General features: G+C 42.4%; 45 protein-coding genes and 3 pseudogenes. 14 read left to right on the forward strand and 34 right to left on the reverse strand.

The window, feature by feature from the left end:
- The 6 genes and pseudogenes from GWD08_RS00820 to GWD08_RS00845 all read right to left on the reverse strand — a co-directional run.
- Positions 1-315, reverse strand: a 315-nt coding sequence (locus GWD08_RS00820) for a DUF771 domain-containing protein (protein ID WP_159563918.1), incomplete at its 3' end; no start/stop codon positions are given.
- 200 nt (positions 316-515) lie between these two features.
- The gene (locus GWD08_RS00825) at positions 516-1682 is read right to left on the reverse strand and encodes a spr1629 family repressor/antitoxin (RefSeq protein WP_159563919.1); all 1167 of its coding nucleotides are present in this window, start codon (positions 1680-1682) and stop codon (positions 516-518) included.
- A gap of 20 nt (positions 1683-1702) precedes the next feature.
- On the reverse strand, positions 1703-2410 hold the full coding sequence (locus GWD08_RS00830) for a spr1630 family ClpXP-sensitive toxin (RefSeq protein ID WP_159563920.1): 708 nt from the start codon (positions 2408-2410) through the stop codon (positions 1703-1705).
- Positions 2411-2654: 244 nt separating this feature from the next.
- Positions 2655-2910 (reverse strand): annotated as a pseudogene (locus tag GWD08_RS00835) (Txe/YoeB family addiction module toxin).
- Positions 2903-3007, reverse strand: a pseudogene (locus GWD08_RS00840) (type II toxin-antitoxin system Phd/YefM family antitoxin); the annotation flags it as partial. The pseudogenes GWD08_RS00835 and GWD08_RS00840, both read right to left, overlap by 8 nt.
- Positions 3008-3365: 358 nt before the next feature.
- The gene (locus GWD08_RS00845) at positions 3366-4682 is read right to left on the reverse strand and encodes an SLC13 family permease (RefSeq protein WP_244295454.1); all 1317 of its coding nucleotides are present in this window, start codon (positions 4680-4682) and stop codon (positions 3366-3368) included.
- Positions 4683-4920: 238 nt separating this feature from the next.
- Between GWD08_RS00845 and nadC the strand changes: the two genes are divergently transcribed.
- Entirely contained in the window at positions 4921-5778 is an 858-nt protein-coding gene (gene nadC, locus GWD08_RS00850; RefSeq protein ID WP_159563921.1) for a carboxylating nicotinate-nucleotide diphosphorylase, read from the forward strand.
- A 132-nt stretch (positions 5779-5910) separates the two neighbouring features.
- On the opposite strand, the gene GWD08_RS00855 is transcribed toward nadC, so the two are convergent.
- Together GWD08_RS00855 and GWD08_RS00860 are read right to left on the reverse strand one after the other, a co-directional pair.
- A complete protein-coding gene (locus GWD08_RS00855) occupies positions 5911-6438 on the reverse strand; it encodes a transcription repressor NadR (RefSeq protein ID WP_201447703.1) in 528 nt (175 codons plus the stop codon).
- Between the two features lie 255 nt (positions 6439-6693).
- Entirely contained in the window at positions 6694-6900 is a 207-nt protein-coding gene (locus tag GWD08_RS00860) for a DUF3923 family protein (protein WP_159563922.1), read from the reverse strand.
- A gap of 304 nt (positions 6901-7204) precedes the next feature.
- Between GWD08_RS00860 and GWD08_RS00865 the strand changes: the two genes are divergently transcribed.
- From GWD08_RS00865 to GWD08_RS00885, 5 genes are all read left to right on the forward strand, one after another.
- Positions 7205-8833: an ABC transporter substrate-binding protein gene (locus GWD08_RS00865; protein WP_159563923.1), complete on the forward strand. Its 1629-nt coding sequence runs from the start codon at positions 7205-7207 to the stop codon at positions 8831-8833.
- 110 nt (positions 8834-8943) lie between these two features.
- On the forward strand, positions 8944-9921 hold the full coding sequence (locus GWD08_RS00870; RefSeq protein WP_159544577.1) for an ABC transporter permease: 978 nt from the start codon (positions 8944-8946) through the stop codon (positions 9919-9921).
- Entirely contained in the window at positions 9918-10739 is an 822-nt protein-coding gene (locus tag GWD08_RS00875) for an ABC transporter permease (protein WP_159548011.1), read from the forward strand. The genes GWD08_RS00870 and GWD08_RS00875 overlap by 4 nt, the downstream gene beginning before the upstream one ends.
- Positions 10740-10750: 11 nt before the next feature.
- A complete protein-coding gene (locus tag GWD08_RS00880) occupies positions 10751-11554 on the forward strand; it encodes an ATP-binding cassette domain-containing protein (RefSeq protein ID WP_159548009.1) in 804 nt (267 codons plus the stop codon).
- A complete protein-coding gene (locus tag GWD08_RS00885) occupies positions 11538-12167 on the forward strand; it encodes an ABC transporter ATP-binding protein (protein WP_159548007.1) in 630 nt (209 codons plus the stop codon). The genes GWD08_RS00880 and GWD08_RS00885 overlap by 17 nt, the downstream gene beginning before the upstream one ends.
- Positions 12168-12722: 555 nt before the next feature.
- Here the strand turns inward: GWD08_RS00885 and GWD08_RS00890 are convergent.
- Both GWD08_RS00890 and GWD08_RS00895 read right to left on the reverse strand, forming a co-directional pair.
- Positions 12723-13025 carry a Spi family protease inhibitor gene (locus GWD08_RS00890; RefSeq protein WP_159548005.1) on the reverse strand — a complete coding sequence of 101 codons (303 nt, stop codon included), beginning with the start codon at positions 13023-13025 and terminating at the stop codon, positions 12723-12725.
- Between the two features lies 1 nt (position 13026).
- A complete protein-coding gene (locus GWD08_RS00895) occupies positions 13027-14235 on the reverse strand; it encodes a C10 family peptidase (protein WP_159548003.1) in 1209 nt (402 codons plus the stop codon).
- Positions 14236-15065: 830 nt separating this feature from the next.
- On the opposite strand from GWD08_RS00895, the gene GWD08_RS00900 reads away from it, so the two are divergent.
- The 4 genes from GWD08_RS00900 (at position 15066) to GWD08_RS00915 (ending at position 21638) form a co-directional block, all read left to right on the forward strand.
- Positions 15066-15905 (forward strand): Rgg/GadR/MutR family transcriptional regulator, encoded by an 840-nt coding sequence (locus GWD08_RS00900; RefSeq protein ID WP_159563924.1) that lies wholly within the window; start codon positions 15066-15068, stop codon positions 15903-15905.
- A gap of 354 nt (positions 15906-16259) precedes the next feature.
- On the forward strand, positions 16260-17903 hold the full coding sequence (locus GWD08_RS00905; protein ID WP_159547999.1) for an LPXTG cell wall anchor domain-containing protein: 1644 nt from the start codon (positions 16260-16262) through the stop codon (positions 17901-17903).
- A gap of 383 nt (positions 17904-18286) precedes the next feature.
- On the forward strand, positions 18287-19498 hold the full coding sequence (locus GWD08_RS00910; protein ID WP_159563925.1) for an LPXTG cell wall anchor domain-containing protein: 1212 nt from the start codon (positions 18287-18289) through the stop codon (positions 19496-19498).
- A 373-nt stretch (positions 19499-19871) separates the two neighbouring features.
- On the forward strand, positions 19872-21638 hold the full coding sequence (locus tag GWD08_RS00915; RefSeq protein ID WP_159547995.1) for an LPXTG cell wall anchor domain-containing protein: 1767 nt from the start codon (positions 19872-19874) through the stop codon (positions 21636-21638).
- A 361-nt stretch (positions 21639-21999) separates the two neighbouring features.
- Here the strand turns inward: GWD08_RS00915 and GWD08_RS00920 are convergent, their stop codons facing one another.
- On the reverse strand, positions 22000-22767 hold the full coding sequence (locus GWD08_RS00920) for a CAMP factor family pore-forming toxin (protein ID WP_159547993.1): 768 nt from the start codon (positions 22765-22767) through the stop codon (positions 22000-22002).
- A 521-nt stretch (positions 22768-23288) separates the two neighbouring features.
- Positions 23289-24650 (reverse strand): DHA2 family efflux MFS transporter permease subunit, encoded by a 1362-nt coding sequence (locus tag GWD08_RS00925; RefSeq protein WP_159547991.1) that lies wholly within the window; start codon positions 24648-24650, stop codon positions 23289-23291.
- 178 nt (positions 24651-24828) lie between these two features.
- Here GWD08_RS00925 and GWD08_RS00930 point away from each other — a divergent pair, with 178 nt between their 5' ends.
- Entirely contained in the window at positions 24829-25404 is a 576-nt protein-coding gene (locus GWD08_RS00930; RefSeq protein WP_159544549.1) for an isochorismatase family protein, read from the forward strand.
- Positions 25405-25862: 458 nt separating this feature from the next.
- On the opposite strand, the gene GWD08_RS00935 is transcribed toward GWD08_RS00930, so the two are convergent.
- The 8 genes from GWD08_RS00935 to GWD08_RS00970 form a co-directional block, all read right to left on the reverse strand.
- Complete coding sequence (locus GWD08_RS00935; RefSeq protein ID WP_159547989.1) at positions 25863-27080, reverse strand: peptidoglycan bridge formation glycyltransferase FemA/FemB family protein; 1218 nt, start codon at positions 27078-27080, stop codon at positions 25863-25865.
- Positions 27081-27610: 530 nt separating this feature from the next.
- The gene (gene kdpC / locus GWD08_RS00940; RefSeq protein WP_244295456.1) at positions 27611-28219 is read right to left on the reverse strand and encodes a potassium-transporting ATPase subunit KdpC; all 609 of its coding nucleotides are present in this window, start codon (positions 28217-28219) and stop codon (positions 27611-27613) included.
- Positions 28220-28447: 228 nt separating this feature from the next.
- Positions 28448-30514: a potassium-transporting ATPase subunit KdpB gene (kdpB, locus tag GWD08_RS00945; protein ID WP_159547987.1), complete on the reverse strand. Its 2067-nt coding sequence runs from the start codon at positions 30512-30514 to the stop codon at positions 28448-28450.
- Positions 30515-30522: 8 nt separating this feature from the next.
- The gene (locus GWD08_RS00950) at positions 30523-32259 is read right to left on the reverse strand and encodes a potassium-transporting ATPase subunit KdpA (RefSeq protein WP_159547985.1); all 1737 of its coding nucleotides are present in this window, start codon (positions 32257-32259) and stop codon (positions 30523-30525) included.
- 12 nt (positions 32260-32271) lie between these two features.
- Entirely contained in the window at positions 32272-32349 is a 78-nt protein-coding gene (gene kdpF / locus GWD08_RS08895; RefSeq protein ID WP_159544635.1) for a K(+)-transporting ATPase subunit F, read from the reverse strand.
- A 538-nt stretch (positions 32350-32887) separates the two neighbouring features.
- Entirely contained in the window at positions 32888-33601 is a 714-nt protein-coding gene (locus tag GWD08_RS00960; RefSeq protein ID WP_159547983.1) for a response regulator transcription factor, read from the reverse strand.
- Position 33602: 1 nt separating this feature from the next.
- Positions 33603-36236, reverse strand: a complete 2634-nt coding sequence (locus tag GWD08_RS00965) for a sensor histidine kinase (RefSeq protein ID WP_159547981.1) — start codon at positions 36234-36236, stop codon at positions 33603-33605.
- 371 nt (positions 36237-36607) lie between these two features.
- Entirely contained in the window at positions 36608-37477 is an 870-nt protein-coding gene (locus tag GWD08_RS00970) for a CPBP family intramembrane glutamic endopeptidase (protein WP_244295458.1), read from the reverse strand.
- A 142-nt stretch (positions 37478-37619) separates the two neighbouring features.
- On the opposite strand from GWD08_RS00970, the gene GWD08_RS08715 reads away from it, so the two are divergent.
- Positions 37620-38024: an ABC transporter permease subunit gene (locus tag GWD08_RS08715; protein WP_244295460.1), complete on the forward strand. Its 405-nt coding sequence runs from the start codon at positions 37620-37622 to the stop codon at positions 38022-38024.
- A 538-nt stretch (positions 38025-38562) separates the two neighbouring features.
- Here GWD08_RS08715 and GWD08_RS00980 read toward each other — a convergent pair.
- Positions 38563-39435 (reverse strand): annotated as a pseudogene (locus GWD08_RS00980) (SSURE domain-containing protein); the annotation flags it as partial.
- Positions 39436-39982: 547 nt separating this feature from the next.
- On the opposite strand from GWD08_RS00980, the gene GWD08_RS00985 reads away from it, so the two are divergent.
- Positions 39983-41452: an FAD/NAD(P)-binding protein gene (locus GWD08_RS00985; protein WP_159563927.1), complete on the forward strand. Its 1470-nt coding sequence runs from the start codon at positions 39983-39985 to the stop codon at positions 41450-41452.
- Positions 41453-41609: 157 nt separating this feature from the next.
- On the opposite strand, the gene GWD08_RS00990 is transcribed toward GWD08_RS00985, so the two are convergent.
- From GWD08_RS00990 to GWD08_RS01040, 11 genes are all read right to left on the reverse strand, one after another.
- A complete protein-coding gene (locus GWD08_RS00990) occupies positions 41610-42101 on the reverse strand; it encodes a prolyl-tRNA synthetase associated domain-containing protein (RefSeq protein WP_159563928.1) in 492 nt (163 codons plus the stop codon).
- A 167-nt stretch (positions 42102-42268) separates the two neighbouring features.
- On the reverse strand, positions 42269-43357 hold the full coding sequence (locus GWD08_RS00995; protein WP_159544529.1) for a sensor histidine kinase: 1089 nt from the start codon (positions 43355-43357) through the stop codon (positions 42269-42271).
- The gene (locus GWD08_RS01000) at positions 43350-44033 is read right to left on the reverse strand and encodes a response regulator transcription factor (RefSeq protein WP_159563929.1); all 684 of its coding nucleotides are present in this window, start codon (positions 44031-44033) and stop codon (positions 43350-43352) included. The genes GWD08_RS00995 and GWD08_RS01000 overlap by 8 nt, the downstream gene beginning before the upstream one ends.
- A 466-nt stretch (positions 44034-44499) precedes the next feature.
- Positions 44500-45177 (reverse strand): ABC transporter ATP-binding protein, encoded by a 678-nt coding sequence (locus GWD08_RS01005; RefSeq protein WP_159563930.1) that lies wholly within the window; start codon positions 45175-45177, stop codon positions 44500-44502.
- 1 nt (position 45178) lies between these two features.
- A complete protein-coding gene (locus GWD08_RS01010) occupies positions 45179-46267 on the reverse strand; it encodes an ABC transporter permease (RefSeq protein ID WP_159563931.1) in 1089 nt (362 codons plus the stop codon).
- A 278-nt stretch (positions 46268-46545) separates the two neighbouring features.
- The gene (locus GWD08_RS01015; RefSeq protein ID WP_159563932.1) at positions 46546-47640 is read right to left on the reverse strand and encodes a glycerol dehydrogenase; all 1095 of its coding nucleotides are present in this window, start codon (positions 47638-47640) and stop codon (positions 46546-46548) included.
- Positions 47641-47688: 48 nt separating this feature from the next.
- Positions 47689-48360: a fructose-6-phosphate aldolase gene (locus tag GWD08_RS01020; protein ID WP_159544519.1), complete on the reverse strand. Its 672-nt coding sequence runs from the start codon at positions 48358-48360 to the stop codon at positions 47689-47691.
- A gap of 18 nt (positions 48361-48378) precedes the next feature.
- Positions 48379-50793 (reverse strand): glycyl radical protein, encoded by a 2415-nt coding sequence (locus GWD08_RS01025; RefSeq protein ID WP_159563933.1) that lies wholly within the window; start codon positions 50791-50793, stop codon positions 48379-48381.
- A gap of 272 nt (positions 50794-51065) precedes the next feature.
- Positions 51066-51641 (reverse strand): KxYKxGKxW signal peptide domain-containing protein, encoded by a 576-nt coding sequence (locus GWD08_RS01030; RefSeq protein ID WP_159563934.1) that lies wholly within the window; start codon positions 51639-51641, stop codon positions 51066-51068.
- A 391-nt stretch (positions 51642-52032) separates the two neighbouring features.
- Positions 52033-53016 (reverse strand): sugar-binding transcriptional regulator, encoded by a 984-nt coding sequence (locus GWD08_RS01035; RefSeq protein ID WP_159563935.1) that lies wholly within the window; start codon positions 53014-53016, stop codon positions 52033-52035.
- 10 nt (positions 53017-53026) lie between these two features.
- The gene (locus GWD08_RS01040; protein ID WP_159544757.1) at positions 53027-53773 is read right to left on the reverse strand and encodes a DeoR/GlpR family DNA-binding transcription regulator; all 747 of its coding nucleotides are present in this window, start codon (positions 53771-53773) and stop codon (positions 53027-53029) included.
- A 123-nt stretch (positions 53774-53896) separates the two neighbouring features.
- Between GWD08_RS01040 and GWD08_RS01045 the strand changes: the two genes are divergently transcribed.
- Entirely contained in the window at positions 53897-54670 is a 774-nt protein-coding gene (locus GWD08_RS01045) for a glycyl-radical enzyme activating protein (protein ID WP_159563936.1), read from the forward strand.
- A 213-nt stretch (positions 54671-54883) separates the two neighbouring features.
- On the opposite strand, the gene GWD08_RS01050 is transcribed toward GWD08_RS01045, so the two are convergent.
- Entirely contained in the window at positions 54884-55927 is a 1044-nt protein-coding gene (locus GWD08_RS01050; protein WP_159544753.1) for a BMP family lipoprotein, read from the reverse strand.
- A 232-nt stretch (positions 55928-56159) separates the two neighbouring features.
- Positions 56160-57452: an adenylosuccinate synthase gene (locus GWD08_RS01055; RefSeq protein ID WP_159547948.1), complete on the reverse strand. Its 1293-nt coding sequence runs from the start codon at positions 57450-57452 to the stop codon at positions 56160-56162.
- Between the last annotated feature and the right edge of the window lie 219 nt (positions 57453-57671).

Here is a 57671-nt window from a genome sequence, read left to right on the forward strand (position 1 = left end):
CAAAATAAAACCAAAATTTTCTTCAAAATATTTTCTAGCTCTAGTTGCTAATATTTTATAACGACTACCTTTACCCTTAGGATAAACAATAAAACCGTTTGGATTAATTGATAAATCCACATCCTTTTTAATATCTGGATTTAATAAGATATCATTAATTAATTTTGACCTACCAAGTCCCAATAATTCTTGTAAGTTATCAATATCCCACCATTTTCCTTGTTCATTATCACTTAACAAATCTAAATATTCCTCTTTTGAAATGATAACCACATCATCTGGTACCGGAACACTCACATTAAAAACCTGTTGCATACTCTTCACTCCTTTCTTAATAACGATTACCACTCACTCCAGCAAGCCTAAATATAAAAGCAAAACCAACAAATAATATCGTCAATGAAATATTCATTACTTGAAACACTATCAAATTAACTAAAATATAAATTAAGACCAACATTATAAATATAATAAAAAGCCATGAAATCTTCATGGCTCTTTGTTTACTATACGATTCAAATACTCTTTTTATAATCTTTAATATCAATAATCTTACTAAAGTCATTTACTTCACTAGATAAAAACTTATCAAAAAAAGTTTTTTCTACATAAAATAAACGTGATAAAAAATCCAAAGTAATTTTATTTGTTTTCAAAAATTGTTCGATTGTTATTAAATCGTTGTCAAATACTACGTTAAAAATACTACGTACCTTAGTTGGTCTCTTCACAGCAATATCTGTATCCAGTGGTTCTAACACCTTATATTTCTTTTTATAGATTAATCTATAAAAATAGTCATGCTGTCCTTTAGTTAATAATCCTAATTGAAATGCTCTATATTCCATTGCTTGAATTGAAACATTAAATTTCTTTTTTAAACTAATATATGAATCTGGATTACTTAATCTATTTTCAATATGTAAATCGTATATTACCTGCTTAAATCGCTTTTCTGGCAAGAGTAGATATGAAGCAAATTTATTCGCTTCAGATTCTTTTTTTTGTAAATCAAACTTATCTAAACTTTCAAAATCAACACCTCTATGAAGGAGTAAATGACCCAATTCATGAGCCAAATCAAAATTTCTTCTAACACCTGTCTTTTTTACACCTAAAATAATAAACGGAATCCCTTGTTGTGACCAAATACTATACGCATCTTCTGTACCATTCAAGTTTTTTTCAAAAATATAAATTCCAGACTTTTCTAGCTTGTAGAGTAAGTCACTATTATCATCTGATATATCTAACATTTCTCTACTAAAATCAGCTATTTTTTCAATACTTATGTTATTTTCAAGCATTTCTGCTACTTTTCTAGTCAAACTATAAAAATTTTGTTGTGGAAACTTAATAAATTGCTCTAAATAATTGATATATTTATTAATTGTATTTAAATAAACTTCTTGATAATTAATAATTTTACGTGAAATAGTATCTGAATTTCTAAAAGCAATATCTGACACACCAAAATTACTTTCAATAATACTATCTTCAAAATAATCAATATCAACTTGAAATATTTGAGCAAGCTTTAATTTTAATGTTGTTTTTGGAGAAACTTCTCCATTTTCAAATTGCCAAATCGCTTGCTCTGAAACTTCCAATTTTTGAGCCAATTCACCTCGGCTCATTTCAAATAAAAGGCGTAATTCTTCAATTTTTTCGCCATTATACATTAGTTATTACCTCTCTTATCTTAAAGAGACTGCTTCTTTTCCAGTGGTATTAAACCAAAGTTTTCTACTTCAACATCCTCATTTAATGTAGGAATAATATTTTTAGGATCTTCAATTGGTTGAATCGGGCTAGATGAAATATAAGTAGATAAGTCTTGTATATCAAGTAATTTATCCGAAATTGGATCTGGTAAAAGAACCTTAACACTTTTTAAAAGTCTTCGTTCAGATTGATTAGGTTCATAAGAGATCATCAAAAAGCAATCAAATTTACTTTTAAAATCCTCTGTAAATAAATCATCATTAAATAAATCAAGTTGAATAGTGATTTCTTTAGCATCTTTATCACCACTATAAGTTTTTACAATCTCTTTGTTAATTGATGCACTCTCATATAAATAAGAACTTTTAGTACGACTAGACTTTCCAAAAACTTGTTTTGACCTTGATTCCCCTTTAAAAAGAATCAACGTTTTTCCAAATTTTGTATCAGCACAAAATTGTAAATATTCCCAGCTTTCACCAGCTTTTTTCAATGCATCTCTCTTAAGAAATTTTGATTGACTTTTATCAAATGCATCATCTATATAATTTGATTTTGTCCAAGCAAAACCAGTTGAAACTGACATCTCTTCTTTTTTCTCAATTCTCATTTGAAGATAGTTATTATAACCTAATATAATATTATTGACAATCTCTTGTGCCTCTTCTTCGTTAAATAGTTCCATATGTTTTCTCCTTTTTTATACAGTCATTATATCATACATAAAGAAAACACAACATATTTTTTGAAAAACTTAAAGTAAAGAATTTAACATATAAAATTAAAGCCATGAAATGAATCATGGCATTATCTTATTTTTCACTTTTCTTTTTTGGTATATCTCAATAGAAACTTTTTTATTTTTTGTATATCAATCATTTAACACCTTCTATAAAATAAAAAAGCAGTCACTTTTTAAGCGACTACTGCTACTTATAATGATCTCTAAAAGATAAAAAAATAGATTTCACCATCTTCTATCATATAAATCAACCTATGTTCTTCTGTAATTCTTCGAGACCAAGCACCTGAATAATGGTATGTCAAAGGTTCTGGTTTTCCAATGCCTTCAAAAGGGGCTCTTTTAATATCTTCTATCAAACGATTAATTCGTTTCAAGACTTTTTGGTCTTCCTGTTACCAAGAAACATAATCTTTCCATGCTTCATCAGTAAAATTAAACATCTTCTACCTCAATTAAACTATGTTTAATGACTTGCTTTTCTTTAACTTGTGATATACCTTTAGTAACCTTATGCGATAGATAATCATTTTCCATTAAAAAAGAACAAGTTTTACTTGTCCAAGATTAATTGAATTCTTCTAACTTACGACCTATACCAGCCATATTATTTTGTGCTTTTTTAACATCCCTATTATTTAGAGTCATCACCTAAGGAGCTATCCTTGCCGGCTATTTGCTCATGCCACAAAAATTTAGTCCTTTTGGGCTGAAACATGCCGACTTTTGCTATTTAGCATTGGTGGAGTCGCTATCATTTTTTTGTGAATTTGGTATAATTTAAAGGCAGCTGTCTTATTGGGCACTCATCATGGTTCTTACTGTTAATTCACTATGGATTAGGGAGCAATTCTAACGTCCCTGTAAGGTTCAATCAAGGAACAAGCCCAAAGGGCTATCAGCCCCCACCCACCATTAGACTATAGATAAGCACCGCCAGTAAAGCAATGGCAAAGGTTAATGGCATGCCATACATCAGTTGCTGCTTAAAGACGCTGTCGCGTTCTTCCTGCTCTGGAATTGACGCTTGGATGAGCGAACCTGCAGCCGAAAATGGTGATATATTGGTCGATAAAGCACCCGCTACAATCGCTACGAATAAAACATGTGCTTGAATATGAGGATGCGCCTGCGAAATAGCTGTCGCAACCGGAAATAAGGTCGGCGCTACAACTGATAGCGTTGAGCTAAATAAGGAAAGAATGCCAGCTATAAAGGCAAAAGCCAGTGGTAATAGCTGAGGGGGAAGTGTTTGTCTCATGCCATTAGCAACTGTCTCTATCAGACCAAATTGGGTCGCTAGTTTAATGAGCACCCCCATCCCAGATAACATGATTAAGGTATTCCAGGGAAGCTGTGAAAAGACACGCTTTTGATCAGAGAGGTTAAGCAAAAAAGCAAGGACTGATAAGACTATACAAATCAGGCCAATATCTGCCATTCGTGTAACTGCTGTGAGTGTGTCAATGCCAGGAAAAAGCAAGCTTAAATTGGGCAGGACTAATACCAAAGCCATCATCATGCCCATTAAACCAAGCGTCTGCTTTTGCTTGTGGGTTAAAGCTGCTGGTTTTTCGATAACCCAAGCCGGCTGATTCGTCTGACGGTAAAAGAATTTATTAATGGCATAAGCCAAAAGCAAAAACAGTAATGGATATAAGATCGTAAAGAGAAAGATGGAAAGACCAAAACTTAGAGCCTCTTTACCCCAGCCGAGCTCTTTGAACAAGCCTTGAAAAACAAGACCTGAGCCACTGGTCATAAAGTTAGCACCGCCAGCAGCCCCTAAGTTGACCACCTGAGTGGTCAGCAAAATACTTTTACGACTCTGTTTACATAAGGATACAGCAAGTGGACAGCAGATTACCATGGTTGTAAAAAAGCCCGCTCCAGCAGCTGCTATCCCCATTGCTAGAAAATATAAAATCAGATAGATTCCTTGTGAATAGCTTTGCGTTTTATAAAGGACCAGCTGGGCAAGATAGGTTAAGGTACCGTTTGTAATCGCAAAATTATAAAATAAGGATACGGCAAGTATCGTGAAAAAGAGTTGAGTGGGCCACATGTCAATCAAATCTTTTGGTGCTACTTTTAATACACCAGCACCTATTAAATAGGCAAATGCTATCGCAATCAAACCAACGTTGATTTTCTTCCAATAGCCAATGGCGATTGATAAAAAAATGGCAATAATAATAACAAACTGAATCAGCATCTATTTCCCCTTAAATTATTAGAGTTGGAAGTACTCTCCCCCATTTAAGTTGCTATGATAAGCCTGTCAACTAACTTAAACTAATGTTTTACCCTATTTGTTTTGAAAATATGATGAGCAAACTGACGCTCAATTGATGATATGGATCGTTTTACCACTTGACTATTGTACCAAAAAGACATAAACTTGTCTTGTCATGTGTAAAGACAAGTTTAATTTTACTATTTAGGAGGATTGAATGTACCCCCAACTCAATAACTTTCAAATTGATGACGTCTTAATTAGAGCTTTACAAGAGGATGTTAATTCCGAAGATTTTAGTACCAACGCTATTTTTGATAACCCTAAATTAGCAACAGTCTCACTAATAGCTAAAGAAGCTGGACTGCTCGCAGGCTTAGATGTTTTTAAGAGAGTCTTTCAGTTATATGATGCTGAGGTTAGCTTTTCTGATAGCCCGTTTGAAGACGGCAGCCCATTTCAAAAAGGCGATAAGATTTTAGAGGTTGTCGGTAAGGTAAGCACTTTATTAACGTGTGAGCGCGTTGCGTTAAACTTTCTGCAAAGAATGTCGGGTATTGCCAGCCTAGCTGACGCTTACATCAAAGCTTTAGATGATCCTTCCATTAAGGTTTTTGATACACGAAAAACCACCCCGAACCTCCGTCTTTTTGAAAAATATGCTGTTAGGGTCGGTGGCGCATACAACCATCGCTTTAATCTATCAGACGCTATCATGCTAAAAGATAATCACATTAACGCTGCTGGTAGTGTGACTGCCGCTATTACAAAAGCTAAGCAATATGCGCCTTTTATCAAGCAAGTCGAAATTGAAGTAGAGACGCTTGAAGAGGTACAAGAAGCAGTGGCAGCAAAAGCTGACATCATTATGTTAGATAATATGAACCTTGAGCTGATCAAAAAAGCTATCTCTATCATCAACAAACAAGCTATAATCGAAGTTTCAGGCAATATCACGCTAGATAATATTGCCACCTTCAAAGGTCTTGAAGTTGATTATATTTCTAGCGGTAGCTTGACCCATAACGCTAGCAGTATTGACTTTTCAATGAAACAGTTACGGTATCTGGACTAAAAAATAGGCCTATTATTTTCTACGCTAAGAAAATAATGGGTCTATTTCTAATATAGTTAAGGGTCACTAGCACAAGCTAAGCTTTATGTGTGTGGGGAATCAGGGTTCCCTAGCTATAAAAAGTGCCAAGGCTCATTCTCCAACGATAAAGCCCATCTTTGCCCACTGCTCCTCTACTTCATCTAAGATAGCTTCTGTATCTGCTACAATCGTATGGTAATGGTAGCCATCTGTAAGCCGCTTAAGCGGCCTGCTAACGCCTGATGTCATCTTAAGCAATAGGTCTTGAACATCCTTTCGTGATTTGATGTTCAATTCGATCCTGATTTTTCCATAGGCCTTGTGCCATACAAAGACATCTTTAAGGACTGCCCCGACATCAACAACAGCATTTAGCTCTCGTTCAATATCGTCATCGGTGTGCAAAACTTTTAAAATTCTACTGCATTTTGTGGATAGAAATAGCTTATAGCCACGATGAGTTGAGACAATATCATGGCTTTCTGCTTTTAAAATAGCAATATCTTGAACGATGACTTGCCTAGAAACATTAAACATGTTAGCCAGGTTGGTACCGCTGATGGGATAATCACTGTCTTTTAGAACATCTAAAATTTGTCCGCGCCTTTTACTGGTTTCCGTCATTTTTTCATGCCTCATTTTTAACTTCCTACTTCATTATATTAAGAAAAATGGGCTGAAAAAGCAACTGCTGATTCAGCAAAAAATGAGAATTGGCACCCTCAGGTAAGGGCAATTACCGATTAACAGCTGTAAGCGAATACGCCAAGTCTTAAATCACCTGCTAGCGCGATGCTATTTGTAGCATTGATGTCAGCGTCTGCCTTGCTAAGGGAAATAACGCTCTTTCTTGTTTTTTAGCAAAAAAGAGCGTTGGCATCGATCACCGCTCTGCTATTTTCTTTGAGAAAAAAACTTATCAATAAGCCACTGTAAAAGGGCAACCAGGCCTACAAAAATAAGCCAAACGCTCAATGATAGGACTTTAACTGCTAAAACATTCTTCGCGCCTGATCCATCTTGCGGTCTAACCCACAGGTAGACTCCGACTAAAACGCTCAGCAAAAGCTCAAGCCAAACGAAATATTTTTTGATCATCATCTTTTCTCCTTATGCAGTTCTGCCACTGTAAAACGATTACATCACTAGGATGACATACCCATTATCAGGTGACAAGCCTGGGACCTTTGTCTAAGGACAGCAAGCTTGTGTGATTGCTCCTTGTGGCATTTCAAGAGCCAGATTGGGGAAATCAGGCTTGGTAAGCAGATAGATGAAAAAAACAAACTATTTAATTAACCAGTTAAACAATTGCCTTGCTATTTTTTTCTTGTTATAATAAAAAAGTCGGCAACATGCCACTATTTATCACATACATTATTTATTAGAAATAGGAGATTGATTAGTGTCAAAATACCTAAAATACCTTTCTATTGTCACTGTCTTGCTGGCGAGTTTTGTCTTAGTCGCCTGTCAAAAACAAACATCGCAACCAAAGGAACGCGCACGCAAACAGCGGCCAAAAGATGAATTGGTCGTTTCGATGGGGGCAAAATTACCACATGAATTTGACCCCAAAGATCGCTATGGCATCCATAACGAAGGCAACATTACGCACAGCACTTTGTTAAAACGGACACCTGATTTAAAGATCACAGGTGAGCTGGCCAAAAAATACACCATTTCTAAAGACGGTCTGACTTGGACCTTTGATTTGAATGATGATTTCAAATTCTCCAATGGAGAACCCGTGACTGCTGATGATGTTAAATTTACCTATGACATGTTAAAGGCAGATGGAAAAGCCTGGGACCTTACGTTCATTAAAGATATTGACGTTCTTGACAAAGATACCATTGCTATCCACTTAACAGAAGCGCATTCAACCTTTACAGCGCAATTAACCGAAATTCCGATTGTCCCTAAAAACCATTATAATGACAACTATAAGAGCAACCCTATTGGCTCTGGCCCTTACATGGTCAAAGAATACAAGGCTGGAGAGCAAGCTATCTTTGTCCGCAATCCCTATTGGCATGGGAAAAAACCTTATTTCAAAAAGTGGACCTGGGTCTTGCTTGATGAAAATACAGCCCTAGCTGCTTTAGAATCTGGGGATGTTGATATAATCTATGCCACACCAGAACTGGCTGATAAGAAAGTTAAAGGCACACGTCTGCTTAATATTGCTTCAAATGATGTCCGTGGAATTTCCCTACCTTATGTTAAAAAGGGTCTGATCAAAAATTCTCCTGATGGTTATCCGGTAGGTAATGATGTAACGAGTGATCCTGCCATTCGCAAAGCTTTAACAATCGGTTTAAATCGTAAGAAAGTTCTTGACACTGTCTTAAATGGCTATGGCAAACCAGCCTATTCCATTATTGACCACACGCCTTTTTGGGAACCTAAAACAGCCATTAAAGACAATAAAGTCGCTAAAGCTAAACAACTGTTGACCAAGGCTGGCTGGCAAGAGCAAGCTGACGGCACCCGCAAAAAAGGGGATCTTAAAGCTGAGTTTGACCTCTACTATCCTACTAATGATCAGCTGCGCGCCAATTTAGCCGTCGAAGTGGCTGAGCAAGCTAAAGCACTAGGTATTACCATCAAACTAAAAGCCAGCAACTGGGATGAGATGGCAACTAAAGCCCATGATTCAGCCTTGCTTTATGCAGGAGGACGGCACCACGCGCAGCAATTTTACGAATCGCACCATCCTGATTTAGCTGGAAAAGGCTGGACCAATATTACCTTCTACAACAATCCTACTGTTACCAAGTACCTTGACAAAGCAATGGCTTCTTCTGACCTTGATAAAGCTAATAAATACTGGAAATTAGCGCAATGGGACGGAGAAACTGGTGCTTCCACTCTTGGAGACTTACCTGATGTATGGTTAGTGAGTCTTAACCATACGTATATGGGTGATAAGCGGATTAATGTTGGTAAACAAGGTATTCACAGTCACGGTCATGATTGGTCACTCTTAACCAATATTGCTGACTGGACTTGGGATGAATCTGCTAAGTAACTGTTTTAGGAACCACCACAATTTTAAGCTTGGAGTCAAGAAAGCAATGGCCACTTGGTTTGGTGTGCCAAGCATTTCTTTGACTCCTTTTTTAATGAAGGAGATTATCTGTGAAACACATTACCTCTGTCCTTACCTGGAAAATCATCAGGTGTTTGACTCTCATTTTTGGGGTATCCATCTTGACATTTAGTTTATTAAAACTATCACCCGTCGACCCTATAATGGCCAGCGTCAACTACGATACCTCATTGACTCCAACTCAGTATAAAGCCATTGCACAGCACTACGGCTTAGATAAGCCGGCCTTCGTTCAATACCTGCTTTGGTTGAAAAACCTTCTCCAAGGACATCTGGGAACCTCGCTGATCTACCGACAACCCGTTGCTGATATTATTAAAGCACGCGCCGGGGCATCCTTTGTCCTCATGGGCTTATCCTGGCTCTTATCTGGGATCATTGGCTTTATCCTAGGAACTTTATCGGCCTTTCGTCAGGGCAAACTGCTGGATCGCTTGGTCCGTTGGTTTTCCTACCTACAAATTTCTGTTCCTACCTTTTGGATTGGCCTGCTTTTCTTACTGGTCTTTTCGGTACAATTGGGCTGGTTCCCTATTGGGATCTCATCTCCCATCGGGATCTTGAGCCAAGATGTGACCCTGGCTGATCGCATCAGGCACCTGATCCTACCTGTATTTACACTCAGCATCCTAGGCATTGCCAATGTGACCCTTCATACACGGACCAAGATGCTATCTGTCCTCTCTAGTGACTACGTCTTATTTGCCCGGGCACGTGGTGAGACACAATGGCAAATCTTCAAGAATCATTGCCTGAGAAATGCTATCGTACCAGCCATTACCCTCCATTTTTCCTATTTTGGGGAATTATTTGGAGGATCTGTCCTTGCTGAGCAAGTCTTTTCTTATCCTGGTTTAGGCTCAACACTCACCGAAGCTGGGCTAAAAAGTGACACACCGCTCCTGCTTGCAATCGTGATGATTGGAACGCTGTTTGTCTTTGCTGGCAATCTGATTGCCGATATTTTAAATAGCCTCATCAATCCCCAACTAAGGAGAAAAGCATGACATTAGAACGTCGAACCCTTGTTTTATGGCAGCTAGGCGTCGCTAGTTTGTTGATTCTTAGCGTCTTATTCCTCAATGCTTACTTTTACCACACCCCTTTACAGACGGATGCAACACTGCGCAATCTATCTCCCTCTTTACATCATCTCTTTGGAACTGATAGCTTAGGGCGTGATATGTTTGTCCGGACCATTAAGGGACTTCATTTTTCGCTGCAAGTTGGGCTCCTTGGTGCCTTCATGGGCGTTGTTTTAGCAACTGTCTTTGGGGTTTTAGCTGGCTTAGGAAATACTATTATTGATAAACTCATTGCCTGGCTAATTGATTTATTTATCGGCATGCCCCATCTGATTTTTATGATTCTTATTTCCTTTGTTGTTGGTAAGGGCGCTAAAGGCGTTATTGTAGCTACAGCAGTTACCCATTGGCCATCATTAGCCAGATTAATTCGTAATGAAGTCTATCACCTAAAAAATAAAGAATTTGTCCAACTCTCTAAAAGTATGGGAAAATCACCCTATTATATTGTCAGGCACCATATCTTACCTTTAATAGCTTCGCAAATCTTTATTGGGTTTATTCTGTTATTTCCCCATGTTATTCTCCACGAAGCCTCAATGACTTTCTTAGGTTTTGGGCTTTCTGCGGAGCAACCTTCGGTTGGCATTATCCTCTCAGAAGCTGCCAAACACATTTCACTTGGTAATTGGTGGTTAGTGCTTTTCCCGGGACTTTATCTGATTGTGATTGTTAATGCCTTTGATACCCTTGGCGAAGCATTGAAGAAATTAATCTCCCCGCACAATGACATTCTTTAGGAGCCAATGATATGACAAAGACAGTGTTAAGCATTAAAGACTTATCGATTACATTTACACAATATGGGCGATTGTTAACCCCTTTTCGTTCAACCCCAATTGAAGCATTAGATTTAGACATTAAAAAAGGGGAGCTTTTAGCCATTATTGGTGCTAGCGGCTCAGGTAAGAGCTTGCTAGCACATGCTATTATGGGCATTCTTCCGCGCAATGCTGAGGTAAGCGGCCAAATGATCTACCGTGGTCAAGCACTCACTCCTCAGCGGATGAAGCAAATTCGAGGAAAAGAAATCACCTTGATTCCACAATCAGTCAATTACTTGGATCCTTCCATGAAGGTCAAACACCAGGTACGCTTAGGCATTTCAAAAAATGCTCAGCAGGTGCAAGAAGAATTGTTTGATCAATTTGGTTTAACCAAAGCTGATGGTGAGCTCTATCCCTTCCAACTTTCTGGCGGCATGCTAAGGCGGGTCTTATTTACGACTTGCCTGGGTGAGCAGGTTTCTTTGATTATTGCTGATGAGCCTACTCCTGGTTTACACCCAGATGCCCTGCAAATGGTGCTCAAGCAATTACGCGCCTTTGTAGACCAGGGGATTAGTGTGATGTTTATCACGCATGATATTATCGCGGCAAGCCAAATCGCCGATCGGATTACTGTTTTTAAAGATGGCCGAGCGATTGAAACAGCACCAGCACATTACTTTAGTGGTGATGGCGACAACTTGCAGACAGCATTTGCTAGAAAACTCTGGCGTTCGTTGCCACAACACGCTTTTTTGAAAGGAGTGAGTGATGACCTTAGAAGCTAACCATCTCGGCTTTTACCATAACAAAGACCGATGGCTATTTAAGGATGTTCAGCTAAGCCTTGAGCCAGGGCAGATTTTAGGTATTTTTGGCCAAAGCGGCTGCGGTAAAACCAGCCTATCCAAGATCTTAGCAGGTTTTGGGCAACCTCAGCTTGGCCAGGTATTAGTCGATGGGCAGCCTTTGCCGCACAAAGGCTTTCGCCCGGTGCAACTCATCCAGCAGCACCCCGAAAAAACCATGAATCCACTTTGGACCATGCAAAAAAGCTTGACGGAAGCCTACAAGCCCAGTCAGGACCTGCTCTTAGCCTTTGGTATTCAAGAAAAATGGCTAACGCGTCGCCCCAGTGAGCTCTCAGGTGGTGAGTTGCAACGTTTTTCGATTGTGCGTGCCCTGCATCCTAAGACCAAGTACCTGATTGCTGATGAGATGACCACGATGTTAGATAGTATTACCCAGGCTCAGGTCTGGCAGAGCTTGTTACACATTGTCAAAGACCGACAACTAGGCCTAGTAATCATTAGCCATGATTTCACCATGCTTGAAAAACTATGTGATGCTTGCTATCTCATTGAAGAGAATCGCATGATCCCATTCAACCAGGCTAAGTGAGTGACCAGCATCGGATTTAGGCTGCTGCTGTCAAAAGCACTAGAGTTAACAGCTAGTGATTGAGGCCTATCCCACTGACAAAGCCACAATCAGACAAAAAAGTGCATTCCTCCTCGTTGGGAATGCACTTTTTTATTAGGATAAGCCATTCTTTTTGCTATGTCAAAATATCGTATTTCGGCCAAAAAATGACCCCTCCCTCGGTGGCTGTTGACACCTTCAGATAGGTGAAGCCCGTAAGCAGGCCAGGGGTGGGCGCATTTATCTGATGAATGGTAAGCAAAAACAAAGACGTAAAAGGACTGAGTCCGGGGCAAGCCAAACTCAGTCCTTTACTTAGTAAACTTTAAGATGCACTAACTTAGTGTTTTTCGTTTTAAAAGCTTACGTGATAAATGGAAGGCTGCTGTTAACAGCCCCCATTCCCACAGCCATAGAAGCGAGCACCATCCTTTAAGCTGGCTTTTTCAAATGCATCAAGCTTTTTAATACCTAATCTTTTTTCTTATCATTAGCGTCAAACTAAGTTCAGAAAAAGACCTGTGATAGAAAGGCTTAGTCTAGAGATTTGATTTGCTCTTGATAAGCTTCAATCATGCTCCAGACATTCTCTGTATCAATATCCAGTGTATTGTCAAAAGAATAGCCTAAAATAGTATGAGCTCTGGTGTCACCTGATACAATCACAAAGCCTGCTGGGTCTAGGGAATAGATATACAATTCATTAGTCACAGGGTTATCTAAAGGATAGATTAAGCCTTGGATTTGTCTGCTATTTGTATTCCAAGGATGCTCTTTACAGAATGCCTCGGCTATGCTACGTGCTTGTTTTTCCGTTCTAACGGTTTCTTTAGCCATCTTAAGGTTTGATTCCTACAACAGCACTTTGGTAAGCATTAAAGCCACCGGCACCGCCACCAGTACCTAATGCTCCAGGATTTAGTGCATCTAGTCTAAAGAAGCCATCTGAGATTCCGCCCCAGCCCCAGTTAACATGGTAGAAGTCGTTACCATCTGTACCATCAATAACAAAGGCATGGCCGCCTGCTGTTCCGACACCTTGGTAGTATACAGGTTGGTTTTGGGTAAGTTCATTATCAATTTGTGTTTCCCATGCTTCTTTGGTGTAAGAATCGCGGTTGATTTGGCGAACAGATTGTGAGTAGCCAAAGTTTTCTTTTAGCGCTTTTTGAACAAGAGGGCTACCGCTAGAACCACTGGATGGTCCATAGTTCATGTCTACTGAGATACCCACATCAGACATCAATTCAGAGATAGCGTCTTTTTGAACGCTACTTTCGTTTCCTCTATAGGCAGGTAAAATGTTGTTCCAGTTGTATTCTCGATTAGAAATGGCAGCAAACAAGGTTACAGGTTGTTTAAAGTAGTCATTTCTAAAGGTGTAGGTATGATCCTTAACGCCTTTATTAGGATAATTGTGGTACTTCATGATTTGGGCCGTCGCAGTAGCCACACAGCCTGTTGCGGAGTGTTGGCCTACATAAGACCTTTCTCCTGGTTTTACTCTTTGTACAACAGGAGTTAATAAATTATAAGGGAAGCCTTGGTTGTAGTGAATGCCTTTAGCATCTAATAAAGAGTTAACAACAGGTTGTTTAATGTCATTAGCGTTTGAATACGTCACTTTTAATTTCTTGTTGGCTGTAATTTGGTCAGCGTAGGTCTTGATAAAGGAAGAAATGTTATCCTTACCATTAACATCAAAAGAACCCTTTGGTGAATAGCCTAAAATTTCAGGAGAACGTTTATCTGCTGAGACGATAACAAAGCCACCTGTAGAGATGTTGTAAACATACATATTGGCATTAGAAAGGTTATCTCCTAATGATACTTTATCAAGCTTAATATTTTGCGCAGCTTGTTCAGAACTTACTTTGAAAGCATGGTCATTAAGCCCTGCTGTTTTTTCAATAAATGTAATGGCACTATCATGAGCTTCTTTTTCATTACGGCTAAAGTTATCATCAGCCAATGCTGGATTTGCAGCAATAAAGGCACCTAGTGCTAAAAGGCTTAACAATCTGATACTTAATTTTTTCTTGTTCATCTCTTTTACCTCCTTAAAAGTCATTTCATGTCATGTGTTCACTCTTTTTAGTACATGGGACACACCTCCTTGCTGAAAAGTTAAGTTAATCTAAGAAGGCTTTGCTTTTTGGCGGCAAGTCCTTCTTAGCTTATATGCTAAAGAAAGATGGAATAATAGGGGTACGAGCTAGGTGATCAAACATCGCAAACCTTAATTGTCAGCTTACGCAAGCGGTGGCAACTACTTAATTGGTTAAGTTAAAGAGCGTTTTTATTTGGGTCGACCCCTGCTTTACCATAGCAACGCTTACTGGTATATCAGCAATACTCGTTAGCGTATGGGGAAAGAAGAGCTCTTGCTACCCAACAACGTTTTATTATTTTTAAAAGCGCTTTCACAGCGGATGCCATTTGCCTGTAATAGCATCCTGATGATTTATTGTGATCGTCGTTATAGGTTAGGAAAAATAGATTTTGAGATGGCACGTTTTATCTGGATGCTCGACCTTATTTTTTTGAAAGCTGTTTCTGTTTTATCAACTTTCTTTTTCTGTCCTTACAAATCCTGAGATTTTTTAGTGCCTACTCTAGTTGACAAGACGCCTGATAAGACTGATAATATAAGCACAATGCTTCGTACGATAATCAATGTTTTGATTGGCTTGCTCATTTTCATCTGCTATCATTCCACCTATCGTCTATAAAAACATCAACAATAACCACATCGTATTAGCCCTCCTTTTAGTCTTTTGACTACATGGTAAGGTAAGACCAGATGAAATAGACAATAGGTTACGTATTATGTATAGTGGTAACGTATTTTTAACATAGATTAAGAGGCTAGAAAAAATGGAACTAGGTGAAACAGTAGAATTTATTAGACATTCAAAAAACATTCCTATCAAGCAAGTTTGTGGTGACTATTTGACCCGGCAAACCTATTATCGTTTTATTAAAAACAATCTGGATATTTCTTCTAAAAAGTTACTTTACATCTTAGATAATCTAAATGTGAATGTTGATGAATTCTTATTTATCAACAATAACTTTAAGCAATACAAAGAATTCATTGACATGGACACTGCCAAACACTATTTTGAATGTCAAAATAGTGAAGGATTACATCGCATCCTTGATGCTTACCGAGATAGCAAATCCATTAAGGAAAAGAATCTGTTTGCACTGGTCAAAGTCTTACTAGCCACCTTAACCCATGAAGATTGTTCCAAGGAACAGATTTATTTAACAAACTATCTCATCAATATTGAAACCTGGAGCCATTATGAAACGGTACTCTTTAATAACTGCATGTTCATTTTTGATTCTAATTTCATCGAAATTGTTTTTTCCAAAGTTATCCTAAACCTCGATAAATACAATACCTTGAGGTATTATGGTAATGAATCCATTAGAATGTTTGTCAATATGCTGATTCTTTTTATCCAAAGGCAGGAATACCATAAGGCCACTGACATTCTAAACCAAATCGAAAATTACAAATTAAACGATGATTGCCTATATGAGCGCTGTTGCATCTCCTTTTTTGCCGGCATTCTTGGGATTATTGAGGGCAAACCAGGCGCTGAACAAAAATGCGACGATGTCCTTCAAATTTTTCAATTACTAAATTGCAAGACCAGTCATAAAATGTTCACAGCTTATCTCCAAACCATCAAAAAGAAAACATAACACCGGCTTTAGCGGTATTTGGAAAACCCCAACCCTACCTCTAAGCTGCTACCAGAAAAAAACTCGCAGTACCAAGCAGCTGCATCACTGATGAAAAAACCACTACAGACTTAGCCAAATACAGCGTATCTTTGCTCAACAGGATGACAGCCTAAAAAGTGCGTTCCCGATGCACCGGGAACGCACTTTATTATGTGCTAAAAACTAAAAATACAAACCCCTCCTATCACCCATTAAAGCGCTTCCTACGCCGCAATCATAAGTTTATAAGCCCGTCAATTCCTGACCTTAAGTATATATATATACTGATGGGTGCTGTAAAAAAGCTTAGAAATGAAAAGGAGATTAAAGACTATGGCGAAAAGTCATTGGAATTGGACGAAAAAGGCAGTGTTAACAGGCCTTGTCGTCAGTGCGGGCTTACTAAGTGGTCAGGAAATAGTAAAAGCAACGGCTGTGACGAATCCAAATGTAGCCCGTGCATGGGAATTAAAGATAAAGGCTGATAACATAGAGAAAGCAGCAAAGCAAATATCTATGGAAGCAACTAGAGTAGCAGGACAAGCCGCTCATACTTCTGAAGAGCAATTTTTAAAAGAATATACAGAACTAATAGAACAACTAGAAGATATTACTCATGAACAAAGGATTGCAAATTTTGACGGTGCATTTGATTTTGCATTAAAGGAAATAGAAGAAGAAAAAGAGAAAGTTGCTGAATTAACTTCTGAAAAGGCCAAGCTAACTGAACAAGTAAAAAAGGGGAGAACAGAAACAGAGGAACTAAAAGGTGAGCGTCAAAAGCTTCAAACTAATTTAGAAAATTCACAAAACAAAAATGCTGGATTAGAGACTAAAATAAAAGACTTACAAGCAAAGTCTGAACACACTGAACAGTCTTTAAAAGCAAGTCAAGAGAAAGTGAAAGAACTTGGTGAAAAAATCACCGAGTCAACTAAGCAAAATCAAGACTTGAAAACTAAACTTGATAAAGATGAAAAGGATTTAGTTGCTCTTAAAGCAAAATTTGACACAACCGAAGCAGCTAACACTGAAGCAAAAGCTAAGCTGCAAGCTGAATTAGAGGCTAAGAAAACTGAGGTCAGTGACTTACAAGCTAAAGTGACTGAAAGCCAAGCCACTGTGGATAAGCTAACCTCTGAAAAGCAAGCGGCTGAGAGTCAGGTTTCTGCCTTAACTGCTGAAAAAGAGCAGCTCACCAAGGACAAGGCAGAAGTTGAGGCTAAGCTGCAAGACCAAAGCAAGCTTAGTGAGCAAGAAAAAGCGCAACTGGAGCAAAAACTAGCTGATGTGCAAGCAAAAATCACTGAAAAGGAAAACGCTATCAAAGGTCTTGAAAGTAAGCTGGCTGAAACAAGTGACAAGCTTAAGGACTTAAGCAGCCTCAGCTCCGAAGAAAAAGCCAAACTCCAACAAGAATTGCAAGATTTGATGGCTAAGCTAGATATGCTCAAAAAAGAGCAAGAGAAAGCACCAAGCACTCCTGAAACACCTCAAGTTCCTGAAGTGAAACCTGAGGACCAACCAGCTGAACCTATGGAGCCGGAAAGCAAACCGGAAGTTCCAAGTCAGCCAGACGTACCTCAAATGCCAGAGGTAACGCCTGCGCCTAAACCAGCACCAGAGCTGCCTCAAGCTCCGGAAACTAAACCTGAAACGCCACAAACATCTCCAAAAGCTGACAAGAAACCAGGCACACCGGAGCAACCGGAAATCAAGCCAGCTCCAACCCCTGCTATTCCGGAAGTTAAACCAAGTGCACCACACACTCCTGAAAAACCAGGCCAAGGCAAACCAGCGGCATCAAAAGCTAACCACGCAACAACTCCTGCTGCTCCACACATGCCAGCACCAAGTGCAAACACTGCTGCGCACTTGCCACAAACAGGTGATAGTGTCAACCCATTCTTCACCGTAGCTGCTCTATCTGTCATTGCTTCTGCTGGCGTACTTGCCGCTAAACGCAAAGAAGACTAGACAGATTTACACAGATAACATTTCTACTCCGTAAGATAAAACCTTAGTGATTAACAAAATGGCTTTCCATAATTTCTGTGGAAAGTCATTTTTGCTGGCTTAAACTGCTGTTGTGATTCCCCAAAAACCCTTCATATCAACCTTAAAACGTTTCCTAATGCTTTAATCATAACTTTGCAAGCCCGGCAAATCCTGAGCTTAAGTATATATATATATACTGGAGGTTGCCGTAAAAAGCTTAGAAATGAAAAGGAGATTAATTTAATATGGCAAAACACCATTGGAGCAAAAAGGCGGTCCTAACAACTCTAGCCATCAGTGCAGGGCTGCTGAGTGGGCAGGGAAGTGTAAAGGCAGATACTGATGTCGAACATGCAAAATCCATGATTCAAGCTGCTATGGATCTTGGTAATAAAATACTTTGGTTACGCGACCATACTAGAAATTTGAAACAAGCCGTTACAACCCAACCAAGAAATATAGACCAATTAAAACGGCTAAGTGAAATTGTTGAAAACGATATAGACACCATAACTCATGGAAAAGCTTTAGAACAAGCAATTAACGAGTGGCATCAGCGCGGTGAAGAAAATAAAGAATTAACTACAGCAAATCAAAAGTTAAACGAGCAAAATGAAAAATTAAATCAAGACATTATCAATGCTCAAAAAGAGAATCATGCCTTAAAAGTTAAGGAAGGTGAACTTACTGATGAGCTTAATAAAACTAAAACAACCAATAAACAACTTGAAGATAAAATTAGTGAAAATGAAAAAGCTCTAACAGATAGTGCAAAACAGGTTGAAACTCTTAATGAAGAAATTAAAAATTCTACTGAAGCGAGAAACAACTTGCAATCTCAGCTTGAAAGTAAACAAAAAGATTTAACTGACCTTCAACAACGTTTTGATAGAACTACAGAAGATAATAAAGAAGAAAAAGCGAAACTTCAATCCGAACTAGAAAACAAGAAAACTGAAGTAGCTGAACTACAAGCCAAAGTAACTGAAAGCCAAGCTACTCTTGATAAGCTAACTGCCGAAAAAGCTGAGGCTGAGGCGAAAGTTAACAGCTTGACAAGTGAAAAAGCTGACATTGAGGCGAAGCTTAACAGCCAAACTGAGCTTAGCGAAGAGGAAAAAACTAAGCTTAAAGAACAGTTGGCTGATGTGCAAGCGAAAATCGCTGAGAAAGACGCTTCAATCAAGTCGCTTGAAGGTCAGCTTGACGCCCTCAAACAGCAGGAGCAAGAAAAAACTCCGGAAACTAAACCTGAAACGCCAAAAGCACCTGAAACTGGTAAACCAGGCACTCCGGAGAAACCGGAAATCAAGCCGGCTCCAACTCCTGCTATTCCGGAAGTGAAACCAAGCACACCACACACTCCGGAAAAACCAGGTAAGGCTCAACCAGCGGCGCCAAAAGCCCACCACGCAGCTACTCCTACTACTCCACACATGCCGGCACCAATTGCACACACTGCTGCACAATTGCCACAAACTGGTGAGGCTGCGACCAACCCATTCTTCACTGTGGCAGCTCTCTCTATCATTGCTTCTGCCGGCGTTCTTGCCACTAAACGCAAAGAAGACTAGTCAGAGCAGCTCTAGCCACGCTATTGGCACAACCGCCACTCTTCTATAATCCTTTCAAAGCAAAAAAGGGGGGCTACTCTCTCCTATCGGCCCTCACTCTAAAAACCAATTCCAATGACAAGCTTTCCACGATACCTAGCGTGGAAAGTTTTTTTGCTCTGCCAAATTACCTCTCAAATCCAGCCAATCAAAGCTACAATTGTATTAGATTATCCAATCACAAGTTTAAAAATAAAGCAAAATCTGACCTTAAGGTTATATATATATATATATATATATATATACTGATGGACGAGCCTGAAACCGTGGTTTCAGATTACAAGAAGTGGAAAAATACCTTGCTTTAGATATTTGGAGAGAAAAGGAAGAAACAATGAAACAACGAACTGCCGTCAAAACCCTGTGCCGTCAGGTACTAGCCACTAGCCTCTTGGCTGTCAGCTTCCTAGGTGCTGCCGGCCTAGGCCAAACCGCTTACGCGGAGGAGAAATATCAGGGGCTGAAATCTTTATTGGAAAGTGTTTCTAAGACTGGTAACTTTAATACTGAACAATTTAAAAAATTAGTGAAGACCGCTGATGTTACAACTTTAACTGACCTTTTAGCTCTGTTTGCTGGTCCTGACACTATTAATGGAAAAACAGATATACCACAGTCACTTACTGTTAAATATGGCTACCCCATGGGAGAGATTACCAAGAAAAACGGGAATGTTAGACAAGTGGTTTTTGAAGAATTTTCACAGCGCTTTAAAGATAAAGAAGAAGCTGTAAAAAACTATATTCAAAAGAGAGATGAATGGGTAGAAGTTAACAGAGAGCTCGTACAAGAACAGCAAAAAACCCAACGACAGCGTGAAGAGCTAGAAACAACTAAAAAGCAACTAAATGACAGTCAATCAGAACGGACAAAACTTTCAACTCAGTTAGCAGAAACGAATAAAGCTAAGTCTGCCCTCGACGCACAAATGAAAACTTTGCAAGCCAAAGCTCAAGAAACAGAGACAGCGTTAGCAAAGAGCAAGCAAACCGTTCAAGAACTTAACACCCAGATAGTTGATTCCACAAAGAAAAACAATGAACTGACAGAGCAACTGCAAAATGAGCAAACCAAGTTGTCCACTCTTCAAGAAAAACTTAAAACAAGCGCTGCTCAAAACGAAGAAGAAAAAGCTAAGCTGCAGTCCCAATTACAGGCTCAGCAAGCGCAAGTGGCTGAGTTGCAAGCCAAAGTGGCCCAATCCACCCAAAAAGTTCAAGAACTGGAAGCCGCTAAAAAGGCAGCAGACGAGAAAGTCTCCAGTCTAACGAAGGAAAAAGCCGAGACAGAGGCGAAACTGCAAGAGCAAGGCAACCTCAGCACAACTGAGAAGGCTAAGCTAGAAGAAAAGGTTAGACAGCTGGATGCACAAATCAAGGAAAAAGAAACTGCTATCAAGACCCTTGAAGGCAAGCTAGCTGAATCAACTCAGTCTATTCAAAAACTAGAAGCTGACAAGGCCCGGGTCGAGTCTAAGCTCAAAGAACAAGACAAGCTGAGCCAAGCAGATAAAGACAAACTGCAAAAAGAGTTGGATGCTTTAAATGCTCAACTGAACACTCTTAAAAAAGAGCAGGACAAAGCTCCAAGCAGCCCGGAAATGCCTAAGGCTCCTGAGACTAAGCACGAGGAAAAACCAGCTGAACCGAAAGCTCCAGAAAGCAAACCCGAAGTTCCAAGTCAGCCAGATGTCCCTCATGTACCAGAGGTGACACCTGCGCCTAAACCGGCACCAGAGCTGCCTAAAGCTCCGGAAACTAAGCCTCAAGCTCCGGAAACTAAGCCTCAAGCTCCACACACTCCAAAAGCTGACAAGAAACCAGGCACACCGGAGCAACCGGAAATCAAGCCGGCTCCGACTCCTGCTGTTCCGGAAAAACCAAGTGCACCGCACACTCCGGAAAAACCAGGCAAAGGCAAACCAACGGCACCAAAAGCTAACCACGCAGCAACGCCTGCTACTCCACACATGCCAGCACAAAACACTGCTGCGCACTTGCCACAAACGGGTGACGCTGCGACCAGTCCATTCTTCTCCGTGGCTGCTTTGTCTATCATGGCTTCTGCTGGTGTGCTTGCTACTAAACGCAAGAAAGACTAATCACCCCCACTAACTAAAACTCCTGATACTATTTTTCAATAGTATCAGGTGCCACCTTCTCCTACGTACCTCTTGGCACCTAGAGTCATATCACAACAAGGCTTCCCATTTGAAAAGATGGGAAGCCTTTTGCGTACGACATGCCCGTCGTACTCAAAAAACGAGCTTCCCTTTGTGGGTTAGCTCGTTCCTTGTAACCTGGACTGGTTTTAAGCCAGCCTTAAGTTGACAACTTTTCGTACGATGAAAAAATGTTATGAAAACCTTGTTATATTAATTGATAAACCTCTTTTCAATGTTTAGTGACCTATTGCTGGATGAAGGATGAGTACCAATCATTCTAATCATACCACTGTTTATCTTATTTCAAAGCTGCTTGCAATGCAGCGTTTAGATTAGCAATTTCTTGGTCAACTTCTTGAACTGTTGCAGTAGGATTTAATTGGACACCTACTGCATGTGTGATAGCTTTGTTTAAGGTATTGTAAACCGCAAAGCTCTTAACATTTAACACTTTTTGGTCTCTTTGGATACGTGTTTGCCAGATGGCTTTATCTAATTTGGCTTTGGTATAAATAGTTGCTTTATCTGTTGGCTTCAAATCAGGATAAGTCAATACGGCTTGTTCTACTTTTTTAACTTCGGCCACTTGGGCTTTGATGGCATCTACAGATGCAAATGGATCGGCAATGCGAATCACTAATTTGGTGATAGCAAAGCCCATATCAATATTGGCTTGGCTAACTTTGTTTGCTAAATGTTGGGTTGAAAATGTGATGGCTTCAATAACGTCGGATAAGGCCTCTACACGAACGCCAATTGAGCTTAAATCATAAATGGAAGCAGGGTTAACTTCTAAAGACGTTTTTAGTTTTTCTACAGTGTCAAGAGCCGTGGTGACGGGTTGTTCAATATCAGTACCTTTAACATCATCTTTGATAGCTTTCAATTGAGCACCATCTTGATTTAATTGTTGTTTAAGCTGCTGATTTTGAATGTTGACTTGACTAATGGTTATTGGACTAGTAGCCTGGTCTGCATGTGCTTTTAAAACTGCGGGAGAAAATAAGGTAATCCCTGCAGCTAGCATGGCACCAGACAAATAGAGCATATGTTTTTTGATTGTCATAGTTGCCCCTCCTAAATTAAAATGTTGTATACTGCAGTATTTTAACTTATAGGTACCTACACCTGTATCATACTCTTTAATCAGAATGCCGTCAACACAATACTTTAAGCGTTTTCTTTAGCGATAGCCATTTACAGATTAAATTTGTCATGAAATTAAATTACTCATTTTTGTATAATGATTCATAGGGGATGATAATTCTAATTTTCTGACTTTTATCTTTGATGCGGCCCATTCTGATGCTGTCGCTTTTTATGATTTAGCTGCTAAAGCTAAATATGTCAGAACATTCGCGTTACTTAACTTGTTTTTTAACGAGCATTTATTCATGCTTTTTTAAAAAAATAAATTTTCTATTCATAAAATTTAAGCAGCCTAAAAAAAGCTATTAAAGGGGGTTATCTTTTGCAAAAACTGCCCTAATCAGCTCCCTTATGGGCTTTTGCTCACTTGCTGCTCCTTGTCTTTGCCGGTGTACCACAGCCCCTGGCGAAGCAGGGAAGGCCCAAAGCCCTCCTGGTTTACTTGTTTTCTTTTGATCTGATGGCTAGGAACAAGCCCAAGGCTGCCAGTCCACTAATCACACTGTACGTAAACTGAAAGCCGGCTTCAAGTGTCTTTTGCATTCCCATAATACTGACAAAAACAGCCGTCCCAATAGCAGCAAAGAGTTGACGACTAGAGCTATTCATGGCACTGCCATGGGGAATCAAGGATAAAGGCAAGGCATTCATAGCTTTAGCTGTTAGAGGGGTTAGGATAAAGGCATTGCCGGTCATCAAAATCATAAAATTAATTATGATAGCATAGGGCTGAGATGCAGCCGTTAGGTGCGATAAGAGCAAGCTACCTGTTAAGATTAAAAGCATGCCTGAAACGGCAAAGACCTTGCCGCCCCATTTGTCATAAAGGCGACCGGTGATTGGCGCTAAAAGCCCCATCAATAAGCCACCTGGCAAGATTATCAGACCACTTTGCAGAGCTGTTAATCCCCTAATTTTTTGAATATAAATTGGCATGAGGGTCATCGAACTATTGAAAATCATAAACATGATAATAATCATCAGGCAGGATTCAACAAAAGTCGAAGACCTCAAAACGGCCATATCCAGCATGGGATTTTCTAGCTGTTTTTGCCGGCGCACATACCAAAAGAGGGCCAAGAGAGATAGACCGATTAGGCCCCAGAGCCAGGCCTTGGAAAAGCCAATTCTGCTAGCTGTGCTAAAGCCATAGAGTAAGCCGCCAAAGGAAACAGTCGACAACACAACCGAAAGCACATCTAACTGCGAAGCATTGGTTAAGGTGAGGTTTTTTACCAGAAAAAGGCTAACGCCGACATTTAAAAGCATCGCCACTAGAACAAAGACGAAGATCGCAGGCCAATGATAAAAGCTTAGAATCCAGCCGGCTAAGGTCGGGCCAAGGGCAGGTGAAAATCCGGTAATTAAGCCAAAAATCCCCATGGCCACTCCTCGTTCTTTAACCGAATAAGCCGTTAATAAGACCACCTGCATTAAGGGAATCAAAATACCCGCTCCGATTGCTTGGATTGCCCGGCCCAAAAGCAAAAGCAAAAAGGTCGGACTAACAAGGCAAAGGAGCGACCCCAGCATGAATAAAAGCGTAGCTGTAAAATACAATTGCCGCGTTGAATAATTGGAGGTGAGGTAGGCTGATATGGGAATCATAATCCCATTAATCAGCATAAAAATCGTGGTGACCCACTGGGCGGAACTTAAGGTTAGGTGAAAAGACACCATCATATCTGGCAAAGCTGTCGCTAATAAGGTCTGATTTAAAACGGCGATAAAAGACCCTAGCATCATTGTTAGCACTGCTAAATTCCGCTGCCGGGCGCTTATGTTTAAAGGCTGTGACATTTCTCTACTCTCCTTGAAATCTTTTTACTTGAAAATGGCTTCAAATTCATTTACGATAGTATTATAATACCACTATGTAGTGATATATCAACTAATAGGGCTCGCGCTTTTAGTGGTAGCAAGCCAAAGCAACACTACCACAGCTCAGCAATTGAAGAAATGAAAAGAGGAAACAACAATGGATATGCGTAAAACTGCTCTGATTTTAATCGACTTACAAAAAGGCATCTTAGACATGCCGACGGTCCCCCATCAGGTGCCAACGGTCCTTGCGAATGCCAAAACTTTAGTTGATTTTTTCCGGGAAAATGAGGCCTTTATTGCCTTTGTCCGCGTTCAGTTCCATGATGGCAAAGATAAGCTCGCGCCAAATGCCATGCAAGCCTTGCCGGGCAAAGACACGGCGGCTGATTTTTCTGACTTTGCGCCAGCACTTGGTGTCACAGACAATGACTATATTGTGAATAAACGTGGCTTTAGCGGTTTTTTTGGTACAGACTTAGACCTGCAACTACGCCGTAGGGGGATTGAGACTCTGGTCCTTGGGGGTATTTCTACCCACGCTGCGGTGGATTCAACAGCAAGAGACGCTTACCAATATGCCTATAATCAATATTTTATTACAGATGCGATGGCTGCTGCTCGTCTAGAGCTGCATGATTTTCCCATCCAAAACGTCTTTCCAGTTATGGGGCAAACCCTAACCACCCAGGCATTTTTGGAGCTGGCTAAAAGCCCAGCCGCAAAGGACTAAACAGGCCACATACGTAGCTTAGATGAGTAGGTCAAGAGGCGCAGACCAGTATGGGCAGGGCACGTGCGTACATCAACACTCGCAGGTCAAGATAAGCAGATCAGCACAAGTAAGCCACATAAGCAGAGCAAGATGAGCAAGTAGGCTAGGCCAAGAGGCACTCAGGTCACACCGGGCTACCTCTTGGCTTTTCATCTACTCAGCTGGTGAGCTTGTCCCCGTACAAGCAAAAAAGCACTGTCCATGGAAATGGAAACAGCACTGCTGGGTGGTTGAAGTCTGCTTAGAAAACTCGCCTCTTAGCAGAGGTGAGTTGTGTTACAAGGCTTGGCCGATTTTGGCTAAGGTCAATCAAGGGTGGGCTTGTCAAGCTGGCCTGTAGCTTAAGCTGGCAGCGGGACGCAGTTGTCCGGCGCCTGCTCACTCACTGAGAGAATAGGCCAAAGTAAGCTGGCGCTTTAGCTATTTTTTTGCCTGCGTAAGCTTTTTTGTTTCTTATAAAAGCTGTAGGCCTTTTTCCCAAATTTGTAAAGCCATTTGTTGCTTGGTAGATTGAACTCGCCGATGTATTCGTCAATGGTAGGCTTAAAAGATAGCTTGAAGGTTGATAAACCACCATCTAGTTTGCCTTCCACACCGCCCATATTGGCCCAGGTCAGGCCATTTTGATAACAGGTCTTGAAAATCTCTGTGTTTAAAAGATACTGGGGATAATAATGTTTAAACTGATTATTCATACCGGCATAAAGCAGCTCAATGCCGGTGGCAAATCGAATCCCCAAGACACCTGCAATGACCAATTCATTAGGGTAGTGCTGGGCCAGCTCTGCTAATTCGGCTGCTTGCTTTTGTGTGGCTGTGATTTGCTGGTTGAGGTTTTTGATGCGATTTTTCTGATGGTCTGGTGTTGCTGCCAAGTCATCTGTTAGTTGCTGTAAGCGGTCTTTTTGCTGCTTGAGCTGTTTGGCTATATCGATTTTGGCAAAGTAAAATTCGGCCTTATCACCGTAAATGGTCTTTATTTTGTTGAAATAGTCATAATTTCTGAGGTGAATCTGCTTGCGCTGTTCCGTTAGGGCAATTAAATCGGCAAAGACTTGCACCTCATTGGCATGGCCTTGGCTAATGTCAACGCCTTTTTTACGAGCTGTTTTGATTAAGCGTTTCACATGCTTTTGGTAGTCTTCGATGCTTTCTGGTGTCAAGTGCTTATTGGCCTGAAAGCGGGGTTGCACGGTATCAGATAAATCAAAGGTCAAACCTGACCAAATGGCTCCGGTCTTTTCAATGCTAGCAATCACTTGTTCGCAGGCTGCCACTTGCTTGGGATTTGTGCGATCAAAGAGCAGGCTAGGATCGCATTTTAATAGTAAAAAGCGTTCTTTTTTGGCATATTGTTGTAAGACACTAAAGACTTCTTGGACAAGGTCTTGGTTGCTATAATCAACCACTGGCCCTCTTGGTATATAGGCTACGCGAAAGTTCGCGGCAATGGTTCTAATCAAAACACAAGCACCGGCAACTAAGTCTTGATCTTGGTAAAAGGCAAGGTATTGAGATTGCCAATTATCCTTGACTTGCGACCATTTGCTGCCTTGTAGTAAATTGCCATAGGGATGTTGCTCTACAAACTGATCATATTCTGTTTTATCTATACTTACTGTATAAGTAATCATTCTTTCTTTCCTCACTTAAGAGTCATTTTCTGTCACTGATGTGCTAAAAGATATTTTTGGCACTATTTTTTAAGCTTTTTTTAGCATAGGAAAAGGGGCTACTTTTGCTTCTAGGGCCCATCATTATTAGTTGGCATAAAAGGCTCGGCTAGCCCTAAGGCCTAAAGTCGCTAGCTTTTGGCTTTTACAAGAGGAGGGTTAGTTTTTGGCTTGCTCGTTTGGGGCGATCACAAACTAAAAAAGTCCCTTATTTCCAGTTTATCAGCTTTTCTTGAATAGTCAAAACATTGCGCACCTCATTCATAAAAATCTAAGCTACTTGCCACAGCCGCACTCTGAACTGCCCGGCTCGCCATTTGCTTGGGCGCAAAGTCTAGACGGGCTTGGCACTAGCGATCTGTCAGCTGGGCGATTTGCGCTGCGCGCACGTGTGTGGAAGCGCTTACCCAAAACGCAAAAAAAGCATGCCCCTGCTATTTTGAGGGACATGCTGGCTCACGAGTCTGGGGTTTGGAAGGTTGATTCAGCTGTTATTTGGCCCGAGCTTCGAGCTCAAGGTTGACTGCTAAAACATTGACGCGTTCTTCTCCGATAAAGCCTAGCAGCTTTCCTTTGGTATGTTGAGCGATAATGCCTTTGAGAGTAGCTGTGGATAGGCCTGTTGTGCGCGCTAGACGCGGAATTTGTAAACTAGCACTTTGCGGACTGATCTCTGGGTCTAAGCCCGAACCTGAGCTTGTTACTAGATCAGCTGGCAAAGCTTCTTTGTGGATGGTTTTATTCTGACTTAGAAAGGCGTTTAAGTCATGTTGGACGCGGTTTTTTAAGGCTGGATTGCTTGGTGCTAAATTTTGTGAACCTGAAGCCACTTTAACGGTCTTAAGCTTTGCATTGTAGGTATTATAGTGGATTGCTGAGGGCCGGCCGTGCAGGAAACGATCCGATGAAAAGTCTTGGCCAATTAAAGCGGAACCGACTACCTTTCCCTGGTAGGTTATCTGGCTACCACGCGCCTGATGAGGAAAAATGACTTGCCCCACAGCTGTGACCACTACAGGGTAGATAAAACCACATATCAGGCCAAAGACTAAGGTGAGTAAGAAAGGGGTTTTGAGATGACTGAACAATTTCTTGATCATGTTGATGAATTCCTTTCGTGACATCCTTGACCCACAGTTTGCGCCAAGGATTTTTTTAAATAAGGTAGCAAATAGCATAGCACTTAGCTAAAGCCTGCTGTGATGAGCTAAAGAGCTTTGGCGACATCGCCTTAACTTTTTTTGAGTTAAGACAAAAATATCTCAAAAGCTCGCAGCAAAGGTGACATCCTCCTCACCAAGTAAACCATTGCACCAAGTAGGGGATGCCTAACCTAGCAACAAAGGCAAAAAGAGTGTAAGGATAAGATCAATTAGCTTGATTCCAACAAATGGTAGTACAATGCCACCTAATCCATAAATGAGCATATTATGGGTGAGTAATTTCTCTGAGCCTTGTGGCTTATAGGCTACTCCTGTCATAGCTACGGGAATCAGCAAGGGAATAATAATGGCGTTAAAAATCAATGCTGATAAGATGGCACTTGCTGGAGTAGCTAAGTGCATAATATTAAGCACTTGGATCTGGGGAATCGCCGTCATAAAAATAGCTGGGATAATGGCAAAATATTTTGCCACATCATTAGCAATGGAAAAAGTCGTTAGGGCCCCGCGGGTCATTAATAATTGCTTGCCAATTTCTACAATATCAAGAATTTTAGTCGGATCACTATCTAAATCAACCATATTGGCTGCTTCTTTAGCAGCTGTGGTACCTGAATTCATAGCAATGCCTACATCTGCTTGGGCCAAAGCTGGGGCATCATTGGTGCCATCACCTGTCATGGCCACGACTTTTCCCAATTGCTGCTCTCTTTTGATGGCTTTTATCTTGTCTTTAGGTTTACATTCAGCAATAAAGGTATCAACACCAGCCTCTTGGGCAATAGTGGCTGCTGTAAGGGGGTTATCACCTGTACACATGATGGTTTTAATCCCCATTTCCCGTAGTTGTGCAAAGCGCTGAACTAAGCCGGGTTTAATCGTGTCTTTTAAGTAAATAACGCCTAAGATGCTTCTATCATCAGCAACCACGAGTGGCGTTCCGCCTTCTGAGGAGATTTCTTCTGTGATGGTCTTAAGATCTGCTGGGACCAGGCCTTGCTTGGCTTTTACATGAGCGATAATGGCATCGCTGGCCCCCTTTCTAATCATGCGCCCAGAGGCAAAATCAAGGCCGCTCATGCGGGTCTGGGCTGTAAAGTCGACAAAGGCCATGTCAGGTGTGACAGCAGGCAGGGCCAAGCCTTGCTCTTTGGCAAGCTTGAGGATGGACTTGCCTTCTGGGGTTTCATCTTGCAGGGAACTCAGCATGGCCACTTCCATTAAGGTGACGTGTGATATCCCAGCTACCGGCACAAAGCGAGCTGCCATGCGATTACCAAATGTAATGGTGCCCGTTTTGTCCAAAATCATGGTATCAACATCGCCACTGGCTTCGACAGCTTTTCCCGACATGGCAATGACATTAAAGCGGGTGACCCGGTCCATGCCAGCTATCCCAATAGCGGATAAAAGTCCGCCAATCGTTGTTGGAATTAAGCAAACACTCAAGGCAATTAGAGTTGACACATCAATACTAATATGCAAAAAACGCGCTATGGGATACAAGGTTATAATGACAATGAGGAAAATGATCGTTAGACTCACTAGCAAGGTGCTCAAGGCAATCTCATTAGGTGTTTTTTGTCTAGAAGCACCTTCTACTAACGCAATCATTTTATCAAGAAAAGACTCTCCCGCATTTGAAGTGATTTTGATTTTTAGCCAATCACTGGCTAGGCTCGTGCCTCCTGTGACAAAGGCAAAATCACCACCGGATTCTTTAACAACTGGCGCTGATTCTCCTGTTATCGCCGATTCATCCACAGAAGCAATTCCTTCGATGACTTCACCATCACTAGGAATCAATTCGCCAACCTTAACAAGGACAATATCGCCTTTTTTTAGCTCAGCGGCATCAATCATTTCTTCTTGCCAGGTGTTACTTGTTTTTTCTTGTCGTAGACGGCGCGCTGTCATGGCTTGCTGGGTCTTTTTGAGACTCTCTGCCTGCGCCTTTCCTCGGCCTTCAGCAATGGATTCAGCAAAATTAGCAAAGAGCAGGGTGACAAACAAAATCATCGCAACGAGACCATTATAGGTACGGTTACTCTGATCACCTTGGTAAAAGACATTAGGGACCAAAACGAGCAGCAAGGTAATCACAAAGCCGACTTCTACAACAAACATGACAGGATTTTTAATCATGTAGGTGGGATTAAGCTTCATGAAAGCACCTTTTAGAGAACTTTTCACAATTGCTTGCGTTAAAAAATGCTTTTTCTTGGGAATCATTGTAAACCTCACATTGTCAAATAATCAGCCAAGGGACCAAGGACAAGCACAGGTAAGAAGGTGAGCGCTGAAATAATCAGTACCATCACCAATAACACACCCGTAAAGGTCCAGGTATCGGTTTTCAAGGTGCCTACAGAGTCATTGACGGGCTGTTTCATCATCAAAGATCCGGCAATAGCTAGCTGAATAATCACAGTAGCATAGCGCCCGAAAAACATGGCTAGGCCGGTTGAAATATTCCAAAAAAGGGTATTATCTTTTAAGCCTTCAAAGCCTGAGCCGTTATTAGCTGAAGCTGAGGCAAATTGATAAACGACCTGAGACAGGCCATGAAAGCCAGGATTGCTAATACCGGCTATTCCTGCTGGTACAGACAGAGCTAAGGCAGAAAAGCCAAGGATAATGAGGGGATGAATGATAATGCCTAGGGCAATTAAGGTCATTTCCTTACCCTCGATTTTCTTACCGAGGTAAACTGGCGTTCGGCCGATCATGAGACCGCAGATAAATACGGTCAAAAGGACATATAAAATCATATTCATCAGGCCAACGCCCTTGCCGCCAAAGATGACATTTAGCATCATGTTGATCAGGGCGACACCCCCACCTAGTGGGGTTAAGGTATCATGCATATTATTAACAGCCCCAGTGGTAAAGGCAGTGGTCACCTCGGTAAACAGACCAGACATGGGCACACCAAAGCGAACTTCCTTGCCTTCCATGCTGCCCATCAGCTGGTTGAGACCCAGTTGCTTAAACAAGGGATTACCCTGACTTTCTGACCAGAGAATCAGCAATAAGCCCGCAAGAAATAACAGTGTCATCACACCACATAAAGGTCTGGCTTGTTTGCCCAGCTGCCAGAGACGGTGCTTGATAGGCCTTGGTTTTAGGGCCAAAGGCGGAGCTGCTTCGCTTTTTTCATCAGCAACCATATAGCCAAAGGCAACTAAGGTCGCCCCTGGTAAAAGCATCATGGATAAAATGTCAATCATGTTAGTGATGACATTAGGATTTTCAAAAGGTGCGGCCGAATTAGCGGCAAAAAAACCTCCACCATTGGTGCCCAAATGCTTGATGATTTCAAAAGAGGCGACCGGCCCAAGGGCGATGGTTTGGAATTTCCCTTCTAGCGTGGTGATCTGCAGCTGATGCATAAAAGTTTGCGGTACCCCTTGGGAAATAAGGACGAGCGACCCTATGAGCGAAAGGGGCAAAAGCAGCCTAGTAATGATGCGCACCAGGTCAACGTAAGCATTTCCCATGTCCTGGTATTTGCCAGATAGACCTCTGATAAAGGCCATGGCGGCCGCAAAGCCTGAGGCAGCCGAGGTAAACATCATAAAGGTAATCACCAGCATCTGACTCAGATAAGATAAATCTGTCTCACCTGCATAGTCTTGCAGATTTGTATTGGTGATAAACGAAATGACCGTATTAAAACTAAGGTCTGGCGCCAAGTTACCAGCTTGATTTGGGTTTAAAAAAAGCCAAGCCTGAGTTCGTAACAAGACATATGCGAGCAAAGCCATAACAGCATTGGTCAAGACTAGTGCCATAGCATATTGCTTCCAAGTCATACCGCGCCGCCTTAAGCCAATACACTTGTAAATCCAGTTATCAATCGGATCCATGATAGGGTCTAAAAAGGTTTTTTGCGCGGTAGCTAGCTGATAAAGGTATTTGCCAGTTGGCAGCATGAGCAGGGCTGCGACTGCTAAGACGACAATAATCTGTAACATCTCCCATTCCCCCTAAAATTTCTCTGGATGGAGCAGAGCATAAAAGAGATAAGCAACTAATATGAAAACGATAAATCCTAAAATAAGCATTTCTGACAAAGCCTCTTTCTAATCTTCTTTAATATGTTGGTCGCACCAGTCAATCAAAATCAGCATGGTGCTAACACAGCCGATAAAAGCTAACACCAACAAACTATCTAACATAAGCGACACCTCCTTTTAGTGTGCCATCATTCTAGCACTAAACATCTAAATCTAGTGTAAAAATCAAGGAGACTATCTAAAGATAGTATAAAGATAAGGCTACTAAAAAAACCTGTGACCAGGCAAAGGACTGTGACAGAGCACGCGCGCTCATCAGCAATTAGTCCCTCACCTGTCTACAGGTTAAGCCTTGGTTAAAAAAAGCTAGGCCCTGCTGTCTTGAGCTTTGTCACAGTCAAGACCCTCATGATACGTTTTTATGCAATAGCCAAGCACAGCCTTTTTGCTGCTTGCGCCAAAAAAGGCGCCTTAGCGCCTCAAAATTGTGAGCAGGCCAACTCACCTCTAAAAATAGCTAACCCCCCTGCAGCAGAAGTGAACAAGCTGAGCTTTCAAGCAAAGGGCAAAATGGCAGGAAAAAAGTTTACGCTTCTAATTTGACCATGCGGTAGCCAATGCCGATATGGGTTTGGATCAGCCTTGGGCTTTCTGGTCCTAGTTCGATCTTTTTGCGCAGCGTATTTACAAAAACACGTAAGGCTGAAAAATCCTCCTCATAGTAGCCCCAGATGGCCTTGACAATAAAACGATACGTCAAGACCCTATCAAGATTATCTGATAAGAGACAGAGCAGCTTGTATTCAATGGGAGTTAGATGAACGGCCTCGTCCTTAACAAAGACACTATTTGACGGGAAGTAAATGCGCAGCCAGCCATTCACAAACTCCGTTTGCTCAGCCTTAAGCTCACCTTGTTGTTGGCTAAATTGAAAGCGTCTAATGTTAGCTCTCACCCTGGCTAGCAGTTCGTCTGTACTAAAAGGCTTGGTCAGGTAGTCATCTGCTCCAGCATCAAGAGCTAAAATCTTCTCACTATCTTCTCCGCGAGCACTGACAATAATAATTGGCAATTGGGAAAAGCCACGGACCTTCTCAATGATTGCTCGTCCGTCCATATCGGGTAAACCAAGGTCCAACACCAGCAAATCTGGCAATTGGGAAACAATGTGACGCAGGGCATCTTGACCCGTTTGTACAGCGACATACTGGTAGCCTGCAACTTCCATCGTCAGTGATAACAATTTACTGACTGAGGGGTCATCTTCACATATTAAAATGCTAATGTTATCCTTTATCATCTCAAACAATCACCTCCACTAAAGGTAGGGTAAACCCAATAATCACACCTTTTGGCTGGTTATCCCGGGCATAAATCACCCCACCATGGGCAGTGATGATGCTCTTACATAGGGATAAGCCAATGCCAAGACCACGTTTAGCATCTACAGCTCTTTGGCCAGGCGTGTAAAAAAGTTCAAAAATCTTCTGCTTATCTGAGTCACTAATCCCAGGACCATCATCTGCCACCTCAACAACAATACTCTTAGCTCGGCGTTTTGTAGTTAGGGTAATGGCTGAGCCAGGAGGGGTGTATTTAATGGCATTGTTAATAATATTAATCAAGACCTGGACCATCAAGGCACCATCCATCTTGGCCATGAGGAGTTCTTTGGACAAATGCACCTGAAAATGATGCTGGCTGACATGCCGATCAATATGTTTTAAGGCTTCTTCAACAATTTCTTCAAAAACATTGGTGCTTAAGGTTAACGCAACGTCACCATCTAACTTGGTAATTGACAGCAGATTTTCCACAAGATTAATCAACCACATGGCGTCATCATAAATATAGGTGGCTAATTCGACCATTTGGGCTCTCTCTAAGGGATTTGCGGCCTCCATCATTAGGCGGGCCTGGCCGGAGATGCTTGTTAGGGGGGTGCGTAAATCATGGGAAATAGCCCTTAATAAATTTGCCCGCAGCTGCTCCTTTTGCATTTTTAGTCTGATGCTTTGTTGCTCTTCGCGCAAGTTTTCTTTTTCTAAGGCTAGGGCGGCTTCGCCTAAAACAGCAAGAAGAACTGATTTTTCAAAAGCATCAAGTGCTGGTTTACCTGCCATTAAAATCCCAATCACGGCAAAGACTTGGTCCTTTCCCTGAATAGAGAGGTACAGGTAGTGCGCAGCCGACAAGGTATTGGTGGTTGCCCCAGCACGCTTATTATTATGCAAAACCCATTCGGCGACGCCGCGCTCTTTTTGCTGGTCATAACTCTGCAAAGTTTGCGTGGAGTGACTGCTTGGAAAATAGCGAGCTTGGTTTAAGGTGCCCTGTGATACGGAATAGATAACAACATCACGCACAAGCAGTTTTTGGATCTGCACCGCTACTGCTTCTAGAATATCTGGCAAGTTAGCTGCCTTTGATAAGGCCTTGTTGGTTTGGAGCAAAAGCTCTGTACGGTAGGATTTTTCCGTCGAAATTCTGGCTTGTTCTTGCCCTCTATTGATCAGGCTAGAGGTGATTAAGCCAGCCATGAGCATAATCATAAAGGTAATCGGGTAGTTGGGGCTAAAAGCCTGAAAAGTGTAGTAGGGAAAGGTAAAGAAGTAGTTAAAGCAAAGCACAGATAGAATCGAAGAAATGACACTTGAGAGTTTCTCCTTAGTCCAAACAGCATTGATCTGCACACCTAAAATATAAATGGTTATGATGTTATCCACACTAAATTGCCAGTAGCGAAACAAAAGTCCAATGACTGTCACAACAATTAAGGAAATCAACGTTTTCCATAAATCACTCATGGAAAACTGCCATCTAGAAAGTGAGCGTTTCCGGGCAGGCTTTAGACTATCGCCTACCTTTTTACCTCTGGCATTTGGAATCACAAAAATATCCAGGTCAGGAGCGGCTTGGCTGAGAACCTCAACAAGATTCTCCTGCGGCCAAAACCTTCTGTCAATGCTCTTTCCGACCACTAGCTTGGTCACGTGGCTTACCTTGGCATAGTCAACAATCGCTTTTGAGACATTTTCGGCGTAGACTAGCGAGATATTAGCACCTAATTGCTCTGCTAACTCAAGATTCTGCTGGAGATGGGTATCAGAGCTTGATTCAAGGCCTTCTTCGTCCAAACTGCCAACATATAAGGCTGTAAAATCCGCCATAAAAGCACTAGCCAGGCGCGAAGCAGCCCGAATCACGTGACGAGCATAAGGAGAGGACGACACACAAACTAAGACATGCTCTTTGGCAGTGATGCTTTTGTTGACGGTATCAGCTCGTATGACGCTTTGATTAATCTGATCGGCCGTTTTACGTAGGGCAATCTCCCTTAGTGCAATTAGCTTTTCTTCTTTAAAAAAATGTTGCTTGGCACGATGAGCTTGACACTTGCCATAGATCTTTCCTTCATCTAACCGCTCTAGTAAATCTAAAGGGGCAATATCGACCAATTCAATCTTGTCTGCTTGATTAAAAATGGCATCAGGAATGCGTTCATTGACCTCAATTCCCGTAATGTTTTCAATCACGTCATTCAAACTATCAATATGCTGAACATTGACAGTAGTGTAAACGTCTATGCCGGCATGCAGCAGTTCCTTAATATCTTGGTACCTTTTTTTATTGCGCGATCCTGGACAATTGGTGTGGGCTAATTCATCCACGAGCAAAATATCTGGGTGCCGCTTGAGAGCGGCATCAATATCCAGCTCATGCAGGGTGATGCCTTTGTAGATCAAGCGTTTGGGCGGTAACTGCTCCAAACCATTTAACAATCTCATGGTTTCTGGACGATCATGTGGCTCAATATAGCCTGAAACCACATCCAAGCCGGCCTTTTTGGCGGCGTGAGCACCTTCAAGCATGGCATAGGTCTTGCCAACACCGGCGGCATAACCAAAATAAATTTTTAACTTTCCTGTGGACATGGCATCTCCTTAACACTTTTTAAGCACTGCTTATCCTGGCTATTTGTCGACTCTATTGTAGCACGTTTTTCTTTTTTTCTGTAAATTCTCAGTGTTTTAGGTCCACATTCCTCACCACCTTCCCACCAAGAGCGACCTTAGAGGAGCTGACAAATGCCGCTGAGCAGGTTACAGCTATTTAGCATTTTTGTCAAACTTCCCCCCTACTCCACCTGATTAGCTTTGCTTTTCTTATCCGCCTGAACCATCAAAAAAAACCTCTAGAAAAGGCCTTCTAGAGATTATGGTTCTGTGTTTATGAGCCAGTGTGTGGACCAAAGCTTACTAGCACAGCTAAAGCCCAAGCAGCCAGGCTGACAGTCACAAAAATGCTAGCGCTTAGCCTTACCCCGCAGGGCTAACCAGGCATAAAGGGCCACGCTACTATAGGCCAACAAAGCGATGAGCGATGCTTCAATGCCAAATTGGCCCCCTGTTAGCAAAATGGATGAAGGTTCCAGTACATAGTGGCTAATATTGTAGGAATCAATGTGCGGTGAAATGCCGATAATACCACTAATAATGACACTGTTCCAGAGGGAATGCACCAGAGCATTGTTCCACACATGGCCTCCCTCATAGGCAATGAGGGAAAACATGCTACCGACTACCGTCCCAGCTAGGAGGACCAAGGCAAGGCTGATGAGCGTAAAGTTCTCACCAATGAGATGAAGCAAAGCAAATAAGAAAGAAGGAAGAAAGATAGAAATCACCGTGCCCCACCTGTCCCTAATCAGAGTCATAATAAGGCCGCGAAAGACCATTTCTTCCACAAAACCAGCGCCAAATCCAGTGAAAAAGATGCCCCGACTAAGCACCGTCAAGACCTCAGGCAGTGATTTATGGCCCCAGTAAAAGTGGCCTGGTAAGAGAAAATAAACCAGACTGACCAGGAGTGGCAAGAGGAGACCTACCAGCAACCATTTTCCTTGCATCAAGCAGGGACCTAGACCAAATGCCGCTAGATCGCGTTTTAAATACACGTGAACCAGGACTTTTAACAAGGAATAGGTCAAACCGATATAGCTTAGGCCTGACAAGGCTACCGCGATAAAGGCAGGCAGATGGAGCCATTCCAAGCCCGCCTCTAATAGTTGACTCACCACTTGGGCTAGGATCAAAATAACGAGCGCAGCTAAACTACCTAGATAGCATTTTTTTGCAGGGAACACACGGGTTCTCCCCTCTTTAAGACGTAGCATATTTCACTCCTTTTCTTTTACAGACGCTGTTTGTCAAACAGCTTAACACAACAACCTCCATTAGGTTACACTTTTTAGTATACCTCTTACAGCAGCGTTCGACAAACCTGGTTACCATCAGGCTAAGCTGCTCCCCCAAAACGTGGCGCAAGCCATCCCTGATCCGACCTATCTTGATTCTTATAACCAATACTTTAAAAACATCAATCAGCTGGGACTGTTGATTTTGGTCTTGCTCTTTAGTGGTAGTCTGACGCAGGAACTGATGAGAGGTACTTTGATTAATCTGATTACCAAAGGGCTTTCTAAAGCTGTTATTATCATGGCAAAATTCATCATGATGACAGGCCTTTGGAGTCTGGCTTATGGCCTAGGTTCTCTCATTCACTACGGCTACACTCTCTATTATTTCAATGGGCGTGGGCAAGACAAGCTGCTGGTCTATGCAGCTTCTTGGCTGGTTGGGGTGTTTCTCATCAGTTTGATTTTGTTTTTTTCTGCCTTTTTCAAAAAACAAGTGGTGTCCTCCTTGGTATCCTTGCGGTGATTGTAGTCTGCTTTATCAGCAGCTACTTTAAACTAACCAAAGATTACAATCCATTGCTTTTGCTGCAACATCAAAGCAGCTACCTAACAGGAAGCACCAACATCCATGACTTGTTCATCCCAAGCTTAATCCTAACTGCCCTTATCTTCATCACGCTTTGGCTGGCCATTGTGAGATTGAGACACATTGACATCTAAAAGGCCACAAGAAAAAAGCCCAGGAGGCCAGACCTTTAAGCCGATGGCTAATTGCTGAGCGGCAAAGCCTATACTGACAATGGTCTAAGGCGACTAGCTCGCAAAAACCAGGCTCCCTTAGGCCAAGCCCAAGCAGCCAGGCTGACAGTCACAAAAAAGCTGATGGTTGATGGCACATATGCCGCAGAAAAACCACAAAATAAAAAAACGAATGAGGCTAGGTGAGGTCAGTGCGACCTGCTGCTATCATTCGTTTTTGGTGTCGGTGTTAGGAGTTAAGTTAGCATGAGTTTTTGGTGCAACAACGTAGGACTTGTTTTTTTTGCCTATTTAACCATGAAGGTGATCATTTTTTCATCAATGACTTGGTTTTTGTCAGCCTTGCCGTCTTTGGCACCATAGACTTTAACCGTGGCTTTGTAGCTGTGTTTGCCATTTGCCTTTAGCTTTTTCAAAAGGGCTTTCTTTTGGAGTTTGCCCTCTTTACCTGCTAGCTGGACTTGATAGAAATAACGACCTTTTTCTAATTCTTTGACAGGTAACAGTGCCTTGTGTTTAGCTTTGCCATTATCAGACCAAGCAGCTCCCTTAGATGATGTCAACAAGAGGCGGGTTAACATGCCATCACCACCCAAGCTCTCTAGTGGGATGATTTGGTTAACACCAGCGGTGAAAGGTCCAGGGTATTTTGCCTTTTTGAGGTATTTTACAGGCACTTCTGATTTGTTAGCAACCATTGTCTTCACGCCTTCTTTGACTTCTTGGTCAGTGGTGTCGTGATTTAGGGTAATCATGACATCTTTACTAGCGACTTGGTTTGCCATGTCAGCTTTGCCATCTTTAGCACCATAGACTAAAACCATGGCTTTATAGGTCTTCATGCCGTTCATTTTGAGCTGATCTAGCAAAGCCATATCTTGTAGTTTACCAGTTTCTCCTGTGAGTTTGACTTGGTAGAAATACATGCCTTTTGCTAAATGAGCAACGGGTGCTAGGGCCTCATGTTTGGCACTGCCATTATCAGACCAAGCAGCTCCTTTGGCTGATTTCAATAAGAGGCGAGTTAGCATGCCGTCCCCACCAAAATTCTCAAACGGAATGACTTGGTTAACACCAGCAGTGAAAGGTCCAGGGAACTGTGCATTCTTTAGATAAGCACCAGGGACGTTGATGTCATCAGCTAGCATCATCACTGCTTCTTTGACGTCTTTATCAGTCGCTTGGTCCTGCATCATCGTTGTCATCATCATTTTTGATTCTGAGCCCATATCCATCTTTTGCTCAGCGATTGCAGGCTGTGCCACGGTCATTAAGAAAGCCGCACTAGCTGTCACAAGAACGCCCGTCAAGCCAGAGCCTATTTTTTTATCTGCCAAATATGAAGTTTTCGCTTGAGTCATGTTGAAGTCCTCTTTTCTTTTTTCTTGACTATAGTTTAGCAAGGACTTCTTAAGTAACTCTATAGCATTTATTAAGCAATTCTTAATTAAGGCTTATGACTTCATTAATTGCCTAAGTCTAATCAGGGTGAGTAAACTTATGACCTATTAGGGTAAACGTCTACTAAGCTTGCTACTTTTCCCAAAAGCAAGGGCTAACAGCACTAGTAACGCCTTTCTTTACTCAAGTATGCTGCTGGTAGCTAGTATGTTTTTAGAGAGACGTTTGTGACAGTTTGGGAGAAAATTCTTTTTTTCTGATGGCTTGATGAGCTGCTTGCTCTGGTTTTTATGCTATCATAGTAAAAAGGGGGCTCGGGGATTGAAACAAACGATTGGTATTATTGGTATGGGAGTTAGTGGGCTGGCTGTTTTGCTGGCACTATCGCGCCTTTCTGCTACAGAACTTGCTCAGATGCAGATTTTTTGCTTTGATGATGCTGAGCATTTTGGCCGGGGAATTCCTTTTCAACAAGATGATGCATCAGCTTTAATTAATTCGCCCATTGATGCGATTTCTTTTGATTACCAGCAAATGGCGGATTTTACAGCTTGGCTTACGGCACATCAGCTCGACACCAAAGACAGTTATGTAGCACGCGCCCTTTATGGGCGCTATATGACTGAACGGGCGCAGCAATTAATCCAAAGTCTACCCGTCACTGTCATCACTCAGCAGGTCCAAGACTTGCACTACTTACCAGATATTGGGGTTTGGCAGCTGAGGCTTGACAATGGGCCTTTTGAGCCGCTTTTTGATGTCATCCACCTTGCTTGTGGGGCCTTGCCGGTGATGGATCCTTATGGTTTGGCGGGTCTGCCCAACTACATCAGTGACCCCTATCCTATTCAAGGACTCGCTAAGCTAGATTGGCAAGAGACAAGAGTAGCGGTGATTGGGACGGGTCTTGCGGCAGTGGATGTCATCAAGTGGCTCTTGCTCAATACCTCAGCCCACATTAGGGCTTTTTCTCGCTCTAACTTCTTACCAACGGTGCGCATACTTAAGAGCCAGCCCATCCATTGGCAATTCTTAACCGATAAAGCACTCAAACAACTCCTACATCAAGGGCAAACTTGCTTTGATCTTGCCAGCTTTGAGGCGCTGCTCGAAAAAGAGCTAGAGGCACTTGGTTTTGCCGATTGGCAAAGTGCTACTAGGCAGTATCTGGCGCGTGGGATAGCTGGTTTACTTTTATCCTTAGAAAATGCAGAGCCGCTTGATGGTTTACAACAAGTGGCCAATCGAGTGGTTGACTGGCTGACTGATCTTTGGCCTTTGATGTCGCTATCTGATCGCAAAATCTACCAAAAAACCTATCATAAGGCCATCGTGAATTTGCGAAATCCCATGCCTGAGCCTTCTGCCCACGTCATCCTCACCGGTGCGAGTCACAATCAGCTGCAAATGCTTGAGTCAGTAACTACGATTCAACAAGCTGGCAAGGGCTTTAGCCTTAGGACAAGAAAAGGCCAAACTCTCTATGTGGATAGAATCATCAACGCCACAGGCTATCAGCTAAACGAGAAAAATCTCAAAAGAGCGAGCCCTTTATTGCAATCATTGATTGACCAACAGCTGGTGCAAATTGACAGTACTCAGGGACTCAGTGTCCTAGCTGCAACAGCCCAGGTCATTTCTCCCAAATATGGACTAACGCCAAACTTATATGCGCATGGCGCCCTCATCAACGGCGTTATTTACCAAAACAACTCAACTATTAAGATCCAAAAAATCGCTGAGCGAGCTGTGCAGTCCGCTCATAGCAAGCAATACAGAAAAAAAGCATAGCAAGTCTCAGCCCGACTAAACAGATAATAACCAAACTGCAAAAGTAACCTAGCCTGGGCATGTAGATTCTTGGCCTTTAATCCCTTTAGCATTACCCGCCTCTCTCTTAGCAAGACCATCTAAAAGCACCTGCCAATAAAGCAAGTGCTTTTAAGTATTATGCCAACGTCACTATCTGAGCAGGATAAGTGATTTTCTCCAAAAACGTCAGTAAATCAGGCGTGGCAATGAAAATGGTTTTTTCATTCGTATTAGGGTGAAACGTCATGCACTCTTGTGACACAATCGCTGCATCAATATACACCTGAATATCATGATCTTGGTTAAAGAGCAAGCCAAAGGGCGAGACGAGGCCTGGTTGGAGAGCCATCTTTTCCTCTAAGCTAGCATTAGAAGCTAGGCGTATCCGATTAGCACCGACCAGCTCTCTAAACTGCTCCATATCAAGCTGCTTGCGGTCATCCATGATTAACAGGTAAAACTGCGTTTTCTTTTTATTGGTTAAAAACAACGTTTTGGTCCTAACGCCAGGAAGCCATGCGATAAAGTCATCAGCCTGTTCAGTGGTCAGAGCTGGCGCGTGCTCGATGAGCTGATAGGGCAGACCGAGCGCTTGGAGCTGGTCAAAAACAGGGGTCACTAAATCCATAATAATCTCCTTCTAAAAGGCAATGTGAACAACAAATAATGATGAGTGCTGATTGTGGGCCTTAGTTGCTTTTTTTCTATCTCAGGCAGCTGTGCTGACACGCTTTTTTTGCCTTCCAAGCTGCCAAGCGTTCGCTGCTACATATCACGGCGTCACGGCCGCAGTCCTTAGCTTTTGGGAGGCAGACTAGCACTAGCAGCCAGATTCAGGCGCTTAGGGAGCGTCACTGTCACAGTCGTCCCTCGCTGTTCTTGACTGGTCAATGCGATGCGTCCATCCAGCTGCTTGATGATCTGAGCCACAATAGCAAGCCCAAGGCCACTCCCTTCTTGCGCATGCGATGTATCACTTTGAAAAAACTGCTCAAAAACCCGGTCCAAATGGTCTTGTGGGATGCCTTGACCATGGTCTTTTAAAATGACCTGGGCCTCCCCGCCTACCATGTGCACGGTAATCTCAAGCTCTGGAGAATTGTCTGAATATTTAATGGCGTTATCCAAGAGATTGAGCCAGATTTGCATAGTCAAGTCAGGAACGGTTCTAATCCGGACGGGCTTTGCCGCAATGTTTAGCTTGATCTGTTTATTTGACCATTTTTCTGTCAAGAGGATCAAAGCCTGGCGGATTTGCTCATCAATCGCCACACCATCCACTGGCACTGGTTCCTTGTTTAGGCGTGATAGGCTGAGCATGCCATCACACAAGCGCGTCAGACGTTCGGTTTCTTTTTGCATCAAGCCCAGCAGCTCGGCTTGTTCCTTAGCTGGCAGACTGCGATCCATGAGCAGCTCACTAACCCCAGCTAGCGCGGCAATGGGCGTCTTGAGCTCATGGGAAACATTGGAAATAAAATCCTGACGCAATTGGGCAATATTTTGTAGGGACTTAGCCATTTTAGTGACATTTTGTGACAATTCGTCCAGCTCATTGTGGTAGGGCGCTTGGTCTTTAGGATAGGACCTGCGTACGATGCTAATGGAAAAATCCCCTTGCGCCACGCGCTGGACGGCCTGATTTAGCTGATTAATCGGGTTTGTGAGATGAAAGGATCCAAACCACATGATTAAGCTGCCGCTCACCAGCAAGACAACAGTATACAGCAGCAGCCAAATAACCAAGGAAGCTTTGAAACCAAGGAGATTTTTTAAAACAAAGATAAGGCCAAACCCTAACAGGCTGCTTGTCGATAAGATCGCGATAAACAAATAGACAAAATAATACCGCAAGGAGCGCTCAAGATGTTTAGTCTTAGTCATTGCTGATCCTTCCTTTGTAGCCAAGCCCTCGAATGGTTATGATCTGAAAGTCACGCATTCCTTGACATTTCTTTCGTAAGCGCTTGATACAAGCATCAACGAGGCGTTCGTCACGCTCGTCATCCATACCCCAAATATCATCTAGCAAATCCAGGCGCGTAAAGATCTTTTCAGGATGACTCAATAGCTTGTAGAGAACATAGAATTCTTTTGGGGGCAATTGCAGGAGCTGCTTGGTTGCTAGGTTTGTGAGGGTTAATTGGTTGTAATCTAGTCTCGTTTGCCCCACTTGTAAGTGCTGCTCAGCTTCTAATTGTGCCCGTCGCAAAAGCGCCTTGACCCGCAAGCTCAACTCTGACAGCCGCACCGGCTTGACCAAATAATCATCAACACCCAGTTTAAAAGCTTGCTCCAAGGCCTGCAGCTGCGCTTTTGCCGTAATCATCAGAATTGGCAATTGGTCGTTAGCACCACGCAGATCCTGCACGAGGGCATAGCCATCCTTTATAGGCATCATAATATCTGTAATCAGTAAATCAATAGACTCTGTCTCCATCATATCAAGGACTTGCTGCCCATTAAAAGCCGAATAGACCTGATAATGCTCCTGACGTAGCTTAGTGGAAATGATGGTATTTAAGGACTGGTCATCTTCAGCAACTAAGATTGTAAACATGGCAACTCCTTTGTTCTTTCTTTTTCTGTCATTATAGCACAAGAAATAGCCTATAGGTGGGCTCAATCTGATAAAGTCTTTATGGAAATAGTCGCTGGTGCAGATAATAACTGACACAACTGGCGTCCCTAATGACTGACACAACTGATGGCTTTAATGACTGGCACAGCCGGCGGCCCTAATGTCTGACACAACTGGCGACTCTAATGTCTGACACAACTGGCGACTCTAATGAATGACACAACTGATGGCTTTAATGACTGGCACAGCCGGCGGCGCCTCTAGCTGTTTTTACAAGCAGCTCCCTTACCCCCAAAAAGACAAGGAGTTTACCCTTTTGACATGAGCCACAAAGTCCTTGCCTCGTTTTTTATGAGTTGACTATCCCTTCATTTGACAAAGAGCGGTTCACTTTCACCGCTCTTTTGTTCTTCTTTTTACCCAGCACACTTCTTGCGTTGCCTTTTTAGGAGAATTTTTGCAGCTGACCTTGCTTGAGCTCATAGACTGTGTCCACAAAGTCTAAGACCGAGCGGTCATGTGTCACCATAATAGCTGCCTTTTGTTTTTCTTTGACTTCTTTTTGAATCAAAGCAACAATATCACGGCCACGCTCTGGATCAAGGCTAGCAGTGGGCTCATCAGCTAGTATGACTTGGGAATTCCCTAAAAAAGCACGCGCAATGGCCACCCTTTGCTTTTGGCCGCCTGATAATTGATTGGGATGTTTTTTGGCCGAGTCGGCCATACCTAGATCCCCTAATAACTGCTCCACAGTCTTTGCAATGTCGGCTTTCTTCACCCCTTTGACCTTGGCAACTAGGGCTAACTGTTGTTCAATGGTCATAAAGGGCAGCAATTGGTGGTCTTGGAAGATAAAACCTAACAGTGCCTGACGTTTTTTAGTCCACTCTGTTTGTTTAAGACCAGTCATATCCTGTCCGGCAATCTTTAAGTGCCCAGTATCAGGTGATAAAAGCAAACCAGCAATTGATAACAGCGTCGATTTGCCAGAGCCAGACGGACCCAAGATGGCGACAAATTCCCCCGCTGCCACCGTTAAAGCAAGGTGATCAAGGACGAGCTGGTAGCCCTCGCCGTCCTTAAACCCTTTTGTGATGTCTATTAGTTCTAATTGATTCATCCTATTCTCCATTTCCACCAATAACCTGTACGGGATCAACCTGTCTAACCTTAAAGAGCGACAAGGAGCCACACAAAAGCGCAATGATTAGAAAGGCACAAGCTAAAAGCCCCACCCTTGTCCAGGTCAAAAAGAAAGGCATGGCCTTTGGCAAGACCTGTGCTAAGCCAACAGCCAGAGCGGTTCCTAGACCTAAGCCGGCCAAGGCCAAAAGAAAGATCTGGGCCAATTGCATACCAGCAATCTGAGCCATGGAAAAGCCAATGGCTTTGAGCACACCAAATTGTTTTAATTTTTGCAGCGTCAAAATATAGAAGAACACACCTAGAATCGCCGAAGAAGCCACAACCAAGACCCAGATAATCATCGATAAGGTTAAAGCTTCTGCTTGATAACCAGGAATCTTTTGGATAATTTGGGCTTTGGAATACGTCTCAAGCCCTTTAGGCACAGTAGTCAGCTTGCTTGCTTTGGGCAAACTATAGGCCTGTGGCTGCCACTCATATTGCGGCATGGTTTTTTGCCGTAGTTGGGTATAGGTTGCTTTGGAAATAAAGATAACCGGACTATGGCCATACTTAGCATCCTTCACAAAGCCCACAACTTCTAGCCATTGATTGGTAGTAGTGTCTTTGAGTCGATCGCCCAGGCGTAAGCCCTTATCATAAAAGCTCTCATCCAAGACTGCCTGCCCCTTTGTTTGGCCCAGCCGATGGCCCGCATGCACGGCCGGATTCAAATCTTCTTCAGGAGCAATCGCAAAGTAGGTGGCATCTTGCTTTTCACTTGTGCCTTTTGCTTGAATGGCTGCGCGTTGAATCACAAGCTCAGCACCCTCAGAGCCATACTGTTGCTTTAGCTGAGTGCTTTGCTGCGCTGTTATATTAGAAAACGTAATCAGTCCTTTAGAATCATCTGACAAGAGATAATGCCTACCTCCGAATTGCTCAATCTGGGCACTGACATCTCGGCCCAGGCCATTAGCAAGGCCGGTCAAAAAAACCACCATAAACATCATCACAACAATCAAACCTTCTACTAAAAGGTATTTTTTGGGCTGATAGGTCAGCTCACTCCATGCAACTTTCATATTATGCACACTCCTTTACTTCTCCTTTTAGTATAAACAAGAAATGTGACCTGAATATGACCTTGCTCTTAGGAGCAAAGCTCAGCCAAGGCAGTGAGCTTGCTTTAGTAAGACTATGCCAGACACTTTTTTTGCCACACAAAAAACCGCAAGAAAACATGGTTTTTGGGTGGTTTTCCTGCGGTAGGTTCTTTGCTCTTATAACTGTTTAGTCAGTTTGGCTGGCGCAGCCGTTTTGGCTGAACCCTAAAATGCTGACTGAGCGTACGTAAAGACGACTAAGCCGTTAGCTGTTTAACATAGGCATCTACCGCCACAAGGGCAGCAGCAATATCTTCAGCAGAAATAGCAAATGGCATTTGATGAATCGTTTCTCCTTCAATGGTGGCCTGCTTACCAACCTTTAGTAAATCTTCATAGCTAGCCTGATCAAGATGCATTTCCTTGAGGGTTGTGGGCATTTTGATTTGTTGGTAGAAGCGAATATACTTATCAATTTCTTCTTTTGGTCGGCTTTCTAAGAAGAATTGCACCAAGGTGCCATAGGCTACTTTTTCTCCGTGAGTGAGATGATGAATATCGCCTTCTAAAGCAGTAAAGCCATTGTGGATGGCATGAGCTGCAGCAAGGCCTGCACTTTCAAACCCTAAACCACTCAACAAGGTATTAGCTTCAACAACATTTTCCAGAGCTTTGGTGACAACTTTTTGTTCACAAGCAGCCATGGCTTGCAGCCCATCAGCAAACAAGGTCCGCTCACAAGCCTCAGCAATGGCAAGGCCGGCCAAGGTTTGATTGCCACCAACCATAGTCAGCCCATTTTTTTGCAAAACAGCGCGAGCTTCAGCCCAAGTTGCAAGACCATCAGCAATGCCTGATGCTAATAAGCGATCCGGTGCTTGACATATGACTTGGGTGTCCATCAAAACCAAATCGGGGTTTTTAGAATAAAAGAGATACTTTTCAAAAGCCCCTTGATCAGTATAAATCACTGATAAGGCTGAGGTGGGAGCATCAGTAGAGGCCACAGTTGGCGCAATCACAACAGGAATATCTAACCGATCGGCAATAGCCTTAGCACTGTCAGCCGTCTTGCCGCCTCCTAAGCCTATAATCAGATCATTCTTATTACTACGGCCAATGTCTGCTACACGGGTAATCTCATTTTCTGAAGCTTCGCCATTAAAGACCAGCCGATCAACTAAAATGCCTTGGCGTTTTAAGTAGGCCTCAAAGTCTTCTCCCACTATCTGATAAACCAAATCATCACAGAGTAAAATGGGTTTGCTACCAAGCTTTAAAATAGCCTTATGACTTTCAAAAAGCGCATTCTTACCTTGAATGTAACGAGATGGACTAGCAAATACTTTCATAACACAGCCTCCTTTGTAGCGAGTTATTTTTATAGTCAGTCACCTGACTTAGACAATACTGTGGGTATGGTGGATAGCTTCCCAATCCTTATCAAAATCAGCAACAGCCTTTTGAATAGAGGGCATGGCAAAACCAGCTTCAAAGACAGCCGGACTTGCCGTAATAGCTTGGGCTCCCTGGGCAAAAGCCTTATTGATTTGCCCAACATTTTTAAAGCTGGCTGCAAGGATTTTACTAGCAAAAGCTCCTTGAGCAATAGCTTTGGCCAGCTGGCCAATGACAGCCTCAGCATCAATATTTACATTTTCCATCCGATTATAGTAAGGCGCTAAATAATCAGCTCCAGCTTCAATAGCTAGTAAGCCTTGAAAGGTGGAGTAAATCGCCGTTGCTGTAATCCGATAACCCTGAGCTTTTAAGGTCTTAATGGCCGCTAACCCCTCAGTAGTCACGGGGACTTTAATATAAATAGAATCCCCACAGTGCTGTTTAATAGCTGCGGCATCCTTTAGTATGCCTTGATAGTCTTGAGCAACTACCTGCACATGTATCGATGCCTTATCACCAATGATTGTTCGAATATCCTTGATCCGTTCAAAGAAGGCAATATCGCCTTCGGCCTTAGCAATTGTAGGATTTGACGTCACTCCAGCTAGGGGCAAAATCTTAGACCATTTTGTAATAGCCTCAAGATTTAAGGTATCTAACATGTATTCCATAAGTTTTCCTTTTTTCTCCTATAAGGTATGTTCTGTTCGTTCGATAATATCATCTTGCGTGGCCTTAGAAAGCACATTGAAGAAGGCAGAATAGCCAGCCACGCGCACAATCAAATCGCGGTGTTTTTCTGGGTGTTTTTGAGCATCAATCAAGGTTTCTCTTGAAACCACATTATATTGGATGTGATAGCCATGTAGACGATTAAAGAAGGTTCGTAGCAAAGCGATTAACTTGGCCTTGTCTTCTTCTTTGGCCAGGGTTTGGGGGTTGACTTTTTGGTTCAGTAAGACCCCACCGACAATCTCATCCGTTCGCAATTTAGCCACTGATTTTAGCACGGATGTCGGACCTTTTTTATCCATGCTATGCTCAGGTGAGCAGCCTTCTGCCAGAGGTGACCCTGCATGACGACCATCGGGCGTTGCAAGCGTTCCCTTGCCTTGGCCAACATTCGCCGAGATGGATGAGGTGCCGCAATAGCGGATACCACCAATCGGTCCACGACCATAGCGCGTGTTAGGATACTTAGCAATCTCATCAATGTAAGTATCATAAGCAGCTACCACTAATTGGTCGGCATAGTCATCATCATTGCCATATTTTGGCGCCTCATTGATTAGCATTTGCCGAATGTCTTCACCACGCTCACCTGCAAAATCACTTGCGAGCGCTTGCCAGAGTTCCTGAGGAGTCAGGCGTTTATCTTCGTAGACTAATTTTTTAAGCGCTGCTAGGGAATCGGCTAGATTAGCAATGCCTACCTGCAGGCCAGAGATAAAGTCATAGACTGCTCCGCCTTCTTTTAAAGTCTTACCGCGGCCGATACAATCATCGGTCAAGGCCGAACAAAGAATATCGGGTACTTCACGCTCAAGGCCAAGGTCGATAGCGTTTTCAACAATGACACTCATGCGCGTGATTTCACGCAAGGTAGCATCAAAGGCCGCTTTGAGTTCTGCGTAAGAAGTCATCTGGGTAAAATGCCCATGCCCCTTAGCAAAGCGTTTGCCAGAAGCGGGATCAATACCGTCATTCATCGTAATGAGCAAGATTTTCGGGAAATTGATATAGCTCATGCCCGTGCAACGGTAGCCCCACTTGCCAGGTACAGCCGTTTCGACGCAACCAATAGCCGAGTAGTCATAGGCATCTTTTTCTGCCACCCCTTTTTTGATAAAGGACGGGATGATAATCTCATCATTGTTCATAGCCGGCATGCCAAAGCCTAGCTTCATGACCTCAATACAGTCATTCATAAATGCGGGGTCCAACCCCTTATGGTAACGCACAGTCAAGTTAGGCTGGGGTAGTTTGGTCTGAGCTACCGAACGCAAGACCAGGTAGGACATAGGATTGACTGCGTCTTGTTTATCCCTGGTTTGCCCACCGATAGTGACATTTTGATACATGGGGCTACCAGCAGATGAGAAGGTATGGGATTGGCTGCGCACCTTATTAATGGTAAGAGTCTTAATCCACAGATTAGTGAGTCGCTCAACAATCGACTCTTTCGTTTCAAGACCAGCTGCTATATCCGCCTCGGCATAGGGGGACATGTATTGATCAAATCGGCCATAAGACAGAGAGTGGCCGTTTGACTCTATTTGTAAGATACATTGGATAAACCAGACCGACTGGACGGCTTCGGCAAAGCTTGCTGCCGGTTCATAGGGGACTTTATCACAAATGCGCGCCATTTCTAAGAGTTCTGCTTGGCGCTTTGGCAAGGCCTGTTTGGCCAACTGACGTGCCAAGGCCGCATAGCGATGGGCATAAGTTTTCACCGCATCAATCACAATGAAGATAGCATCATAGAAATGGTATTTGTCAATATTTTCAGGTACAGTGAGATCTAGAGCAGCTTTGGCAGCACGAGCACGTTCTTCAAAGCCTTTCAGACCATATTGGAGGAGTTTTTGATAGTTAACAGCCAGATGAGCATCCCCTGAATTCATCTTGCCTTCCATGCCAAAAAAGCCCGTTTCCATGTAGACAGCAACTTCTTTTGGTAGAAGCGCACCGGCACGAGCCCGTAGGTTGTTGTTCTCCCAAAAAGGAGCAATCGAGCGCAGCTGTTCCTTTGTTTCTTCGGTAATATAGAAAACATCACCGTCACGTTTTTCAAAAAGGTCTAACTCCTTAATGACAAATTCCAATGTGTATTCTGGGAAAATCGGAGCATCTTTATTGGAAGAGGCTTGATTACCAGCAATGAAGCTATCCTCTTCAATGTAGATGGTCATGTTCTCTAAGACCTCTTGCAGCATGTAGGCCCGCTTGAGGGTCGCAGGCTTATCCAGATGCTCTTGATAAGCTTTTGTTACCAGTATAGCCCGCTCTGCATCAATGTAGGGCTTTTTATTAAGGACTTCTTCACGGTAGCGATTCATCCGTGGTGTTAACTGTCCAAAATAAGGGATTTTGTCAGTCATGGGCATCTCCTTTACTAACGTAACATACTTAAGTTTCTTTCGAAATCATTTTACCACATTTGCTCTCTCATTTGTATTTGTTTGCAGCTTTAGTCCCTTGTAAAACCAATAGTGCACAAAAGTGCATAGTTGTAACAAAAAATATATGCCAGAGCCATTTCCCCTCCACTCAATCAGCGCCAAGGAAATTTGTCTGACATATATTAAACTTTACATTATATAGAAGAAAATAGAAATAATGGGTATCTTGCTTTAAGAGTTATAAGCCATCACTATTTTTTCCAAATCTTTTTGATACTAAAGGCACCCACAGCTATCAAAATCATGACACCTGTTGCAGATAAAATTGTTACTGGAGATGTTGAGGTCGATTTACTCTGAAGCATATTTTTCGATTCCGATGAGCGGTCCTTATGTTTTCGTACAGCTTCACTTCCACTTAAAGTGGGAGCGGCTGGGCCCCAGGTAATGTGTGCGCTAGCACCTGTGTTCTCACCTGTGTTCTCACCTCCAAAGCCAGGAAGCTCACGGTCGCCATTGCTTCCACTTAAAGTCGGAGCGGCTGGACCCCAGGTAATGTGTGCGCTAGCACCTGTGTTCTCACCTCCAAAGCCAGGAAGCTCACGGTCGCCATTGCTTCCACTTAAAGTTTGAGTTCCTGGGTACCAAAGTACGCACTGGTGTGTATCTTGATCTTGACTACGAAGACCAATTACACTTTGACATCCTCCATAACTATTGGCAGTGATAGCCGCTGTTCCCATGACAAGACTGGCCATTAATGCCACACCAGAAAACAGCCATTGCTTTCCTGATTTCCACATTCTAAAACCAACTTTATTATTCATAAAATACTTATCTCCCTTTAATTTTTTAGCCATTTATGGCAAAAACCAGTATATATATACTCAAGTTCAGGGATTTATTTATTTTACAACTTATAACCCTGTGTATAGAAAGCGTTTTACATACTATTAAATAGGTAGTTTGTGGAGATTTTAAAGGAAATGAAAGGCTGATTATTACTATAATAGCAGTTAATGTTTAACTTATTTATGAGATTTTTATTTAAGCCTTTTTTAACATTAGCCATCTAAACAGGTCAACATTTTTGTGCATATTATTTTTATCACGCATATTTGTGCATAGCTTACAATAAAAAACCTAGCTCTGAACTTCCAGTGCTAGGTTTTGTTATCACATTATATTTCACTTATTTAAGCAAAGGCTAGTGGCTAGTTAGCATGGCAAGGATTTGAGTTCCTCAGAAGCCTGGTCTAACTGCAGGATCTGATGGATAGTGGCACAGTCGGTGACTAAATAGTTAATGGCTTTGGTTTTTAAGGCTGCTAAAATGGCTTCTGCCTTCATCGTACCTGTAGCCAGGGCGATCGTTTTTGGCACTTGTATGAGTTGCTCCAAGGTAATGCCAATAATGCGTTCTTGCAAGTCATTGGCGACGAGTTGGCCGTCTTTGTTAAAGAAGCGGCAGCACATTTCACCAACAGCTGCTTCTGCTTTGAGCATGTCCACATCCTGTTTATTTAGCAAATCTAACCATTGGCTTTCAATACCTGATTGGGGTGTCCCGCCTATACCAACAAGCGCGACATCAATGTGATTCCAACTGTTTTTGACATTGGCAAAATACTTAGAATCAACAATCCCATCTCTTATGGCTTTGTTTTCTTGAACAACCATGGCATTAATAAAATCACTCTTACCCTGAAATATTTTAGCTAGACGATAAACTAGGGTGTTGACATGATAACTGATATTAATATGGCTAGGACCACCCGCCAACGGGTAAACTTCCACATGCTTCATCATTTTGGGATCGATCATATCAATCGTCCGACTAAGTGATGATCCCCAGGCTAATCCAACCTTGTCGCCATCTTGCACTATCTGTCTGAACAGTTCTGCACAAGTTTTGGCGGCCCGGCTTAAGAGGTCTTCTGGGCGATCATCGGGATGCCTAGGGACAATTTCTAGTCGTTCTAGGCCATATTTTGCTCTGACTTGCTCTTCTAAGGCAAAAAGGCTAGCATCATAGCCTATAATCTCTATCTGAACTAAGCCTAATTCCTTAGCTCTTGCTAACATGCGACAAACTGTGGTGCGGTATATGCCAAGCTCTTTGGAAATTTGAGTCTGACTTTTCCCTTCTATATAGTGTAAATAAGCTATTTTAGCTAGTAATTGTTTACGCTCTTCTTTCATCAGTGGGCACCTATTCTACAAAAATCACTTCGATTGCCTTTTGGGTCAAAGCCTCAAGGGCTTCTTTGTTCAATCCCTTGTCTGTAATGACCCGACGTACAGCATTGAAGTCTATCTGGGGCACTAAGCTTGGTTTTTCAAACTTAGAGGAATCCGTTAAAATAATGACCTGATCGGCCACCTTAGCCATTTCTTGGACAACCTCTGTCCGCATCATATCCTTACCCATAAAGCCAACACGAGGGCTAAAGCCATCTGTGCCAAAGAAGAGTTTATCTACATGGAATAAGCGAATCATTTCCTTGAGAAGAGGCCCAACAGTTACTTCCGCAGTTGGCTGATAATAGCCGCCCAGCAAAATAATTTGACAGGTCTGATAATGACGTAGGTAATTGGCAATAAAGCTAGAGTTGGTAATGATTTTGATATTCTGCTTGGTCTGACACAGGACCTCTGCTAGTAAAGCACAGGTGGAGCCAGATTCAATCATAATGGTTTCATTATCTTGGATCAGCTCGGCTGCTTTTTCGGCAATCCGACGTTTAGTCGTGTAATGATAAGATAGGCGGACATTTAAATCATCGCCATTGTTCAACACAGCATAGCCATGTTCGCGGCGGAGCAGTCCTTTAGATTCTAGTTTATCTAGGTCTTTACGAATGGTCACTTTGGATACTTCTAAGAGTTGTGATAGCGTCGTTACATCGATCTTTTTTTCTTGTGAAACAAGTTGAATGATTTTTTCTAAACGATTCATGTTATACCTCATCCCTTATTATAGCAATTTTAGGGGTAAATGAAAAGACGCCTAAACTTTCGAACGAAATTGATTTATTTACGTTTCTCTGTTATCATGGAGGAAAAGAAAGGATAGGTTATTATGGCAGCATCTGGAATGGTATTTAATATCCAACATTTTAGTATTCATGATGGGCCGGGCATCCGGACAACGGTTTTTCTTAAAGGTTGTCCTTTAAAATGCCCTTGGTGCGCCAATCCTGAATCTCAAAAAATGATGCCTGAGCAAATGCGCACAAGCGATGGTCAAACCTATGAGACCGTCGGCCAACTTAAGACCGTTGATCAGGTCATGGAGGAGGTCTTAAAAGATCGTGATTTTTACGAAGAATCAGGGGGTGGCTTAACCTTATCAGGGGGTGAAATTTTCGCCCAGTTCGCATTTGCTAAAGACATCCTAGTCAAAGCTAAAGAAGAAGGCTTACATACAGCCATTGAGACAACGGCATTTACTAATCAGCGGCAATTTGCTGATTTAATCCAATATGTTGATTTTATCTATACTGACTTAAAACATTATAACAAGGCTAAACACCGCGCCGTTACGGGTGTATCAAATGAAGTGATTATCAAAAATATCCACTATGCCTTCCAAGCAGGAAAGACCATTGTCTTGCGCATCCCTGTCATTCCTCATTTCAATGACAGCTTAGCAGACGCCCAGGCTTTTGCAGAGCTCTTTAACAAACTTGACATCAGAGATGTTCAGCTGCTTCCTTTTCACCAATTTGGTGAAAACAAATATAAACTCTTGGATAGAGATTATGCTATGGCTGGGATCGACGCTTATCACCCAGAAGATTTAAAGGACTACCAACAGGTCTTTTTAGACTACCAGATTCATTGTTATTTTTAAGCCTTATCACTGCCGCTGGCTCACGATGGCTTAAAAGCCAAGTGCTTTATGCTCACTCACCCACTACAGAAAGGGGCAATGAGTCTTTTTAACAAGCAAAAACACCCCAATTGTTAGAGTTTTTGGCTAACTTTTGGGGCGTTGGTCATTATTAAGGTAGGGGTAAACCCTCTATATATTATTCTTATTTTGTTCTTCGTAGGCTTTTTGTGGTTATTTTTCAGGGACTGTAATTTTACCAGCGGTGATATCTTTGCGGGCTTGGTCTACAGCTGCTTTGACCTCTGCTGGCAAATCTTTGGTAGTTAGATCAACACCGTCTTCTTTAATCCCAAAGCGGTTAACTTTGCCACCTGGAAAGGTATCTTTTTCAGTCATCGCAATAACTTTTTGCATTGTTTTACCGACTTCTTTAATGCTAGAAGCTAAAACGAAGTTGGCTTTTTTCCCTGATTTATCCGTGTAATGGCCTTCGGCTTTTTGGTCACGATCCACGCCAATGACCCAGACTTTATCAGCTTGCGAACGTTTTTCATTGATGGCTTTAGCTTCATTGAAAACACCTGCTCCGGTACCGCCTGCTGCTTGGTAGATTACATCAGCGCCACTAGCATACTGCGTTGCTGCAATGGATTTTCCCTTGGCTGCATCAGCAAAAGAACCAGCATAGGTAATGGTTAATTTAATAGAAGGATCGACGGATTTAACACCAGCTGCAAAGCCGCTTTCAAAACGCTTAACAACTGTCCCTTCCATACCACCAACAAAACCAATTTTTTTGGTTTTTGTTGTCTTGGCTGCGGCAACACCTGCCAGATAAGCTGCTTCGTTATCAGCAAAGGTGATGCTAGCAACGTTGTCTTTGCCTTCAATCACATCATCGACAATGGCATATTTGGTATCTTTGTTGTGTTCAGCTGCTTTTTTAATAGCATCTGTCAGGTTAAAGCCAATCCCAAATACTAAATTATAGCCGCTAGAAGCCGCTGTTTCAAGATTGGTCACATATTCAGATTCGTTGGACGATTGGAAATAATCAAAGCCGCGGCCTTTTTGTACGTGTTGCGATTTTCCCCAGGCCTGCAATCCTTCCCAAGCAGATTGATTAAAGGATTTGTCGTCAATTCCTCCCTGATCTGTCACCATAGCGACCTTGAGTTTCGTTTCTGAAGCATCTTTAGATCCCTTCTGTGAACATGCACCTAACGTCAGCACAGCCAGAGCAGTAAGAGATAATGAGACTATTTTTTTGTTCATTGAAAAATGAACCTCCTTGAAAAGCAAAATATTTCCCTCGACCGTCACTTGTGAAGAGGAAAATCTAGTATACCAGAAAGCTTGATTTTTGCAAAGCATTTTTATTTAATTGTTCGGTATTTCTCAAAAACCAGGAAGACGACTCGCATTTCTTACTGCATTGTTAATAAAATAACGAAAAAAAGAACTGATTAAGCTCAGCTCTTTTTTCATTTCTAGGCTAGTTATCCACCTAAATACTTGCCCAAACGGATTCTAAAATATTAGTTTGTTCGCGGCCTGGCCCGACAGAGAAGGTCGAGATGCGCACACCAACTAGCTCGCCAACGCGGCGGACATAGTTGCGGGCATTTTCTGGTAGGTCATCTAGGCTACGAACACCAGTGATGTCTTCTTGCCAACCTGGTAATTCTTCATAGATTGGCTTACAACGTTTTAATTGCTCTAGACTAGCTGGGTAGTGGTCAATACGCTTCCCATCAAGATCGTACGCTACGCAGATTTTAACCGTATCAAGCCCTGATAGAACGTCAATCGAGTTCAGCGAAAGGTTAGTAATGCCTGATACGCGACGACTATGGCGCATGACAACTGAGTCAAACCAACCCACACGACGCGGACGCCCAGTCGTTGTACCATATTCGTGACCAACTTCGCGGATCCGCTCACCCACCTCATCAAATAACTCTGTAGGAAAAGGACCATCACCAACACGGCTAGTGTAGGCTTTACATACCCCAACAACCTTGTTAATCTTGCTTGGGCCAACGCCAGAACCAATCGTTACCCCACCAGCTACTGGGTTTGATGAGGTTACAAAGGGATAGGTGCCCTGATCAATATCTAGCATGACACCTTGGGCCCCTTCAAAGAGTACTCGTTTACCCGCATCAAGTGCATCATTTAAGATCACAGAGGTATCCGTCACGTACTGCTTAATTTGCTGACCATAGGCATAGTATTCTTCAAAAATATCTTCAAACGTGATTGCAGTAGCATCATACATTTTTTCAAAGAGCCGGTTTTTCTCCGCCAAGTTTACCCTCAAACGCTCAGCAAAGATGTCTTTATCAAGCAAGTCAGCAATCCGAATCCCAACACGCGCCGCCTTGTCCATATAGGCCGGGCCGATTCCCTTAATCGTGGTGCCGATCTTGTTATCGCCTTTGGCATCTTCTTGTAACTGATCTAGCTTAATATGATAAGGTAAGATGACATGCGCCCGATCTGAAATGCGCAAGTTATCAGTGGTGATGCCTTCACTATGGAGATAAGCAAGTTCTTTGACCAGTGATTTAGGATTGACCACAACGCCATTACCAATCACTGAAATCTTTTCTTTAAAAAAGATACCAGAAGGAATCAAGTGTAATTTGAACTTTTTACCATCAATCACAATGGTATGGCCGGCATTGTCACCCCCTTGGTAACGGGCAATGACTTCGGCATCAACGGATAAAAAATCCGTAATCTTGCCTTTACCCTCATCACCCCACTGGGTACCAACAACTACTACTGATGTCATAATTTTTCCGCTAGCGATAAGCACCCTCCACACAAAAAAGCACTTATCGTCACCTTTCTAGAAAGCAGGGCAGGACTCTCACCTGCAGTTTGTCTTACACTTCATTATAGCAAAAAATGATTTTTTATACCATCGCCGCCTGCATTATTAGGAAAAAACGTATTTGGATCCTATAAGACTCAGGTGTAGATGTAAAAAGCCGAATGTTTTTCTTTTTTA

It is taken from the genome of Streptococcus halichoeri, from assembly GCF_009870755.1.
Taxonomy (GTDB): Bacteria; Bacillota; Bacilli; order Lactobacillales; family Streptococcaceae; genus Streptococcus; species Streptococcus halichoeri.

Bases quoted from the DNA above. Each gene is read 5' to 3' on its own strand.
- GWD08_RS01000 (WP_159563929.1), bottom strand. From the start codon at position 44,033: ATGTTTACAATCTTAGTTGCTGAAGATGACCAGTCCTTAAATACCATC.
- GWD08_RS00860 (WP_159563922.1), bottom strand. From the start codon at position 6,900: ATGATGATCAAAAAATATTTCGTTTGGCTTGAGCTTTTGCTGAGCGTT.
- GWD08_RS01030 (WP_159563934.1), bottom strand. From the start codon at position 51,641: ATGAATAATAAAGTTGGTTTTAGAATGTGGAAATCAGGAAAGCAATGG.
- GWD08_RS00935 (WP_159547989.1), bottom strand. From the start codon at position 27,080: ATGATTACTTATACAGTAAGTATAGATAAAACAGAATATGATCAGTTT.
- nadC (WP_159563921.1), top strand. From the start codon at position 4,921: ATGTACCCCCAACTCAATAACTTTCAAATTGATGACGTCTTAATTAGA.
- GWD08_RS01005 (WP_159563930.1), bottom strand. From the start codon at position 45,177: ATGAATCAATTAGAACTAATAGACATCACAAAAGGGTTTAAGGACGGC.
- GWD08_RS00905 (WP_159547999.1), top strand. From the start codon at position 16,260: ATGGCGAAAAGTCATTGGAATTGGACGAAAAAGGCAGTGTTAACAGGC.
- GWD08_RS00845 (WP_244295454.1), bottom strand. From the start codon at position 4,682: ATGCTGATTCAGTTTGTTATTATTATTGCCATTTTTTTATCAATCGCC.
- GWD08_RS00910 (WP_159563925.1), top strand. From the start codon at position 18,287: ATGATTCAAGCTGCTATGGATCTTGGTAATAAAATACTTTGGTTACGC.
- GWD08_RS00925 (WP_159547991.1), bottom strand. From the start codon at position 24,650: ATGTCACAGCCTTTAAACATAAGCGCCCGGCAGCGGAATTTAGCAGTG.
- GWD08_RS00960 (WP_159547983.1), bottom strand. From the start codon at position 33,601: ATGATAAAGGATAACATTAGCATTTTAATATGTGAAGATGACCCCTCA.
- GWD08_RS00825 (WP_159563919.1), bottom strand. From the start codon at position 1,682: ATGTATAATGGCGAAAAAATTGAAGAATTACGCCTTTTATTTGAAATG.
- GWD08_RS01010 (WP_159563931.1), bottom strand. From the start codon at position 46,267: ATGAAAGTTGCATGGAGTGAGCTGACCTATCAGCCCAAAAAATACCTT.
- GWD08_RS00950 (WP_159547985.1), bottom strand. From the start codon at position 32,259: ATGTTACAGATTATTGTCGTCTTAGCAGTCGCAGCCCTGCTCATGCTG.
- GWD08_RS00920 (WP_159547993.1), bottom strand. From the start codon at position 22,767: ATGACAATCAAAAAACATATGCTCTATTTGTCTGGTGCCATGCTAGCT.
- GWD08_RS00880 (WP_159548009.1), top strand. From the start codon at position 10,751: ATGACAAAGACAGTGTTAAGCATTAAAGACTTATCGATTACATTTACA.
- GWD08_RS00875 (WP_159548011.1), top strand. From the start codon at position 9,918: ATGACATTAGAACGTCGAACCCTTGTTTTATGGCAGCTAGGCGTCGCT.
- GWD08_RS00990 (WP_159563928.1), bottom strand. From the start codon at position 42,101: ATGGATTTAGTGACCCCTGTTTTTGACCAGCTCCAAGCGCTCGGTCTG.
- GWD08_RS01040 (WP_159544757.1), bottom strand. From the start codon at position 53,773: ATGAATCGTTTAGAAAAAATCATTCAACTTGTTTCACAAGAAAAAAAG.
- GWD08_RS01035 (WP_159563935.1), bottom strand. From the start codon at position 53,016: ATGAAAGAAGAGCGTAAACAATTACTAGCTAAAATAGCTTATTTACAC.
- GWD08_RS00895 (WP_159548003.1), bottom strand. From the start codon at position 14,235: ATGAACAAGAAAAAATTAAGTATCAGATTGTTAAGCCTTTTAGCACTA.
- GWD08_RS00885 (WP_159548007.1), top strand. From the start codon at position 11,538: ATGACCTTAGAAGCTAACCATCTCGGCTTTTACCATAACAAAGACCGA.
- GWD08_RS01020 (WP_159544519.1), bottom strand. From the start codon at position 48,360: ATGGAATACATGTTAGATACCTTAAATCTTGAGGCTATTACAAAATGG.
- GWD08_RS00830 (WP_159563920.1), bottom strand. From the start codon at position 2,410: ATGGAACTATTTAACGAAGAAGAGGCACAAGAGATTGTCAATAATATT.
- GWD08_RS00995 (WP_159544529.1), bottom strand. From the start codon at position 43,357: ATGACTAAGACTAAACATCTTGAGCGCTCCTTGCGGTATTATTTTGTC.
- GWD08_RS00970 (WP_244295458.1), bottom strand. From the start codon at position 37,477: ATGCTACGTCTTAAAGAGGGGAGAACCCGTGTGTTCCCTGCAAAAAAA.
- GWD08_RS01015 (WP_159563932.1), bottom strand. From the start codon at position 47,640: ATGAAAGTATTTGCTAGTCCATCTCGTTACATTCAAGGTAAGAATGCG.
- GWD08_RS00915 (WP_159547995.1), top strand. From the start codon at position 19,872: ATGAAACAACGAACTGCCGTCAAAACCCTGTGCCGTCAGGTACTAGCC.
- GWD08_RS01045 (WP_159563936.1), top strand. From the start codon at position 53,897: ATGGCAGCATCTGGAATGGTATTTAATATCCAACATTTTAGTATTCAT.
- kdpC (WP_244295456.1), bottom strand. From the start codon at position 28,219: ATGATCAAGAAATTGTTCAGTCATCTCAAAACCCCTTTCTTACTCACC.
- GWD08_RS01025 (WP_159563933.1), bottom strand. From the start codon at position 50,793: ATGACTGACAAAATCCCTTATTTTGGACAGTTAACACCACGGATGAAT.
- GWD08_RS00930 (WP_159544549.1), top strand. From the start codon at position 24,829: ATGGATATGCGTAAAACTGCTCTGATTTTAATCGACTTACAAAAAGGC.
- kdpB (WP_159547987.1), bottom strand. From the start codon at position 30,514: ATGATTCCCAAGAAAAAGCATTTTTTAACGCAAGCAATTGTGAAAAGT.
- GWD08_RS01050 (WP_159544753.1), bottom strand. From the start codon at position 55,927: ATGAACAAAAAAATAGTCTCATTATCTCTTACTGCTCTGGCTGTGCTG.
- GWD08_RS00900 (WP_159563924.1), top strand. From the start codon at position 15,066: ATGGAACTAGGTGAAACAGTAGAATTTATTAGACATTCAAAAAACATT.
- GWD08_RS00890 (WP_159548005.1), bottom strand. From the start codon at position 13,025: ATGGCTAAAGAAACCGTTAGAACGGAAAAACAAGCACGTAGCATAGCC.
- GWD08_RS00965 (WP_159547981.1), bottom strand. From the start codon at position 36,236: ATGTCCACAGGAAAGTTAAAAATTTATTTTGGTTATGCCGCCGGTGTT.
- GWD08_RS01055 (WP_159547948.1), bottom strand. From the start codon at position 57,452: ATGACATCAGTAGTAGTTGTTGGTACCCAGTGGGGTGATGAGGGTAAA.
- kdpF (WP_159544635.1), bottom strand. From the start codon at position 32,349: ATGCTTATTTTAGGATTTATCGTTTTCATATTAGTTGCTTATCTCTTT.
- GWD08_RS00855 (WP_201447703.1), bottom strand. From the start codon at position 6,438: ATGAGGCATGAAAAAATGACGGAAACCAGTAAAAGGCGCGGACAAATT.